Origin of the sequence: Mycobacterium sp. (assembly GCF_035623875.1) — a bacterium.
GTDB lineage: Bacteria > Actinomycetota > Actinomycetes > Mycobacteriales > Mycobacteriaceae > Mycobacterium.
This window is the reverse complement of record NZ_DASPSP010000234.1, coordinates 1-49,544: the sequence shown is the minus strand read 5'-3', so window position 1 is coordinate 49,544 and position 49,544 is coordinate 1. Positions and strand designations below refer to the sequence as shown.

Here is a 49,544-nt window from a genome sequence, read left to right as displayed (position 1 = left end):
CGACGCCGACCACCAGGCCGGCGATGATCAGTACCCATTGGTCGGTGTGCCGGATCTTGATCAGTGTGGCCGTCACGGCGAGCGCCATGCCCACCGCAGCGATCAAGTTGCCGCGCACCGCCGTCCTGGGCCCGGTCAGGCCCATCAATCCGTAAATGAACAGCGCGAACGAGATGACGTAGAGGCCGATCACCAGATAGTTCATTTGGCGGCCGGCTCCTCGGTCTTGCCGGGCGCAACGGCCTTCTTCTTGCCCTTGAACATTCCGAGCATCCGGTCGGTGACGATGAAGCCGCCGATGACGTTCAGCGTGCCGAACACCACCGCGACGAACAAGATGATCTGCACTGCCAGCGATGGATGCTCAACCTCGCCGAACACCACCAAAGCACCGATAACCACGATGCCGTGGATGGCGTTGGTCCCCGACATCAACGGGGTGTGCAGCGTGTTGGGCACCTTGGAGATCACCGCGAACCCGACGAATCCGGACAGCACCAGGATCGCCAGATTGGACAGAAGTTCGTCATACATACCGTGCATTCAGGAATCCTCTCCGATCTGGCGCCGCTCTCCCCCACAAGCGGGAGGTGCCCCCACCGCATCGCTGCGTCCCCCTCGCCGCTGCGCGGCTGGGGGTAACCCCACTGCAGCGTCGCCGGCGCGGCGGGTAACACATGATTCCGCGATGACTTCGTCGTCAAAGTCCGGGGCCAGCTTGCCGTCGGTGATCAGCAGGTCCAGCAGGGCCGTGATGTTTTTGCTGTAGAGCTCGCTGGCGTGTTCGGGCATGGTCGCGGGCAGGTTCAGCGGCGACGCGATGGTGACGTCGTGTTTGACCACCGTCTGCCCGGGTTCAGTGAGCTCGCAGTTGCCGCCGGTCTCCCCAGCCAGGTCCACCACAACACTGCCCGGCTTCATGGCCTCGACCGCCGCGGCGGTCACCAGCCGCGGCGCAGGGCGACCCGGTACCAGCGCGGTCGTGATCACCACATCGAATCCGCTGATCGCCGCTTCCAGCGCCTTCTGCTGTTGCGCGCGTTCGTCCTCGGTGAGCTCACGGGCGTACCCGCCCTCACCGGCAGCCTCGATTCCGATATCCAGCCACTGCGCTCCCACCGAGCGCACCTGGTCGGCCACCTCGGGTCGCACGTCGTAGCCGGTGGTACGCGCGCCGAGTCGTTTAGCCGTGGCCAGCGCCTGCAACCCGGCCACGCCGACGCCCAGTACCAGCACGGTGGCCGGCTTCACCGTCCCCGCAGCAGTGGTCAGCATCGGGAAGAACCGGGTCGACTCCGAGGCTGCCAGCAGCACGGCCTTGTAGCCGGCGACGTTGGCCTGCGACGACAGCGCGTCCATCACCTGCGCGCGCGAGATCCGCGGGATGGCCTCCAGGGCGAAGGCCTGCACGCCGGCCTGGGTCAGGGCACCGATCGAATTGTCGGCGTCGCGGGGCGCGAGGAACCCAATCAACGTCTGTCCGCTGCGGAGCTTGCCGACCTCGTCGGCGGTCGGCGGGGCGACCTTGACGACGATGTCAGCCGCCCAGGCATCACCGATCGTGGCACCGGCCTCGGTGTACAGCTCGTCGGGAAGCAGCGCCCTCTCGCCGGCACCGGACTCCACCACGACCGCGACCCCGCTTTTCACCAGCGGCGCGACCGCCTTCGGCACCAGTGCGACCCGTCGCTCGTCGCTTCCCGACTCGGCGACCACCCCCACCGTCGTCTGCGTATCTGTCATGACACGTATATCTACTTTCTTGTGCGCCCTAACCCCGCTAGATCGGCCCCAACCCTAACCTGACCGACCCTGTCCCCCGTCGGCCCGCTACCACAGGGTGAAGTCGTGGCCGTGCTCCGCCTGTGGGCGAGGCCCGAAGTAGCGTCGCTGCGACTCGTCGATCGCCAAGTCGTTGATGCTGGCCTCGCGGCGGGCGGTGAGCCCGCCGTCGGAAAACTCCCATAACTCATTGCCGTAGCTGCGCCACCACTGCCCGGCAGCGTCGCGGCACTCGTACTGGAACCGCACGGCGATGCGGTTGTCGTGAAAACTCCACAGGCCCTTGCGCAGCACGTAGTCGTGCTCCCGCTGCCATTTCCGGGTCAGGAAAGCCACGATCGCGTCGCGGCCGACGACATGTTCGTCCCGGTTACGCCACTCCGAGTCGACGGTGTAGCCCAGGCTCACGCGCTCGGGGTCGCGGGTGTTCCACAGATCCTCGGCGGCCTGCACTTTCTGGATCGCTGTTTCGAGGGTGAAGGGCGGAAGCGGGGGACGGATCTCGGTCATGGCATCTATCGTGCTCTGATCGGCGGTGTCATATCGTGGCGGGCATGGAGTTCGCGATGTCGGCCAAAGCCAGCGACTACCACAAACGGCTGTCCGAGTTCATCACCGAATACGTCTTTCCGGCCGAGGCGGAATATGACCGCTACCGGCACGAGGCCGGCCCGAACGATCACACCGTTCCGCCGATCATCGAGGAGCTGAAGACCAAGGCCAAGACAGCCGGCCTGTGGAACCTGTTCCTGCCGGCCGAGTCGGGGCTGACCAACCTGGACTACGCCCCGCTGGCCGAGCTGACGGGCTGGAGTCTGGAGATCGCGCCCGAGGCGATCAACTGCGCGGCACCGGACACCGGCAACATGGAGACCCTGCACCTGTTCGCCACCGAGGAGCAGCGCAAGCAGTGGCTGGAGCCGTTGCTGAACGGCGAGATCCGTAGCGGCTTTTCGATGACCGAGCCGGCGGTCGCCAGCAGCGACGCCCGCAACATCGAAACCTCGATCGTGCGCGACGGCGGCGACTACGTGATCAACGGCCGCAAATGGTGGACGTCGGGTGCGGCCGATCCGCGCTGCAAGATCCTGATCGTGATGGGCCGCACCAACCCCGAGGCGGCCAGCCACCAGCAGCAGTCGATGGTGCTGGTGCCGATAGATACACCGGGCGTGACCGTCGTTCGCTCGACATCGGTCTTCGGTTACCAAGATCAGCCCGGACACTCCGAAATCGTCTACGACAACGTCCGGGTACCGGTCAGCAGCCTGCTCGGCGAAGAAGGCGCCGGCTTCGCGATCGCCCAGGCCCGGCTGGGACCGGGCCGCATCCACCACTGCATGCGCGCACTCGGCGGAGCCGAACGCGCGCTGGCGCTGATGGTGTACCGAGCCAACACCCGGATCGCATTCGGCCGCCCGTTGGCCGACCAAGGTTTGGTACAGCAGGCAATTGCCAAGTCCCGCAACGAGATCGACCAGGCCAGACTGTTATGCGAGAAAGCAGCGTGGACCATCGACCAGCATGGCAACAAGGCTGCGCATCTACTTGTGTCACAGATCAAGGCGGTGGCCCCGCAGGTGGCCTGCGATGTCATCGACCGCGCCATCCAGGTGCATGGGGCGGCCGGCGTCAGCGAGGACACGGCCCTGGCGCGGCTCTATGCCTGGCATCGCGCGATGCGCATCTTCGACGGGCCCGACGAGGTGCATATGCGTTCCATCGCGCGCGCCGAGATCGGCCGGGAGCAAAGCGCTTTCGCTGCGGCGGTCACCTGAAATGGTCGCAGGTGTGCGGGATCTGCAGGGGGCCTGGAATTTTCGCGACGTTGCTGATAGCACTGGTGCGCTGCGGCCGGGACGGCTATTTCGTTCCGGCGAGCTGAGCGATCTCGGTGACGACGGCCGCGATGAGTTACGCCGTTTGGGCATCAGCGATGTCGCTGATCTGCGCTCGCGCCGTGAAGTGGAGCGCCACGGGCCGGGCCGGGTGCCGGACGACGTGCTGATTCATCTGCTGCCCATTCCGGATCTCAGGCCCGAAGAGCTCAATCCGGACGGGGACGCCCCGCACGAGCACGCGTTCCGGCGGCTGCTGGAAGACAAAGCCGACGACGAACCGGTCAGCGCTGCGTCCGCCCGCTTCATGGTCGACGAGTACAGCAGGTTTCCCACCTACAACGGAGCCCAGCAGGCACTGCACCGCGTCGTCAGCTTGCTGGCCGACGGGCGCGCGGTGCTCACCCACTGTTTCGCCGGCAAAGACCGCACCGGCTTCATGGTGGCGCTGGTGCTGGAGGCCGCGGGCGTCGAGCGCAACGCGATCGTGGCGGATTTCCTGGGCAGCAACCGGGCCGTTCCCCAGCTGCGGGCCCGAATCCTGGACGCGGTCCGGCGGCGAACGGACGTCGAGGTGACGCCGGAGTTGATGGCGTTCACCGAGGCACGGTTGTCCGACGAAGTCCTCGGCGTCCGCGCGGAATACCTGGACACCGCACGGCGGACCATCGACGAAAACTTCGGCTCGCTGGATGGATACCTGCGCAGCGCGGGCATCACCGCGGCCGACGTGACGCGGCTGCGCGCAGCGCTGCTGGGCTGACTTATCCACAGCTGCGCCTTTATCCACAGGCGGCAGGACGAAGTGCGACGCCAGTCTGTTCGTGGACAACCTCGAAGCCGGTGACTTGTTGGCCGCGATCGGCGACCTGATTGCCGGAGACATAGCGTTGGTCCCGTTCTTGAGCGTGTTCGGAGTCCTGCCTATCGGGGAGGCGCTCGCGACGACTGCTTACGACCTCTTCGGAGGCCTGTAACTCGCCGGCTGTCGCTGGCTTAGGGCTCCAGCACGAGCTTGCCGAACACACCCCCGTCGGCCAGGGCCTGCAGCGCGGCGGGTGCCTCCGAGAGCGGATAGCGCTGCGGCGGTGGCGGTTTCAAACCCAGCGACACCAGCTGGCCTAGACCCCAGGCGAACAGCGCCGCGGAACCGGGCACCTGATGCAAGTACTCACCCCACGCGACGCCGAGCACGCCGACATTGCGCAGCAGCAGCCGGTTCACTTTGACCGTCGGAATCGCACCCGCGGCAAATCCGATCACGAGCAGCTTGCCGTCGATGGCCAACACCCGGATGGCGTCATCGAAGGCCGACCCGCCGATCGGATCGACCACGATGTCGACGCCCCGACCGTCGGTATGCTCGCGGACCGCCTGAGTCCAGCCGTCGGTCAATGGCAGCACCACGTCAGCGCCCAGCGACTCGACGAATTCCGTTGCACCCGTGCGATGCACCACCGCGATGACCTTGCTCGCACCCATCGCCCTGGCCACCTGGATCGCCGCGGTGCCGACGCCACCGGCTGAGCCCAACACCAGCACGCTGTCCCCCGGGCGCATCGCAGCACGCCGAGCCAGCGCGAAGTACATAGTGTTGTAGTTCACCAGCAGCGAAACCGCTTCGGCGTCGTCGAGCTCCGCCGGACTACGGGTCACGTTGGCCAACGGAACGATCACCCGTTCGGCGTAGCCGCCGAGCAGACCGAACGCCGAAACCCGTTCACCCACCGTGAATTCCGAATCTTCCGGCGCCCAGTGCACTACACCGGCGGCCTCCATGCCGGGGATGAACGGCGGCGGCAGCTTGAGCTGGTACTCGCCCTTACTCAGCAGCAAATCCGGAAAGCACACCCCAGCGGCACGCACGTCGACGACGATCGTGTCGTCGTTGCCGGTGACGTCGTCGACGTCCGTGTACACCAGGCCGGAGGGTCCTGAAAGCTCCTGTACTACACAGGCTTTCATTCGCGATTATCGGATCGAGAAATTCGCCTGCTTCGCGGCGGACAGGTCATCGATCTCGGACCAGTGCGCGGCGATCTCGTCGACGGACGGCGGCGTCTTGAAGTTGACGCCCTCGTTCTGGAACAGCGCGGTGCGCTGCACCTTGCCACCACCGACGATGAAGATCGAGTCGGTGTCGGGCACCTCTTCTGAGCACAGGTAGGCCACCACCGGCGCCACGAAGTCCGGGGTGAGGTTCTTCAGCACCTCGGGCGGCAGGATGTCCTCGGTCATCCGGGTGGCCGCGATCGGCGCGACCGCGTTGGTCTTGATGTTGTATTTGGCGCCCTCTTGGGCCAGCGTGTTGATCAAACCGACCAGGCCCAGCTTGGCCGCGCCGTAGTTGGCCTGGCCGAAGTTCCCGAACAGTCCGCTGGTGGAGGTCGCCACAACCACCCGCCCGAAGCTCTGCTCACGGAAATGCGGCCACGCGGCGCGGATCACGTTGTAACCGCCGTAGAGATGCACCTTGAGCACCGCGTCCCAGTTCTCGAACGACATCTTGTGAAAGGTGCCGTCACGCAGAATGCCGGCGTTGCTCACCACGCCGTCGACCTTGCCGAACTCATCGAGAGCGGTCTTGATGATGTTCTCCGCGCCCTCGGGCTCGGCGACGCTGTCGTAATTGGCGGCTGCGCGGCCTCCGGCAGCCTTGATCTCTTCGACGACCTTGTCGGCCATGTTGTGTCCGGCGCCGGTTCCGTCGCGGGAACCGCCGAGGTCGTTGACGACGACGCTCGCGCCTTCCTTGGCGAGGGTCAGCGCGTATTCGCGGCCCAGTCCCCCACCTGCTCCGGTGACAACAACGACGCGATCCTGCACTCCAGGCATGGGCTTCCTCTCTTTCTCGGGCTTCATCGCCCGACTCTTCTCAGGCCGGTTGAAGTCAGTTTGGTGCCGCGGCTAGAAGAGCCGGCGCGCCAACTTCCACGCCTTCTCTGTATACGGCGGGTAGATCATTGCCGCTAAGTCGGGTCGGGTCGGCTTGGTCAGCACGGACTTGCGGTGGCTGAACTCCTCGAAGCCGAACTTTCCGTGGTAGGCGCCCAGACCGGACGGGCCGACGCCGCCGAACGGCAACTTGTGGGTGGCGAAGTGGAACAGCAGGTGGTTGATCACCATGCCGCCTGCAGGCACCTCCTTGATCACTCGTTCACGCGCGGCCTTGGCCTTGGTGAACAGGTAGGCGGCCAGCGGCTTGGGCCGCGAGTTCACGAATTCGATTGCCTCATCAAGGTTTCGAACGGTCACTACCGGAAGTATGGGGCCGAAAATCTCGTCGGTCATCAACGGCTCGTCAACGGCGGGATCGACCACCACGGTCGGCTGAATGTTCAGACTCGACGCGTCCGAGCCGCCGCCGATCGCGACCTCACCCTTTGTCGCGGCGAGTGCGGAGGTGAGCCGGTTGAAGTGCCGCTCGTTGACGATTCGCTTACCGCCGGTGGCGTTCTCCGCTTCGAACGCGGTAACCGCTTTCTTGATCTCGTCGACCAGCTTGTCGCGGATCGGCGCCTCAGCTAGGACGTAGTCAGGCGCGATGCAGATCTGCCCGGAGTTGATCAGCTTGGTCCATGCGATCCGCTTCGCGGCGACCTCGATATCGGCATCGGCCGACACGATGACGGGGCTTTTGCCGCCGAGCTCGAGGGTCACCGGAGTCAGGTGCGATGCCGCACCCTCGTATACCTTGCGCCCGATCTCGGTGCCGCCGGTGAACAGCAGGTGGTCGAAGCCCTGCGCGATGAGCTCCTGGCTGACGGCGGCGTCGCCCTCGATGACGGCGATCGCGTCGTTGTCGAGGTAACGCGGCACCAGCTCGGCCATCAGCGCCGACGAAGCGGGCGCCACCTCGGAGGGCTTGAGAACCACGGTGTTGCCCGCCGCGATGGCGCCGACGGCGGGGCCCAGCGTGAGCGCGAACGGGAAGTTCCACGCGCCGATAATCAGCACGGTGCCGTACGGCTCATATTCCACCCAGCCGCGGCCCGGCAGCTGCGACATCTCCAGCAGGCGGTGGCGGCGCTTCATCCACTTGCCCACGTTCTTCGCCGCGTATGCGGCCTCGGCGGAGGTGCTGGCGACATCGGCGATCCACGCCTCGAACGGCGACCGTCCCAGATCCTTCTCGAGGACGTCGGCGATTTTGGTTTCGTTCTCGGCCATCAGCCGCTCGAGCGCGCGCAGCTGCTCCTTGCGCCACTCGACGCTGCGGGTGCGGCCACTGGCGAATGTCTTGCGGAGCCGCGCGACCGTCTTCGCGACGTCCGTGGCCGAGGCGGCCGAAGGAGTCCTAGTCGTAACCGCGGCATTTGCGGTGGTTTCGGTGGTCATTAGTGTTCCCTTCCTAACCGGGGAACCCAATCCTAATCAACCACCCGGTTGCGCAACAGGCTGCGTCACCGACGCCTATGGCTTCTCGGCAGAGACGAAAACAGCACGGAATGTTGCCACAACGTTGGGTTCCTCCGGCAACGGACGACCGACCTGGGTCAGGTAGTCGCGACCGGTCACCGACTCGACGCGCCAGGAGTGCGTGTCGAACCAGGCCGCCGGATCGCAGCGCTCGTCTTCGGTGTACCACAGGTCGCCGGGGTCGAAGACGTTCTCGTCGCCGAGCCGCCGGCGCAGCTCGTCGGTCTTGGCGCGGCGCTTCTCGTATGCCTCGCGGGCCGCGTCGTCGAAGGTGAAATCCTCGATGCAGGCCCGGCTGCCCGGTGCGCTGAGCGCGTCGATGTCGGTGAACAACCGGTCCTCGGCCTCACCCGGCAGGAACATCAGCAGGCCTTCGGCCAGCCACGCGGTGCGCTGCGCGGGGTCGAACCCCTTGCCCTGCAGCGTTTTCGGCCAGTCGAAGCGCAGGTCGGCCGGTACCTCGTGTCGGTCGACGACCGGCTGCACGCCATGGGCGGCCAACGTTGTGGCTTTGTACTCCAACACCTTCGGCTGGTCGACTTCGTACACGCTGGTCCCGGCGGGCCAGTCCAGCCGGTAGGCCCGCGAGTCCAGCCCGGCGGCCAGGATGACGTGCTGACGGATGCCGGCCGCTGCCGCCGCCTGGAAGTAGGCGTCAAAAAAGTGGGTGCGCGCGGCCTGGTAGTTGACCATGTGGGCACGGACCGCTGCCAACTCGGGATCGGCCGTGTACGTCGTCGACATCTTGGCGACCAACTGCGCGAGTTCCGGGCCGTCGATCAGCAGCTGCGCGAACTCGTCGCGGATCAGCGGCTGCTCGCTGGCCGTCTCGGCCGCCCGGGCGGACGCCACCATGACGGCGGTCGCGCCGACGCTGGTCGCGATGTCCCAGGTGTCGCCGTCACTGCGACTCGCGGAACTCATATGCGTTCGGCGGTCACGAATTGCGCGAATGCGTCCTTGTCGTCGGCCATCGGCACGCCGTCCACCCAACGGTCCAACCGGCGCATCTCATCGCCGGAGTTCTGCGCCGTGGCCTGCCAGCCGTGGTCGTTGAGCCAGTCGACGACGACCGCGCGGTTCTCGTCGTGGTAGATCAGATCCTGGATGTCGACGGTCTGCTCGATGCCGAACTGGTCGGCCACCCGCTGGAACCGGTCGCGCATCTCTTGCCGCCGCTCGTCGGCGTGACTGGCCGCGGTTTCCACCGCGATCCGGCTGCCCGGTGCGCTCAACTCGGTAATCTGCGCGAACAGCCGGTCCTGGGCGTCGGCGGGCAGATACATCAACAGACCTTCGGCGAGCCAGGCCGTCGGCGCTCCTGTGTCGAAACCCGCACCGACGAGGGCGGCCGGCCAATTCTGACGCAAGTCGATCGGCACCTCGTGGCGGTCGGCCGACGGCGTTGCGCCGTTTGCCGCCAGCGTGGCCGACTTGTAGGCAAGCACCTTGGGCTGGTCGATTTCGTACACCCTGGTGCCGGCCGGCCAGTCCAGCCGATAAGCCCGCGAGTCCAGCCCGGATGCCAAGATCACCACCTGGCGAATGCCGGCAGCCACCGCCCCGGTGAAGTGGGCGTCGAAGAAGTGCGTCCGCACGGCCTGGTAGCTGCGCATGTGTTGGAACACCGCGGCCGCCTCGGGGTCGAACGACTCCACCTTGGCGACCAGCGAGTCGTCGAGCATGCTTTCCCACACGCCGGTGCCGGCCTCGCTGACCAGCAGCTTCGCGTAGGGATCGCGGATCAGCGGATCGGGACGATCGGTTTCGACCGCTCGGGCGGCGGCCACCATCACCGCCGTGCTGCCGACACTGGTGGCGATGTCCCAGGTGTCATCGTGGGTGCGCAAGGTGCTCATCGTGGTGGTTCCCGCCTCCTGCAAAATGCGTGTGGTGATCAATCAACTGCGGCGAGTTGGGCGCGCAGCAGCCTGGTGGTGAAGGTCTCTTCGGCCAGGTCCGCGGGGATCGGCCGGCCCAGTCGGGCCATTTCGTCGGCGTTGCTCACGGCACGCACCTGCCAGCCGTGCGCGGTCAGCCATTCGGCGGCGTCCGCACGGTCGCGTTCCTGGTAGGTCAGCGTCTCGACGTTGATGTCGAGGCCGAGGCGTTCCCGCATCCGCTCGAAGCGAACACGTCGCGCCGCGCGGCGTTGCTCGGGGTCGCCCGAACCAAGGCTGAACACCTCGACGGCCACCTGGCTGCCGGGCGCGCTCAGCTCGGTGAGCATTTCGAACAGCCGGTCCTGAGCTTCGGCCGGCAGGTAGGGCAGCAGGCCCTCGGCCAGCCACGCGGTGGGTTGAGCCCGGTCGAAACCTGCGGCGGTCAGCGCCGCCGGCCAGTCGTCGCGCAGGTCAACCGGGACAGTACGGCGGGTGGCCTTGGGAGCGGCGCCGGCCGAGTCCAAAGTGGCGGTCTTGTACTCGACCACCTGAGGCTGGTCGATCTCGTAGACCGTGGTATCGGCCGGCCAGTCCAGCCGGTAGGCCCGCGAATCCAGCCCTGCGGCCAGGATCACCACCTGACGGATGCCGGCGGCAGTGCCAGTAGCGTCGGCGAAGTAGCTGTCGAAGAAATGCGTGCGCACCGCTTGGTAGTCGCAGGCCAGCCGGTGGGCGCGTCGTCCGTGCTCGTCGTCGCCGATCCACTCGAGGCCGGAGCTGGCCAGCCGTGCCCACGACTGACCCGCCGACGACACCAACAAATAGGCGAACTCGTCTCGAATCAGCGGCTCAGCTGTTGCGGTCTCCACTGCGCGCGCCGCGGCGACGCTCAATGCGGTGGCGCCGACGCTTTCGGTGATGTCCCAGCTGTCCCCGTCGGTGCGCACCGAACTCGCATCGTGCAAATCATTCATAGCGCGACCCATGCTACCGAATAAGTTAGGTAAGCTATATGGTTCTGTGCGCTACATCACTGCCCTTATTCGGGGCGCCGGGTGAGGTTGCCGGCCAACAACCGCCGCAGCTGGGCGTTGACCGCGTCGATTTCGTGCCGGTTAACGACAAAACCGGCGTAAAAGCCGACTCCCAGCAAGACCGCGATCAGCATCTCGGTGAGTACCGAGGCGTCGGTGTCGGCAGCCAGTTCGCCACGCTTGATCGCGTCGTCGATGGCCCATGACAGAAAAACCCGGGTGGCGCGAACCGAGTCGGCTTCCTCATGGCTCAGGTCGGGGTGCCGCTGCGACTCCAACGCGACGGTGATCAAAAATGCCGCCGCTGTTCGGTTTTCGATGTCAGCCTGAGTCGCCGCCTCGATGAACGCGGCCACCCGTCCCGCCAGTGTCGTCTCGCGCTGCGCCCGCTGGATACTAGCGGCGACAACCACGTCGTTGGTTTCCTTCGCCACTTCCCGATACAGCGCACGCTTGTTGGAGAAGTAGTGGTTGATCGCGGGCCGAGTCAGGTCGGCGCGGATCGCGATCGCCTGGAAGGTGGCCGCGTCGTAACCGCGTTCGCTGAACACCTCGCGAGCAGCGCGCAAAATGCGCTTCCGCGTCTCGGCCGCCTTCGCCGCAGGGGGGCGACCCGGTCCCCGACTCGCGGGCTGGACCACGGATGAATTGTGCCATAGATCACAATTTCGGCCGCTGCGCCTAACCGAAGGTGCTTGTTAGCTGGCCGGCGGCCGTGCGGCGGTGTGGGGCATCAGACCATCGGGTGGAATGCGGCCGAACTTGCCGGCCTGGAAATCCTCGAGTGCCTGGAGCAACTCCGCCTTGGTGTTCATCACGAACGGGCCGTAATGAAAAACCGGCTCGCGGATCGGCCGGCCGCCCAGGAGCAGCACCTCCAGCGCGGGTCTGCGCGACTCCTGCGACGGCGCCGCGGCGACGGTGATCCGGTCGCCCGGACCGAGGACCGCCAACTGGCCCTGCTGGATCGGGTGTCCGATCGGGCCGACCGATCCGCGCCCGGAAAGTACGTAGACCAGCGCGTTGTGATCGCGGTTCCACGGAATGTTCAGCCGCGCACCAGGTTCGACGGTGGCGTGCGCCATCGTGATCGGCGTGTGCGTGGCGCCGGGCCCGCGGTGACCCTCGATATCCCCTGCAATGACACGGATTAGCGCGCCGCCGTCATCAGAGGAGAGCAAGACGGCGTCGGTACCCGCAATGGCCTGATAACGCGGTGCGGCGAATTTGTCCGTCTTCGGCAGGTTCACCCAGAGCTGGATGCCGTGGAACACACCCCCGCTCTCGACCAGATCGGCCGGTGGCGTTTCGATGTGCAGGATGCCGGCGCCTGCGGTCATCCACTGGGTGGCACCATCGGTGATCAGCCCGCCGCCGCCGTGCGAGTCCTGGTGCGCGAACCGCCCGTCGATCATGTAGGTGACCGTTTCGAAGCCGCGGTGCGGATGCCAGTCGGTCCCCCGGGGCTCGCCGGGCTGGTATTCCACCTCACCCATCTGGTCCATGTGCACGAACGGGTCCAGTGCGGCGGTGCTGACCCCGGCGAACGCCCGAACCACCGGAAATCCCTCACCTTCGTAGCCGTGCGGCCCGGTGGTGATCGACCGAACCGGACGTTCGGTGTCAGCCGGAGCGGCTGCGGACACCCGCTCCAAGGTCAACGTGTCTGCGGTTACCGCGGGCATCTGTACCTCCTAAAACTTGGCTACACGACATAACCGGACCGCGGTCCGATTATTCCCCGGACGGCCACTGCTAACGTCACTGGCGATGCTGGAGGCAGACGACGCGGATTCAGGCCGCGGCGGGCGGTTGGGCCGCTTCATCAGGAATCTCGAATATCTTTATAAATGGCTCTTGCTGGGCATCATCATCGGCGTCGTCGCCGGTCTCGGTGCCGTCGGTTTCTACCTGGCGCTGAGATACACCACCCATTTTTTGCTGGGCTATGTGGCCGGATACCACCTGCCCTCCCCGCTCGTCGAGGGCGGAAGTCCGGGTTCCCCCCATTACCAGAGGCCGTGGGCGAAGGCGTTCGGCGCCGGTCGCGAATGTCAGCCGGGTCACAGCGCGCGGATGTCCTGGACCGGCAGTCGCGCGCCGCGGCGCGGTTCATAGGCCAGCCCGCTGGCTTCCAGCAGGCGGACCACCCGGTAGCGGTGCGGCCGCATCGGCTCGAGCAGCTCGATCATGTCGGCGTCGTCGATCGGATGTCCCAGCAACGTCCAGCCAACCATCTTGGGGATGTGATAGTCGCCCACCGACAATGCGTCGGGGTCGCCGAACGCACGTTGCGCCGTCTCGGCCGCCGTCCACACACCGACCCCGGGCAGCGACGTCAGTGCCTCTCGGGCCTGCGCGGCCGGCCATGACGTAAGCCGTTCCAGCGACGACGCCCGCTGTGCACAGCTGGCGATGGTCCGGGCCCGTCCGGGATCGACGTTGGCACGGTGAAACTCCCACGACGGGATGTGCCGCCACACGTCCGCGGACGGGGGCACCCGCATCCGCGCCGGCGCGGGTCCTGGCGCCGGCGCGCCGAATTTGGTCACCAGCAGCCGCCAGGACCGGAACGCATCGGCGCCCGGAACCCGCTGCTCGATGACCGCCGGAATGAGGGCTTCCAATACCTGACCGGTGCGCCCCAGCCGCAGGTGCGGCACACGCCGATGCGCGGCCGCCACCGTCGGGTCGGTCGGGACGAAATCCGATGAATCGTCTTGCGCGCCGAGCATGGCCGGGAGGCCGTCGAGAAACTGCTCGGCACCGCTCCCCCATGCCGTGCACTGCACGGCATCGGGCGCAGCGCGGCTGATCCGCGCCGTGACGGATCCACTGAGCAACAGGCTGGTCCGCCAGGTGGCGCCATCATCACCCACCTGAAAGCAGGGATCACGAGGACCGCGGCGGAGCGGGAAAAGGGTGAGCGCAGGGCTGACCACACCTGCGAACCTGACCGTGCGAGCCCTACTCACCATCTGCTCCCACCGGATGCCGCAACTGCTCGATCCCGATGATCATAGGTTGGGTTCGGCTCGCGCCTGCTCGCCCGAGCACGATTGACCGGTAATGGTGCTGGGGGTCAGGATGGCGATGTGACCACCCCGTTCGACGATCCGCAGGCCGAACTTGCGTGGATGTTTTTGCAGTGTTTGTCCGACGGCGGAGATATCGACGAATGCTTCGGGCTGCTGAGCGACGACTTCACCTATTGGAGCATTCAGAGTCGCGAAACGATCGACAAAGCGGCGCTGCGCCAGGAGGTCGAGCGGCGCAAACGCCGAGTTGAGATGAACCTCGACTTCATCCGGTGTTTCAATGACGGCGAAAGCGTGGTGATCGAGGCGCTGACCAACGGTGTGACCGCCGACGGAGTGCGCTACAGCACCCCCACGGTTTTCATCTTCGAAACCCGCGACGGACTTATCGTGTCGTTGCGCGAATACGGTGACACCCAGCTCAATGCGCAGGTGTTCGGCCCAGCGGGTTCTTAATCGGGCTCGACGGCGATCTCAGCTTTGTCGGCATAGAACGCGACGTGCCCGGCGATGGCCGCCACCGCGGGGTAGGGCTGCTCGTACGTCCAGATCGCGTCGTCGACGGTGTCGCCGGCCGCGGTGGTCACGCTGTAGTAGCCGGCTTCGCCCTTGTACGGGCAATAGGTGCTGGTGTCGGTGCGGGTGAGCAGCTCTTGCGCGACATCTTCAAGCGGAATGTATTGCACGGCAGGGTAAGTGGACTCTTGTAGCTGCAGCGCGTTGCGTGTGTCGGCGACGACCTCCCCGTTGACACGGACGACAACCCGCGCCCCGGTCGGGTTAATCGTGATCGGATGCTCGGTAGTGGGTTCCAGAACAGGCCGACTGGTCATGGTGACATCTCCTCAGGTGTGAATAGCTTATGCAACACCGCGCGGCGCGCAAGATTCCCGTCCCGGATGAAGTCAGGCCGTTCCAAATGCATAGCGGTGGTATTGGGACATATAACGCAGAGCGGGCAGCCATGACATGACCGTTGCCATCAGCCGGTATGCGGCCGGTACACGGTTGAACGCGTCGGAGTCGAAGGTCGACACCCAGGTCAGCAGCCGGGTGCCGGGCACCGCGCGCAGAATCACGTCCGGCCCGTCGATTCCCCAGTACAACGTCGCTCCCGCGCGCCGCACGATCACGTTCATCCACTGCGACTTGATACCCAGCCGACTGAACGCGTCGAATTGCAGTTCCCCGGAGGGAAACCGCTCGACGATTCGCCGCAGCAGAGCGATGCCTTCTTGTTCGGTGAGATACATGGTCAGCCCTTCGCCGATCATCAGCGCCGGCCGGTCGGCGGGAATGTCGGCCAGCCAGCCCGGATCGGTGACCGAGGCGGCGACGACGTGATAATGCTCGGCGACCGGGTAGAGCTGGGTGCGAAGCGCGGCGACCTCGGGGTAGTCGACGTCGTACCATTCGACACCCGGACCCGGCTGCAGCCGGAAGAACCGACTGTCAAGACCACAGCCCACGTGCAACACGACGGCTTGCGGGTGGGCGGCCAGGAATTGGTTGGCCCATGCGTCGAAGTGCGCGGTCCGGGTAGTCACCGACGGCGCGCGGCGCGGGGTGATGGTGGTCTTCTTCCAGTCGTAGTCGATGCGCTCGACGATCTGTTTGGCGAACCGATCACCCAGAATCGGCTCCTTGAAGTCGGCGTCCAGCGCCTTCGCGTACAGCGTCGCCAGCATCGTCTGCGGCGCCCCGCTCAGGTCGACGCGCACCCGGTCGGTTGTCACTCGCCCGAGGCTAGTCCGCTAGGTCGCCACACTGGGGGTCAGCCGGCGGGCGCGAGCATGTCCTTCCAGCCGTCCTCGCCTGTGTGGCTTGAGTTTTCGAGGGTGTAGTTGGCCCCATCAGGTCCCACCACTTCGCCACCAGACGGGATGTAGATCGCACTCGGGCCGGCCGGAGTGTAGATACATGGATTGGGCTGCTGCCCATTGCATTGCACGGTGCCCGATCCGGGCCGTTGCAGCGGATCGCTGATCGGGGGTGGTGTTCCGCGCAGCCGGTCAGAGGGTAGCGGGTTGAGACCGTTGTTGACCGATGGCGCCGGTATCACCTTGCCGGGGTCGACGGGTTGATCGCAGCGAGCGCCGGGCGCCGGGCAGTTTCGGATCTGATTCGGGTCGCCGTACCACGGGTTGGTGCCTAACGGGACGTACGGCTTGTTGTCGCGGCACTCCTGCGGGGTCGCCGCCCGTTTGCCGGGAACGTCGACGCACGGATAGTTGCGGGCGCCGCGCACCACGTTGGCCGGAGTGTCTTGTGGGATCTTGCAGTACGTTCCGGCCGGCAACGGAGCAATGCTGGTGTCCGCCGGCGCCCGCCACTCCGACGCCGGGAGGAATCCGGTCAGACATGGCGGCGGATTGTTGATGTTCAGGTTGAGATCCAGCAGCACGGAACCCGGGGCGGAGGCGACCACCGTTTGTGCCACCGAGCCGATCTCCGGCAAGAACACCAGCAACTGCTCGAGACCTTTGTTGTACCGCTTGAGCATGTCGGCAACGATCTCGAGGTTCGCCAAGGTCTGCGGCAACGACTCCCGGACGTCGGCGAACACCTGGTTGACCTGATCAGCGGTCGGCGCCGCTTGCGACAGGATGCTTTGCACGTGCTGGTCGTTGTGCGCGGCTTGGGCAATAAGGACATTGAGGTTGTGCGACCACCGCTGGATCGAATCGCCGGAATCGACTTGACTGTCGATGATCGGTGCGGAGTTCTCAATGATGTCGTTGACGTCGGAGATATTCGCCTGGAAATCACCGACAATCGACTGCGTCGAATCGACGAGTCGTTGCAGCGCCGGTCCCAAACCGCCGACCGCTTGCGCCGTTTCGTCAAGCAGCGAGGCGATCTTGGCTTTGGGTAGCACCGACAAGCTGCGGTTGGCGGCATCCAACGCCGGGCCTATCTCGCTGGGCACCATGCCTTTGGTGATGGTCTGTCCGGGCGAGAAGAACTTTCCCGGGTTGCCGGTGGACACCAGATCCAAGTACTGCTCACCGATCGCGGACACCGAGTGCACATTGGCTGATGCATCAACCGGAATTTTGTAGCGGCTGTCGATGCTGAGCGTCGCTTTGACACCATTTTTCGTCGGCTCGACCTTGGTGACTTTGCCGATCTGGATTCCCCGATACGTCACATTCGAGGTGCGATACAAGCCACCCGACGCCGGCAGCTGCACCGTCAACTGGTACTGGCCGACGCCCAGCAAGCTTGGGATACGCAGGTAGTACCAGCCCAGCGTGATCAGCGCCACCAACGTCAGCGCGGCGAACACGACCAACTGGGTCCGGATGAAGCGGGTCAGCATCTATTCGCCCCGCTCTATCGGCGCGTCGGCCGGGTTGGGCGTGAACCGGATGTCGGGGACCATCGTGGCGGGGTCGCGGCCCCACGACTGTTCGAGCGCGCGCAGGGCTCCGGAAAAACCGGTGCCGGTGAAGACTGCGTTGTCGACGGCGCTCAGCGTCAGGTCCAGTGCTCCTGACACGTTGATGTAGTCGCCGCGCACGATCTTCGGGACGCTGTCGATGGCGAACGGCGGCGAGAGCAGAAGCATGAGTGCGTCAACCAAATACGGTGAGGCGCGGCCGAGTTGCTTGAGCGGCCGCTGCAGATCTTGGAGGTCCTGGTGGAGATTGCCCTGCGACGCCGACAACGTCTGATCGGTGACGTTGCTGATCCGGCCAACCGCATCGACCGTGTTCGCAAAGAGGTCGCGTTGGCCTGCGAAATGCTTTACCAGCGGCGGGAATTCGGTCAGCACCTGATCCAGGGTGTCGTCACGCGTCGCCACATACGACAACAGCCGGTCGGTGGAGTCGATGGCCTGGGTGATGTCGTCGCTCTGGTGATTCAACTCGCGGCTGAACGTGCTCAGCTTGCCCAGAAAATCCCTGATCTGCTGAGCGCGTCCGGTGACAATGTCGTAGACCTCGTTTTGAATAACCTCGAGATTCGGCAGTCCGCCGCCGCGCAGCACCATGGCCAGGCTGGCCAACGTCTGCTCAGTCGACGGATACGCCGACGAATTCCGCAGCTGGATCGTGTCGCCGGCCGTCAGCGGCTCCGGCGACGGATCCAGTGGGGCCGCGAGTTCCACGTGCTGGGAGCCCAGCAGGCTGGTCTGGCCGATCTTGGCGGTGGCATTCTTCGGAAGCCGGACACCCTTCTCCAGGTCGATGGTCAGCGTGGCGACCCAGTTTTTCAAGGTGATCGCGCGCACGGTGCCGACAAAGACGTCGGCCACCAGCACTCGGCTATTCCCGTTGAGCGCCAAAGTGTTTGGCATCTGCACATAGACCGTGTAGGACCCGGCGCCGCTGCCCGGGCCGCCGGGCAGCGGGACATTGGCAATACCGTGCCAACTCGCACAGGACGTCAGCACCACCACGGCCGTTGCCAAAGCCAATGCCTGCCTGACTCTTTCGCGAATCAGCCGTGCCGCGCGCGTCACTGGCCCGGTCCCGTCGGTGGCTGCGCCGTTGGGGAGGGCAGGGGTTGCGGGTACCACGGCGGTGGCAACGGGCTGTTCTCGTTGTAGGCGTCCGGCGGTCCGGCCATGTTCTGCCCTGGCGGTGGCGGGGCGATGTTCGGACCACCCACCAGTTCGGCCAACGACGCGGGCGTCAACAGGTTCGCCGTGGCCGGCTGGACCTGCACCCCCTGCATCCCGGGCGCGACGACCCAGCCTGGTTCGGAGTTGCGGTGCGACCACTGTGTATCCGGCGAGAAGATCCCGGGCACGGTGGTGTCCTTGTAGCCGGGCGGTGGCTGCAGCCGCGGCTCGGAGTAGGCAACGTTCTTGGGCAAGGTGTCGGCGGTGCTGAACACGTTCATCCCGAACGGCAGGTAGTTGAACTTCATCGCATCCAGAACCGGCGCCAGATACTGCGCACACAGTTCCGCCGAGTCTTGGTAACCGAGTCGGCTGCCGGCCTGAATTGCGCTGCAGATGAACTGTAATGGGTTGGCGAAGTTGACAATCGCGGGTGCGCCGGTAAGCGAGCCGTGCGCCGGTTCATAGATCGCCAGCACGTTGGCGGCCATGTGGGGCAATATGTGCAGCGCAGTCTCCAAGCCGTCTCGCCCCGTCGGTTGCACGATCGCGGTCGTCGCTTCCGCGAGGTTGTTGACGTCGTGCACTAACACGTCGCGGTTTTCGGTCAAGAATTTGCGAGCGGTGGAGAGCAGCTCGTCGGTCTGCTGTATCGCGTTGGCAGCGGACTGATCTGAGCTGTTGAGGTTGTTGGTGAATTGGGCCAGGTCTTTGTTCAAGGCAACGAACTGCTGGTCATCTTGGTGCAGCGCGTTGACGAACAACGCCAGACTGTGCAGCACCGCGAAGAAATCGCCGCGACCTTCGTCCAGGGTTGTCAGTGCGGTTGACAGGCTGTCCAGCGTGGTATTGATTTGTTTTCCTTTGCCCGACAGCCCGTCTGCGAAGGATTCGATGATCTCACCGAAAGGCCCCTTGGGCTGCTCTTTGGTCGGGCCGAGGTTGGAGATGATGTGGGTGATGTCGTTGCGCAGGTCGTCCCACTCCACCGGCACCTGGGTGCGCTCTTCCGGGATGACCGCGTCGTCGGGCAGGGTCGGCCCGCCCTTATACGCTGGCTCCAACTCAATGCTCCGCGAGGCCACCAGCGTCGGGTTGAGGATCACCGCCGATGCGTTAGCGGGCACCTTGTACTTGTTGTGGTAGTGGAAAGTCACCTTCATCTTGTCGCCGGCGGGTTCGATCTTGTCGATCGCGCCGACGCGGATTCCCATGATCACGACCTTGTCCCCGGCGTAGAGCGCATTGGCCGCCGGAAAATAGGCGATGACGGTGTTGTTGGTCAGCTTCTGGTAGAGCTGCCAGCCCACAAAAGCAGCGACCAAACCACTTGCCACAATTAGTGATCCGATGATCACCGCGGCCCTCGACAGCCGCGGCAACTGCAGCTTGTGGATATCGAAGATCGTGCTCATTGGCTGCTACCTCCCGTCCCGCCAGGCGTGATGAATGGGGCCGGCAACTGCGGGCCAGGGCCCGGTGGCGCCGGCGGTCCGGGTGGCAGCCCGGGCGCGAACGTCGACGGCGGCGGAACCGGGCCCGCTGGTTGCAAGCCTTCGGTGCGGGCGCCCGGCGGCGCGTTCGGCGGCAACGGCACCGGTGTGCCCGGCAGGGCGGGTGCCGGAGCCCCGGGTCGCCCGGCGATCGGGATGCCCGGCGCCGGTGGCAGACCACGTGGGTTCGGCGGCGACGAGAGCACGTCGGGCAACACCGGGTACGGACCGTTAGGTCCAAACGGGCCTTGCCCCTGATCGACACCCGCGCAGGGCATCGGATTGCCCGGCCGCGGCGGCAATTCCGGCGGCGGCGTGTAGGAGCACGGGGAGCCCGGCGCCACGGCCGGTCCCGGATGATCCGGGGTTCCTTCCAGCACCGGTGGCGCCGGCGGCGGCGCACCATTGGGGAACCGGGTGCCATTCGGGTCGGGCCACCGGAACGCTGGCAATCCCGCGCTGCGCCAGAAGTTTTCCGGGTCGATGCCACGCTTCTTGAACGCCGCATCGACCCAGGGCTGCATGATTTGATATGGCAGCAGGTTGGCGATCATCACCTTGAAGTACGGTCCAGAACCGACCGCCTCACTGAGCGCCGCGGTGTAGTTGCGCAGCGTGGTCAGCACAGCGACAAGGTCATTCTTGTGCGCGACCAGGAGGTCGGTGACCGTGCTGAGTTGCTCCAACAGATGGTGCAGGTTGGGGTTGTCGTTGATCAGCCCGCGCACCTGGGTCGAAAAGGCTGAGACGTTCACCAGCAGCGCCTGAATGGCCCGGCCACGTTCGTTGAACGCGGCCAGCAGCTCCTCGGCGTTCACCAGCAGCGTGTTGATCTGCTTGCTGCGGTCGCCGAGGACGCCGGCCACCTTCCTGGCCTCGGTCAGCAGGTGCTTGAGCTGCGCGTCGCGTTTGCCGAGGGTGTTGGAGAACTTGGCCACCCCGTCGAGGGCCGCGCCCAGATGCGGGTAGGTCTGATCGATGGTGTGCGACAACACATTCAGCGACTTCTTGACCGTCTCGATGTTCCAGCCGGCAGCAGCCTTGGTGACGTCGAAGAACGCGTCGTAAATCTGATACGGCGTGGTGCTTTGGCCAAGCGGCAACATGTCGTTCGGCCGTAGCGGCTGGGTGCCCCGCGGCTCGATCTCCAGCACCTTCTTGCCCAGGATGGTGTCGGTCTTGATCGCCAGCCGGCTCTCGGTGCCGATGGTGCGTGTCCCCGTCGTGAACTTCATCACGACATGGTCGCCGTCGATCTTGACGTCCTGCACCGTGCCGACGTCCATACCGACGATGCGGACCTTGTCGTTCTTGTTCAATCCGCCCGAATCGGTGAACTGCCCGTAGTAGCTGGCGGTGGCGAACAACATCGGCAGGCTGCTAAAGCTTTGGCCCACACCAACAACGAGCACCACCACCGCGATGGCCAAGGCTCCGGTCCGCACCCGGTTGGCGGGTTCCAGTGTTCTCATTGCAGCGTGCACCGACCCGTCGGCTGCTGGAAGAGCTTGACGGAGCGAACCGGGCCGCCCGGCTGCAGTCCGTTGACCTTGATCGAGAGGTCGCAGAGGTAGAAGTTGAAGAAGTCACCGTAGATGCCGCTGGCGCGGCCGATCAGATTGAATGCGGTAGGCAACTGGGTCAGCATGTTGCCAACCCTGTCGCGTTGGTCGACGAGCGGCGTTGCGACGGTTTCTAATCGGCTCACGGTGTCGTGCACCAGGGCCCGGTTGTCGGCCAGCAGGTCAGCCACCGTTGCTGCGGCGTTGCTGATGTGCGCGGTGCCGGCAGCCAGCGGATCGGCCCGCTCCTTCAAGCCGGTAACGAGCAACTCGAAGTTATTGACCGTGTCATCGAACTGTTTTCGATGCTTGACCGTTGTGTCCAGCACCGTGTTCAGGTTCGCGATCACCTCACCGATTGCATGGTCGCTTTCGGCCAGACGTGAAGTCAGTTGCGCGGTCTGGTCGAGGATGTCATTGATGGTGCCGCCCTCGCCCTGGAAGACGGTGATGATCGACGAGGCGATCGTGTTCACCTTCTGCGGATCGAGTGCTCGAAAGAGTGGTTTGAAACCACCGATGAGCGCGTCGAGGTCCAGGGCCGGCTGGGTTCGTGAGAGCGGAATGAATCCGCCAGGCGGCAGGACTCGGTCGGCGCCTTCTCCCGTCCCGCGATCGATTTCCATGTAGCGGTTACCGATCAAGTCCTGGTAGCGGATTTGCGCGGTTGTCGCCTGGGACAGCTGTACGGTGCGGTCGACGGAGAAGTCGACGCGTATCCGCTTGTCTCCTTCGACCAGATCCACCTTCTTGACCTTGCCGACCTCCACGCCTGAGGCACGGACGAATTGGCCGGCGCGTAAGCCGCTCGCGTTGCTGAACTCAGCGGAGTAGCTGTTGGTGCGGTCGAAGCGCACCTGGCCGAAAACCACGACAATGATTGCGGTGAACAACAATTGCACGGAGACGACGGCGGCGAGTCGAAGAACCGTTCCAGTGATTTTCATGGGTTAATCGTGTTCTCCCCGTACTGGCGTCCCCATACGTACTCGCTCGCGAGGGGCTGACCGAGTTCGAAGTGGTTATAGGGCGCGATGCTGTTACCCGAGTCCATGACCAGATACGGCGCGGGCCAGAGATCGCGGGTGATCGGCTGCCAGCAGCCCGGTGCGCCTCCGGGCCCGCCTCTGGCATTCGCCCGGGGCAAATTGTCCGGATACACATACGGGTTCTCCGACCCGGCGATCGCCGCGCCGAGCTGCGCGGCGTAGTGGTTGGCGCTTTCCACCGCCGCGATTTTGGGGGCGACATTGGCGAAGTTACGGAAGGTGCAAAACACCTCGGGGCTGTAAGTGTCGAGCAGGTGGGCGGTCGGCCCGAGATCGGCCAGCACGCGTTCCAAATACGGCCGAGCGCGGGTGAAAATGTCGTCGCCGGTGTTGGCGAAGCCGATCGCCGCCAACAATGCCGCGTCCAGTTCGGCCTGATGTCGGTTGAGGGTGCGTGCGGTGATGACCGCGCTGCTGAGGGCATCGAACAGATCCGGCGCGGCGTTGGCATAGACATTGCCGAGCGCCGCGATCTGCTGAATGTCGTGGCGGATCGTCGGCATCTTCGAATTCACGTCGTCGAGAATCTTGTTTCCGTTCACAATCGACTGGCCGAATTTGTTGCCCAACCCGCTCAACGCTTGCGCGGCAGCGCTCAGCGTGAGATTCACCTTGACCGGGTCAACACTCTCCGCAATCTGGATGATCGTCTCGAATACGGTGTTGAACTCCGTCGTCACCGACGTCGCGTCGATCAGGTTTTCGGATGTGATCCGTCGCGGTGAAGCATCTTCCGGTGAGGTAAGCGACACATACTTGTTGCCGAAGACCGTGGTGGCCTGGATTTTCGCGATCACGTTGGCCGGGATGAGGTCGACGTACTTCGGGTCCACGTCGAGCGTGAACCTGGCCGCCGGCTTGCCGTCATGCTCAACTTCGGAAATGCCGGCCACCCGACCGATGCTCACGCCGTTGTAGGTGACCTTCGATCCCTGATCCATCACCAAACCGGCACGGGTAGCCAGCATCGTCAGCTGGGTCTTGGGGGTGAAGTTCCCGCGAAACTGCCCGTATACCAACGCAAGCAGCAGCCCGCATGCCAGCAGTAACCCGATACCCGCCAAGGTGTCGGGCCACGTTCTGGGCTTGCGTACCTTCTGCGCCTTTCTGGGCATCGTCATCGCGGCTACACCGTGAGGTTGAAGTTCGGGTCGACGCCGTAAAGCGCGAGCGAGGTCAACAGGACAACGATCACCGTTGAGACCAACGAGAAGCGCATCGATCGGCCCACGGCTTCTCCCACGCCGACCGGCCCGCCGCTGGCGTTGTATCCGTAGTAGCAGTGGGTGATCATCACGATCACGGCCATCACGATGACTTCGGCCCCCGACCAGAACACATCCTCGACGCGCAGGAATGTGCGGAAGTAGTGCTCGTAGGTGCCCACCGACTGGCCGTAAAACAGAGTCGTGACAACCTGTCCCGACAGGAAGGACATCACGAGCGCCATCGCGTACAGCGGCACGACCACCACCAACCCCGCCATCAGTCGGGTTGACACCAGGAACGCGACCGACTTGATGCCCATCACCTCGAGCGCATCGATCTCCTCGCTGATCCGCATGGCTCCCAGCTCGGCGGTCGCGCCGGCACCGACCGTGGCCGCCAGCGCAACGCCGGTCACCACGGCCGTGACCACGCGGACGTTGGCCAGCGCGGCGAAGAATCCGGTGAACGCCTCGACGCCGATGTTGCCCAGCGATGCGAAACCCTGGATGGCGATCAGCGAGCCGCCGGACAGCGTCACGAAACCGACGATCGCCGCGGTACCGCCGACGACCGCCATCGCTCCGGTGCCCATGCCGATCTGAGCGATCAGCCGCAACGTCTCTCGGCGATAGCGGCGTAGCGCCCACCCGATCGACCAGCCACCGGTAATGGCGAACCTGGTGAGGTGTCCGGCCTTGTTAAGCCCCCGCAGCGGGCCGCCGACATAGTGGTTGAAGTTCGCGACGGCGCGTGGAAATCGCGCCTGTAAAACAGCGGCTGCTGAAACATTAGCCATGTCAGCGTCCCGTCCCGAACCGCACACCGATTGTGGTCAGCACCACGTTGACCGCAAACAACGCGAGCACGCACAACACCAGCGTTTCGTTGACGGCGATGCCCACGCCTTTGGGACCGCCCTTTGTCGTCAGGCCGCGGTAACAGCCCACCAGGCCTGCGATCGTTCCGAACACCGCGGCCTTGACCGTCGCAATGATCACCTCCGGTAGGCCGGTGACCAAGGTCAGCGTGGCGAGGTACGCACCACCCGAGACGTTCTGCAGGTGAACGCCGAACAAGAAGCCGCCGACCAGCCCGATGGTGATGACTGTCCCGTTGAGCAGGGTGGCGACGATGGTCGCCGCCACCACCCGCGGCACTACCAGTCGGTGGATGGGGTCGATGCCGAGGACCTCCATCGCGTCGATTTCCTCGCGGATGGTGCGCGCACCCAAGTCGGCGCAAATGGCCGTAGACCCGGCGCCGGCTACCACCAGCACGGTGGTCAGCGGTCCCAGTTGGGTGACCGCGCCCAAGGCCGCGCCCGCACCTGAGATGTCGGCGGCGCCAAATGCGGCCAGCAGCGTGTTGAGCGTGAAGATGATCAGCACGGTCAGCGGTATCGAGACCGCGATGGTGGGTAGCGTCGCGACTCTGGTGATGAACCAGCACTGGACGATGCACTCGCGCCAGTGAAACGGTCTACGAAACAACGCTTTTCCGGCCAGTACGCACATATGGGCAAAGCCGCCGATCGTCGCCAGCGGGGGCTCGAGTTGGTCACGCACGTAGTCGGTGAGCCGGGCCGGCGTCGTTGTTGTCACCGCCGCCTCACCGCAAAAACGCAATGGTCGCTAAGCAGCAGCGCTGGGTGACATGTTTCAGTGCAAGGACACCACACATTCACCATGCGTCACACTATGTAACAAAAAACACTTTAGCTAGACAAGACACGCGGAGAGCTCAGCGTGGTGAAGTTAAGCGCGATTCCGACTTACTCGGATGGCGCGGTCTTGCTGTTTTGCCGGGCGTTTTTCAAGTCGGCCCAGAACCGCGCCGCCTCCCGGATGGACTCCTCGACCGGCCTTGGCTCCCAACCCAGTTCGCGGCCGGCCTTGCTGTGGTCGACCGGGGCTTCGGCGCGCATCATCCGCACCGACGCCAGGCTGAGTTCGGCATCTTTACCGGTCAACCGGGCTCGCAGGCTGCCCAGTGCGCCCAGTCCGTAGAGCGCCGGCACCGAGATGGACCGCCGGGGCGGCGGCACTCCGGCTTCGTCGGCCGCTATCTTGACGACCTCTTTCAGCGGAATCATCCGTTCGGATATGAGGTATCGCTCGCCGTTGCGTCCGCGTTCGGCAGCCAGCAGCAGCGCCCTGGCCGCGTCGTCGACACCGACGACCTCCAGCTGGATGCCGTTCATCAGAAAAGGCAGCTTGCCGAAGACCGCGCCGGCGATGAACGCGCCGTGCGGCGTGCGGCCCCAGTCACCACTGCCGTAGGTCGTCGAGACGCACATGGCGACCGCGGGCAGACCTCTTTCCGACGCATATCGCAGCACCATGTCTTCGGCCTGGACCCTCGACTCGACATACGGGGTGAGCCGACGCCGGTCGATCTGGTCATCTTCGGTTGCGACGCGGCCGTGCCGCCGGCCGACCGTCGCATAGGTGCTGGTGAACACGAAACGACGCAGCTTCGCGGCGATTGGTTTTTCGACGGCGACGTCGAGGACGTTGCGCAGTCCTTCGACGTTGGTGCGAAACAGCGGCAACGGGTCTTGCAGCCACGCCCGGGTGTCGACCACGCAGTAGTACACCTCGTCGCAACCGTCCATCGCCTGGCGCACGGTGGCGGTGTCGAAGACGTCACCCTGGAATCGGGTGACCTCGAGATCGTCGATGCTGCGCGTGTTGGCGGTCGGGCGCACCGTCGCGCGCACTTCGGCGCCCGCCGCGACGAGTTGGCGGGTGACATGCGAGCCCAAAAACCCGTTGGCGCCGATGACCAGCTTGGGTGCGCTCACGTTGCACCTCCGTACTGACGCAGCCAGCGGGCCGCGTCGTCGTCCAGCGTGCCCAGCGCCTCGGCTTTCTTGCACCACTTCACCGCCGCCCGCACAAAGCGCAGCGGGTTGTAGATGTCTTCTTGTCGGCACCACTGGCCGTCGCCCGCGTAGGTGATGATCGAGATGTTCGTCGCGCTGATGATGGTGCCGTCACCGGGATCGCGCATCGGGTTGTCCAGCTCGCAGATGATGCGCCCGGTCGGCTCGTCGATCACCGACCAAAGCGACGGAAAGGCCGTCATGTGGCTGCCCGGGAAGGTCGTCATCGTCTCGCGGATCCAGGTGAGCACCTGGTCGCGGCCCTTCATCGTGCCCGCGGCGTGCTCGATGTAATCGACATCCGGCGTGTACTGCTGCACCCAGGCGTCCCAATTCCTGGTCTCGGCGGCGCGGGCTACCGTCTGCTCGAAATTCTCAAACGCAGCGGCCAGCTCGTCGCGGCTAAACACCTGCTTCACGCAAGAAACTAGAACACGTTCTACTGGGTTTGTCGAGCAACCGCCGGAAAGCACTGAGCGATGGCAGGCAGTCCTGGCAGCCGGTGCTGCGGCACGGGATAATCGACAGGATGACGGACTACAGCAAGGCAATACTGGCCGGCGGCTGCTTTTGGGGTATGCAGGACTTGATCCGCAAGCAGCCCGGCGTGGTTTCGACCAGGGTTGGCTACACCGGCGGTGACGTTCCCAATGCGACCTATCGCAACCACGGCACACATGCCGAAGCCATCGAGATCATCTACGACCCGGCACGCACCGACTTCCGAACGTTGCTCGAATTCTTTTTCCAGATCCACGATCCGACTACGAAGAACCGGCAGGGTAACGACGTCGGAACCAGCTACCGCTCCGCGATCTTCTACCTCGACGAGGAGCAGAAGCGCATTGCGGTGGACACCATAGCCGACGTCGAGGCGTCCGGGCTATGGCCCGGCAAGGTGGTGACCGAAGTCAGCCCCGCCGGCGACTTCTGGGAGGCCGAGCCCGAGCACCAGGACTACCTGGAGCACTACCCCAACGGGTACACCTGCCACTTCATCAGGCCGGACTGGAAGCTGCCGAGACGGGCCGCAGCCGACCGCTAACGACGACAGACCGCGAGATTACCTAGCTGCCGATCGCTCGCAACTGATACAGCCCGCGTGTGGTGGCGACGGTCTGACCGTTGGCGTCGGTCACCACTGCCTCCAGCGTGAAGTCGGCCTTACCGCGTTGTGCCGCTTCGGCTTCGACCCGCGTGATCGTTTCGTCGTCGAGGCTGGCTTCGGCCCGCACGTCAGATTTGGCCATCGCGACGAATTGGATGTCGAGGTTCTTGACCAGCGGGAAGTACTTGGCGGTGTCGAAGGTGATCAGCGGAATGATGCCGCCGAGGACTTCGGCCACGGTGAACAGCACGCCGGCATAGATGACGCCGAAGTGGTTGCCGTTGCCTTCGGCCGGGACGGTCGTGGCGGCGAAACCGGGACGAGCCTCGACGACCTTCACGCCCATCTTGTCCGCAATCGGGATCGTCGATGCCAGGGCGCCGTTCATCGTGTCTACGAGCTGGTTGGCGTCGGCTGTCATGACCGCCGATCTTAACGCCGGTGGACCACGACCTTGCCGCCGTCCTTCGGGGTGAAGGCAACGCCGCGGGAATGGTACTTCTCCCCTGGCGCAGTGGTGGTTTCGATAGTGAAGTGGCGCAGCACCGTTCGCAGCACCACGTCCATTTCCATGTTGGCGAACACGGCTCCCACACAACGCCGGGCGCCGCCGCCGAACGGGATCCAGGCGAAGCTGGGCGGCTTGGAGCCGACGAAGCGCTGCGGGTCGAAGCGGTCCGGGTCAGGGAAGGCGTCGGGGTTGGCGTGCAGGCGCGCGATGCTCACCACGATCGACAACCCGCGGGGAATGGCCCAGTCGCCGAGTTCATAGACGGGCGCGTAGACGTGGCGGCCGGCGAAATCTATCACCGTTCTGCTGCGCTGCACCTCGAGGATCATCGCCTGCCGCAGTTCGTTTTCGTCAGTGTCGGCCTCGGCAACCAGTGCGGCGAGCACATCGGGATGTCGGCTCACCCGTTCGAACGCCCACCCCAGGGTGGCCGCCGTGGTTTCATGTCCGGCCGCCAATAGCGTCAGCAACTCATCACCAATGTCGCTGCGCGACATCGTCGTACCGTCCTCATAGGTGTTACGCAACATCAGCGCCAGCACATCGCTGCGATCCTCGAAATTCGGGTCTGCCCGCTCATCTGCGATGAGCTTGTCGAGAACGAGGTCGAATTGGCGCCGCCACTCCGCCATCCGCCCCCAGGGGGAGTAGCGGCCATAGGTTCGCTTCGGCTTGGGCAGTATCGCCAGCCGCGAGCCCAGTGTCACCCACGGCGGGAGAATCCGCCGCAGCTGATCGAGCTCGGCGCCTTCGGCACCGAAGACCGCACGCAGGATCGCGTTGAGCGTGATCCGCATCGTCGACGGCAGCGTCGCGAATGGGGTCCCCTCGGGCCAGCCGGCGATTTCGCGCAGCGTCTCTTCTTCGATGATGGTCTCGTAGTTCTTGATGCTCTTACCGTGGAAAGGCGGAGCCAACAGGCGGCGCCGCTCTCGGTGCTCATCGCCGTCGAGCGCGAACACCGAGCCTGACCCGAGCAGCCGGCTGAGGTTGGGCTTGATGTTGCCGAGCACCTCCGGGCTGGTGGTGAAAATCTGCTTGGCCAGTTGGGGATTCGCCACCACCACGATGGGGCCGTAGATCGGAACGTTGAGCATGAAGACGTCGCCGTGGCGGCGGGCCATCTGCCGCACAATCCACCGGCGCGAGAATGAGAATGCCGCGCCCTGAATGGGCTTCGGAATCCGGGCGGCTGGAGGCAATCTGATGGCGGGCGGAGCCGGGGCCGCCGCTGTGTCGATGGTGCTCATCGTTGTGCACTCCCAACATCGAGATGGTACTGCGTGGTACCAAAGGTCTATTCGGGTACGGTACTCTTTGGTACCAAGTGCTGGCAAGGCCTGATCCAGCTTGGATGCATCAGAAGGAGACGACGTGGCGGCAACCGTCGCTGACGATGCGGCTTCGGCCGGACCGATCGATGTCGACCCGTTTCGACGCCGCCTGCTCGAGGGCCTCGCGGCCTCGATAACCGAGCGTGGATACCGCGCCTCCACCGTCGCCGACATCGTCCGTCACGCCCGCACGTCGAAGCGGACGTTCTACAACCAGTTCCCCGGTAAGGAGCAGTGTTTTCTCGAGCTGCTGCACGCCGACGTCGACAACCTGGCGAAGGAGATCCGCGACGCCGTCGATCCGGGCGCGGACTGGCAGGCGCAGATTCGCCAGGCCGTGGAAGCTTACGTCGGCCACATCGAAGCCCGACCGGCCATCACGTTGAGCTGGATCCGCGAGCTGCCGTCTCTGGACGCGGCGGCGCGTCCGTTCCAGCGTCGGGGCCTGAAGCTGTTGACCAGTCTGTTGATCAACCTCAGCGGCAGCCCAGGGTTTCAACAGGCCGGGCTGCCGCCATTGACCCGGCCGTCGGCGGTGATCTTGGTGGGCGGCCTGCGGGAACTGACCGCGCTCGCCGTCGAAGACGGGCACAGCGTTCGCGAGATCGTGGAGCCCGCCCTGCACGCGTCCGTTGCGCTGCTCGGGTATCGGCGCTAGAACCAGCCTCACATCTTGAGGAAGGCTCGCAGCCGGTCCAGCACCAGATCGGGGCGTTGCTCGACGATCCAGTGGCCGACACCGTCGACCAGCTCAACCTCGAAATCGCTGATGTGCTGGGCATATCCGCTCAGCAGATCCGGTGTGAGCACGGGATCTTGGGTGCCACTCAGCCAGCGGACCGGGACGTCGACTGGGACGTCGTCGAATTCGCCCCGTAGCCAGCGCAGCATCTCCGTGCTCTGAAATGTCCGATACCAACGCGAACCGGCTACCGCGTGCCCGGGCTGACGCATGCACTCGACATACATGCGAACGTCCTCCTCGGGAACGCTGAACCCGCCGCCGACCCACGATGCCAGCATCCTGAAGTAGCGGGCCTTGGAATCTGCGATCAGGCGCGGCCCGATCACCGGGAGCAACATCGGGATCTGGTACCAGAACCGCCAGATGTTGCGAACCGATGAGAGATCGCGCTGCACGTAGGGCGCGGCGGTATTGAGTCCGAAGAACCCGGTCACCTTTGCCGGGTGGCGCAGCATCATGATGAACGCGACCGGCCCACCCCAGTCGTGGGCAACCAACTTCACCGGCCCGACGTCCAGTCGGTCCAGCACGGCGGCCAGGTCGTCGGCCATGTCGTTCTTCAGATAGCGCGAGCGCGGCGCCGAACTCCACCCCGCGCCCCGCAGGTCGGGGCACAGCACCCGGTAGCCGTCCGCGGCCAACGGCCCGATCAGCTCGCGCCACTCCCACCAGTTCTCCGGAAAGCCGTGCACCAGCATTACCGGCGGCCCGTCGGCGGGGCCGGCGTCGGCAACGTGAATCGTCACACCGCCCCCCACCTCGACGAACTTGTGCTCGACGCCATCCAGTGAGGGCAAATTAACCATGGCTTGACAATCTAGCAACGGCAGCGAAACTGGTCACCGCTTAGCTCTAAGTGTGCTAAATCGTCGTCGGGCGATAAGCGGCGAGCGTCCCGTCCGGTGGACACTGATGATTGCGGGGGTCTGCGCGATAGCCGGCGCGGCCACGATCGGCGTGGCAGGAAGTGCGCACGCGAACCCCTTCTCCATGCAGTTCCAGTCGCCGTCGGGAGACATCTCCTGCAACCTGGTTAACTACCCTCCAACAGACAGATTCGGGCTCGGTAAGAATTTCGTGCAGTGCGACATCGTTAACCAGAGCTGGGTGCCACCGCAGCCGCCCCCGCAGGGCCGGGCCGACGCCACTAGCACCGTCGTTCTCATGCGGGGCCAGTTGCCGATTGTGGGCTACAGTCCAGGCGCCTTGGCGGCTGCCGACCCGGTGAATTACGACCAACCGCTATCAGCGGGTGTGATCGCCTGCAGCCCAGAGCAGTCGGCGATGAAGTGCACCGACACCAGCACCGGGCACTTCTTCCGAGTGTCGCGGGAGTCCTACGAGCTGGGGTGATGAACCCCAGCTCCTAGCCAGTCGATGCACTCAGGCGGTGACCAGCTCACGCGCCTCGGTGGTGCTGGGCTTCTTGGGCGGCAGCGCGAGTTTGACGATCTTGCGCACGACGGTGGCGAACTGCCGCGGCAGCGAGCCCGAGTTGTACGGGATGCCGTAGCGGCGGCAGATCTCACGCACCTCGGGCGCGGTCTCCGCGTACCGGCGAGCCGGCATGTCCGGGAACAGGTGGTGTTCGATCTGGTGCGACAAGTTGCCGGACAGCACGTGAAAGAGCTTGCCGCCAGTCAAGTTCGCCGAACCGAGGATCTGGCGGAAATACCACATCCCACGTGACTCGTCCCGAGTCTCTTCGACCGTGAATTCCTGTGTGCCATCCGGGAAGTGGCCGCAGAAGATGATCATGTACGACCACACGTTGCGGATCAGATTGGCCGACAGGTTGCCGGCGAACACGAACGGGGCGAACGGCCCGGCCAGTAGCGGGAAGGCGACGTAGTCCTTCAGCATCTGCCTGCGAGTCTTGCGCCAAATACCTTGCAGGACTTCCCGTTTATCAGCCACCCGGATCTCGCCGGAGCGGATGCGCTCGGTTTCCAGTTCGTGCAATGCGACCCCGTACTGGAACAGCACCATCAGCAGGAACGCGTAGAGCGGGTTGCCCAGGAAGTACGGCTGCCAGGGCTGATCCTCGCTCATCCGCAGGATGCCATAGCCGATGTCGCGGTCCATGCCCACGATGTTGGTGTAGGTGTGGTGCATGTAGTTGTGCGAATGCCGCCACTGATCGGCCGGGCACGCGGTGTCCCATTCGAAGTCGCGGCCGCGGATCGTCGGATCCCGCATCCAGTCGTACTGGCCGTGCATGATGTTGTGGCCGATCTCCATGTTGTCGAGGATCTTTGCCACTCCGAGCATCGCGGTGCCGGCCAGCCAGGCCGGCGGCAGGATCCCGGCGAACAGCAGGGCACGCCCGCCGACTTCCAGGGCGCGCTGCGTCTTGATGACGCGGCGGATGTATTCGGCGTCGCGCTGGCCGAGGTCGGCCATCACGCGTTCCTTGATGGCGTCGAGTTCACGGCCGAAAGCATCGGCCTGCTCGGACGTCAGCGAGATCTTGGGCTGTGACATGAACTTCTCCAGATTCTCTAGAGGGCCTAAAGGGCAATGTCGACGTCGCCGACGGGGACCGACACACAGATCTGCACGTCCTCGTCGGGCGCGGTCGACACCGCGCCGGTGGTCAGGTTGCGCACCACGCCGCAGGTTTTGCGGCGTGTGCAGGTATGGCAGATGCCCATCCGGCATCCGCTCTCCGGGGTGAGGCCGGCCGCTTCGGCTTGCTTGAGCAGCGAGCGGCCGTCGTCAACAACGTCAATGCCGCTGTCCGCGAATGACACTCGCCCGCCCGACGGCTCCGCGGGCAGCTCGAGAGTCGGTGCCACGAAGCTCTCCGCGTACGCATTTGCGCAGTACTCACGGACGGCGTCGATTAAAGATGTTGGCCCACAGACGAATACGGCATCCGGCTCCGGCATCGCCGCCGCCAGGTGTTCGGGCCCAAACCGGCCTTCGAGATCGCCGTCGGCTGAGCGGGTGTAGCCGTGCAGCACCCGCACGCCGGCCATCTCGGCGAGCTCGTCGCGGTAGCAGGCCTCGGCAGCGTTGGGCGCGTAGTGCACAAACGCGATTTCGCCGGAATGACCCTCGTTGACCAGCGTGCGCAGCATCGCCATGACGGGCGTGATGCCACTTCCACCGGAGACGAACAGAATCCGGCAGGGTCGTTGCGCCGGCAAGACGAAGTCGCCGCCGACCCCGGTAAGCCCGACGACCATCCCGCGCCGGGCTCGCTCGTACAGGAACGTCGAGACCAGCCCACCGTCGTGATGTCCGATCGTCAGCTCCAGAAGCGAGCTGCCCTCGGCATTGGCCGGTGAATAGCAGCGGGTGTGCCGGCGGCCGTCGATCTCGACGCTGAGGTTGACGTACTGTCCGGCACGAAGGGCGCGACCGGTGTCGGTGAACGCGTCGTTGGGCGCCAGCACCAGGGTCACGCTGCGCGGGGTGGTCCGGCGCACATCGACGACCTTCGCGCGGCCCTCGCCGCGCGTCCAGGTGGGGGCCAGTAGTTCGGTGTACCGGTCGACGCCGTGCGGACCGGTAAGCAGGTTGACCAGGTCAGAACCCAGTACCCGCTTTGTCAAGATTTGGGTGGATTTTTGGGTGAACATATGTATACCGTGCGACGCCATGCCCCTGCTCGTCAAGTATTTCCGCAGGTCTGTGATAGCGTTCACACAGTGAACAGTCGTGCGCCTAGCTCACGCCCGCGCCGGTCGGGTCGCGGACGTAGCCGCGAAGGCCCGTCCCGCGAGGAGCGCAAAGAGGCGACCCGGCGGGCCATCGTCGCCGCGGCGCTCAAACTGCTCGACGACCGCAGTTTCAGTGGCCTGAGCCTGCGCGAGGTGACCCGGGAAGCCGGGATTGTCCCCGGGGCGTTCTACCGTCACTTCGAATCGATGGAGGCCCTTGGGCTGGTCTTGATCGACGAGTCGTTTCGAACCCTGCGCGACATGCTGCGCGGCGCCCGCGCCGGCAAGCTCGATCCGAACCGGGTGATCGAGTCGTCCGTGGAGATCGTCGTCGCCAGCGTCACCGAGCGTCGCGAACACTGGCGCTTCATCGGGCGCGAGCGCTCCAGCGGCGTCACCGTGCTGCGCTATGCCATCCGCACCGAGTTCCGGCTTCTCACCTCCGAGCTGGCCACCGACCTCGCCCGGTTCCCGGGGCTGAACGCCTGGAGCACCGAAGATCTCAACGTGCTGGCGACCCTGTTCGTCAACTCGATGATCGTCGTCGCCGAGGCGCTCGAGGACGCCCATAGCGCCGAGGCAATCGAGGAGATCCGGCGAACCGCAGTCAAGCAGCTGCGGATGATCGTGATCGGCATCAACGGGTGGCAGAGCAGCCCGTAATCTCAGCCGCGGCGCGATGATGATGCCATGGGCACCAGAATGCGAGATCTGCTCGGCGGCGCGCTGCAGTCGCTGCGCTACGAACCCACCGACAAGCGCCTTCGGATCTACCTGGGCGAAGAGCTTGTTGCCGACACCGTCAACGGACTGCTGATCTGGGAACCCCGGCGAGTGGTCCCGACGTACGCGGTGCCGGAGCGGGATGTCTCGGCCGGGCTGGAGTCGGCGGGCAGGGTTGACGACCTTGCCGATTTGCCGGTCTTGGTCCCGACCAACCCGTTCACGGCACACAGCTGTACGGGCGAGATGTTCGACGTCGTCCTCGACGGTGCCAGGCGCGCGTCGGCGGCCTTCCGGCCCGATGATCCGGACCTGACCGGTTACGTCACGTTCGATTTCAGCGCGTTCGAGTGGCGCGAAGAGGACGAGCCGATCGTCGCCCACCCGCATGATCCGTTCAAACGCATCGACATCCTCGCCAGCACCCGGCACGTCCGGGTCGAGTGGGAAGGCAGGCTGCTGGCCGAGTCATCGCGGCCGCTGCTGTTGTTCGAGACCTTGCTGCCGGTGCGCTTCTACCTGCCGCGCGCCGACGTCGTCGTCGATCTCGAGCCGACCGACACCGTCAGCTACTGCGCATACAAGGGCCGGGCGTCCTACTTCTCGGTGCCCGACGGTCCAGCTGACGTGGCGTGGACCTACCACCAGCCGCTGCGCGAAGCCGAACCGGTCACCGATCGCATCGCGTTCTTCAACGAGCGGCTGGACATCATCGTCGACGGCCGGCCGTGGTCGGGCTGACCCCGTTGGCTACCTCGCGTCGCAAAGTCGGCAAGCTGGCCGACATCACCGGCCCCGGCATCACCGACCGGTGGGGAGTGACATGCACCGACCTGGGCGCGTCGGTAGTCGCGCCCAACGGGACATTGGTGTCGGTGTTCGGAGACACCTTCTCCGGCAACAGCGTTGGCCACGGCGACTGGCGTTCACCGGTGATCCTCATCGGCACCGGCGACGCCAATCACCCCATCACCTACCAGCGCGCCGGCGGCGGCGATGCCGATTACGCGCACCAGCTGTGGCGCTACCCGCATCACACCGTTAAGTCCGGCAGGCCGCGTCGCGGCATCAGCACGGTGATTCCTTCCGACCTACTGCGGGTGGATGACACGCTCTACCTGCACGCGATCGTCAACCGGGGCTTCGGCAACGTCGTTTGGACCGAGATCTGGAGGTCGGACAACGACGGGATCTCGTGGCGACACCTCGGCGGCGACACGAAGTTTCCGGCCGGTTTGCACAACGGTCACGCGCAGTGCTGGTCGTGGGATTACGACCCGGTCGACGGCTGGATCTACGTCGTTTCCACCGGCTTTCAGCGGGACAAAGGAATCATCCTCAAGCGGGTGCGCCCGGAGCACATCGGCGATCTGCGTAAGTACTCCGGGTGGGGACGAACCGGCAAGGGTCGGTGGTCCTGGGGTCAGGAGCCGACGCCGCTAACGCCCGCCGGTGAAGCCTGGGGCGAGCTGTCGCTGCGGCGATTGGGTAAAGGCAAGTGGGTCCTGGGCGGATTCCTATCCTCGAAGTACGCCCTCGGTTATCGGGTCGTCGATTCCCTCACCGCTGTGCACGATGCACCACTGCAGATGCCGGTCGTCGGGTCCGAATGGGACGCCGAAGATCATGCCCACAGCCGGGTCGCGCAGCTCTACGGCGGATACGTCCTGCCTGGGTCGAAGCTCGACGTCGCCGGCGGTGTCGGCCTGGTGGTGTCGCAGTGGAACACCGCACACGGATGGCCTTACCGGGCAATGCAATTTCGAGCGACTTTGCACGACACCACCGAGGCGGGTCGGTGAGCTACCTCGGCGCTCGCCACATCGGCCACAGCGTCGGGCCGCCACCGGGCAGCACGATTTCGCCGCTCACCTCGAAGCCAAATCGCTGGTAGTAAGGCACGTTTTCCGGCTTGCTCGACTCGAGGTAGGCAGGAGCGTGTTCGGCGTCGACTCGGTCCAACCGCGAACGCATCAGGGCCTGCCCGTAGCCTTTGCCGCGCACCGAGGTGTGGCTGCCGATCACCGCCAAGTACCAATGCGGTTCCTCTGGGTGTTGTTGCTTCATCCGGTTAAGCAGGTCGCCGAGTTTGCGGCCAACTGACAGCCGAAATCCGAAGCCGAGGATGAACGACGGCAGCATCATCAGTTGCACGCGCGACGACTGCTTCCACCGGCCCGGCGGATCCCACAGCGCCGCCGCGCCGATGGTCGACCTGTCGCTGGCCACTTCCACCCCGCCGCCGGCGAGGTGATGGTGCCGGGTCACCGTCGCGAAAAATCTCCGCAGGTTGGCCGCCCGTGTCCTGTCGTCGGGCATGATCCACTCCGACACCGGGTCGTCGTAGAAGGCGCGGCCGAGGACGTGCGACAGCTCGGAGATGTCAGTCTTTAGTGCGGGACGTGCGTGGATTGTCATTGGTAGCCAGAGTAGTAGCGTCTGAAATCGTGTGGGACTTCGAAACAGACCCTGAATACCAGGAGAAGCTGGACTGGGTCGAACGGTTCATGGTCGACGAGCTCGAGCCGCTCGATCTGGTCGCGCTCGATCCGTACGACAAGAAAAGCGCCGAGACGATGGCGATCCTGCGACCCCTGCAGCAGCAGGTTAAGGGCCAGGGGCTGTGGGCTGCGCATCTGAGACCTGAACTCGGCGGCCAAGGCTACGGCCAGGTCAAGCTCGCGCTGCTCAATGAAATACTCGGCCGGTCGCGCTGGGCCCCGTCGGTGTTCGGTTGCCAGGCACCCGACTCGGGTAACGCCGAGATCCTTGCCATGTTCGGCACCGCCGAGCAGAAAGCTCGCTACCTGCAGCCGCTGCTCGACGGTGAAATCACCTCGTGTTATTCCATGACCGAGCCCCAAGGCGGTTCGGATCCAGGGCTGTTCGTCACAAGCGCCGAACGCGACAACGGCGCCTGGGTGATCAATGGCGAGAAGTGGTTTTCCACCAACGCCAGACATGCGACCTTTTTCATCGTCATGGCAGTCACCAACCCTGACGCGCGTACCCGCGACAAGATGTCGCTGTTCATCGTGCCCGCCGACACACCGGGCATCGAGATCATCCGCAACGTGGGGGTCGGTACTGACTCGCACGCCACCCATGGTTACGTCCGCTATACCGACGTCCGAGTGCCGGCCGACCACATCCTCGGCGGCGAAGGACAGGCGTTCGCGATCGCGCAGACGCGCCTCGGCGGTGGCCGCATTCATCACGCCATGCGCACCATCGCCTTGGCCCGGCGGGCATTCGACATGATGTGCGAGCGGGCGGTATCACGCCAGACCCGAAATGGTCCATTGGCGAACTTCCAGATGACCCAGGAAAAGATCGCCGACAGCTGGATCCAGATCGAGCAGTTTCGATTGCTGGTGCTGCGTACTGCGTGGCTGATCGACAAGCATCACGACTACCAAAAGGTGCGCCGCGATATCGCCGCGGTCAAGGTGGCGATGCCGCAGGTGCTGCACGACGTCGTGCAGCGTGCCATGCACCTGCACGGCGCGCTCGGAGTGTCCAACGAGATGCCGTTCATCAAGATGATGATCGCCGCCGAGTCGCTGGGGATCGCCGACGGGGCCACCGAGTTGCACAAGATGACCGTTGCCCGTCGTACCCTGCGCGAATACCAGCCGGTGTCAACGGCTTTCCCGTCTCAGCACCTACCAACTCGGCGCGCAGAGGCACAGGCCAGACTGGCCGAACGCCTCGAGCATGCGGTCGCCGAATTCTGATGGGAGGACGAGTTGGTGGCACACGAGGCCGCAGATCTGGAACGGATACGCCACCGGTTGATTCAGGGAGTGGAAGAAAGGTATCTCGATCCCGAAGGCATTCACTAGACGCTGGCCGATACCACGCCGGCCGAAGAATCGGCACCTGTGTGTCGTTAGTTCGGCCCCTCTTCGGGATGCGGTCGATCATGTTCAGACTCGTCAGTCTCCTCGCGCCAACGGAAGTACGTCTCCGCGTTAAGTAAGCGTTTGATGATTTCGAGATAGCGGTTGTCACCCATGTCAACTCCTCGATCTGTGGCTGGCGGGTGCGTGATCGGTTGCACAATAGGTATTCAGATATCGAGGGCGCGGCTGAAAGGCCCTGGCTACCTGCTGGCTACCTCCAGCCAAGCCGCCTGGTGCAGCGCCAGTCGACAGGTCCAAAGTCCCAGATCGAAGGCCAAATGGCCCTAGATCGGCATGCCCGGGCGTTTTAGCTTCGAACTGGCCCGTAAGTTATCTCGCTGGGTCTCCAACGATTTCCAGGAGAAGCGATGACCACCGCCCGCGACATCGTCATCAAATGCATGGCCGCCGGGCACGATCCCCGAGCCATCGCCAACCATTGACCCTACGACGGTTAAGGCATAGGTATGAGCACTCACTATGACGCTGGACCGGCGGCCGGCGAATACAGCCCGGAGGATGACAATCAGCTGCAGCCAGAAGACACCCTCATCGACCGTGGCCTCGATGACGCACTCGATGAAGGGTTTTCGCCGCCCGAGCAGCCATACGGGCCTGGCGCCTTCGGTCCGTCGGAAGGCATGGACCAGCTGCTTGCCGAGGAAGAGCCGGATCCAGCAGCGCGCATTAATGTCTGGCTCGACAAAGAGGAGCAGGAACGCTCCGACGCGGCTGAGCGTGAAGCTGAATTCCCGGAGGCACGTGAAGTCGGCAGTGTGCGAGCAGGCCGGCTTGTCGCGCCAGACCAGGGATTTGGCGACGATACCGAGGCGGGACTGGTAGCTGAGGACGCCGGTATTAGTGGCGGCGCGGCCTCCGCAGAGGAGGCCGCGGTTCACATCATCGAAGACGAGGAGTAAGCCGACCTCACACGTTCACCGCCAGCCGGGCGGGCGGAAACGACGGCATTCCGCGCCCCCACTTACCGCATAGGGCAGCAGACACCAAAACGACATCCAGTGCGGTGGAAAGGAACCGAAGTGGACTTGGCCAGCGTGCGCAACGCTATCGAGAGATATGCGCGCGCGGTGCAGGAAGCGGACGTCGACGAACTGCGCAGGATCACATCTGGCGCTCTTCGTGAGCGACTATCACCGGAAAAAACCCAACTGATTGTGGCCGATCTTGCCGCCGACACATGCCAACACGGCTCGATCAGTGTCAGCGATTTCCGAGATGCCTATTTAGACGCTCAGCAGTGGAAGATCACCGCAACCGTGAACTTCGAGCAGGTGCCGCCATTGGATGTGCGATTCGGACTCATCGAATGGCAAGGTGAGTGGCAGCTCGTCGGCGCAGACACACTGTCCGGCGATGCGAAAGGGTCAATGGAGTCCTTTTGCGAGGAATCCGCCGTGCCGATTCGACGGGTCGAGATGTCGGACGGCGCGGGAGTCGGTGTCGATCGCGAAGACGTTGCTTCGGCCGCAGCAGCCACGTGAACTGCCAAGTGCTCGCCGAAAGCGAGGTCTTCAACCATTGGACTATTGGCGCCCAACTCAGCCAACCACGCGGAGACCGTAGGGCCAATGGCGTTGACCGGCACGCGAACTGTGCGTTCCTCATGAAGGCGATCTGTTACTTGATACAAGGTCATCGGTGTGACAGTGGTTGCTGCGCGGAGATAGCGTCACAGCGAACATGAGTGCTGGTTTCGGTCCGAGATGATGAAACCATGATGGCCTCCTCGTCGAACGATCCTGTGAATCCCGGAGGGACTTTCGACCACAACAGTTAGGGCCTGATGCCCTTCCGCGGTCGCCCCGGATGCCTTCACGATTGAACTTCCGAAGGAGAGGGATGCTCATGAAGGCGAAGGTTGGAGACTGGCTGGTAATCAAGGGCGCGACGGTCGATCGACCCGACCAGCGTGGGCTGATCGCAGAGGTGCACTCATCCGACGGTTCACCACCGTATGTGGTGCGGTGGCTCGACACCGACCACGTGGCGACGGTGTTTCCAGGCCCGGACGCCGTCGTCGTCACCGCTGAAGAGCAGAAAGCGGTCGACAAGCGGGCACAACATCGGTTCGGCGCGGTGCAGTCGGCGATATCCCATCCCATGAGCAAGTAGGTTGTTCCGGGTCACGCCATGAAGTCGCCGGTCATGTCGGGATGGCCGGCGAAAGTCCGGCGGCGCGATGGAGCTTTGGTGCCGTTCGACATCGCGCGGATTGAGGCCGCGATCACCCGGGCGGCACGCGAAGTGGCTTACAACGATCCCGACATGCCGGCCACTGTGGCGTGCACCGTCGCCAATGCACTGGGACCCCGCGTTGCGTCCGTCGAAGAGATCCAGAACTTTGTCGAGGCGCGGCTGGGTGAGGCCGGTCTTGAAGACGTCGCCCGTGCATATGTCGTCTACCGGCAGCGGCACGCGGAGTTGCGGACCGCCAAGGCGTTGCTCGGCGTGCGCGATGAACTGAAGCTGAGCCTGGCGGCTGCGACAGTCCTGCGGGAGCGTTATCTGCTGCACGACGACCAGGGTCGACCGATAGAGTCGACCGGCGAGATGATGGACCGCGCGGCACGCTGCGTCGCCGCGGCTGAGGACGAGTATCGGCCGGGCTCGTCCGCACAGTGGGCCGAGCGGTTCTCATCATTACTGCGCAACCTCGAATTCCTACCCAATTCACCCACGCTGATGAACGCAGGCACCGATATCGGGCTACTGTCCGGCTGTTTTGTGCTGCCCGTTGAAGATTCGCTGCGTTCGATCTTTGCGACACTCGGACAGGCCGCTGAGATCCAGCGGGCCGGCGGCGGGACCGGGTTTGCGTTCAGCCACCTGCGGCCCGCCGGCGATCGAGTGGCTAGTACCGGCGGCACGGCCAGCGGACCGATGTCGTTCCTTCGGCTGTACGACACTGCGGCGCGGGTCGTCTCCATGGGCGGACGTCGGCGAGGCGCATGCATGGCAGTGCTTGACGTGTCGCACCCGGACATCCGCGACTTCGTCAGCACTAAGGCCAAATTGCCCAGTGAACTAACGCATTTCAACCTTTCGGTCGGGGTGACCGATGCTTTCCTGCACGCTGTTGAACGCGGCGGCGTACACCGTATGGTCAATCCGCGAACTGGTAAGACGGTCGCGCAGATTCCGGCAGCCGAGCTGTTCCACGCCATCTGCGAAGGAGCGCACGCGTGTGGCGACCCCGGTTTGGTGTTCATGGACACGATCAATCGGTCCAATCCGGTGCCCGGGCAAGGCAGAATCGAGGCGACCAATCCTTGCGGGGAGGTCCCGCTTCTGCCTTACGAGTCGTGCAACCTCGGCTCAATCAACCTTGCGCGAATGATCACGAACGGTCGCGTCGACTGGGACCGGATCGACGATGTCGCCGGAGTAGCGGTGCGATTCCTCGACGACGTCATCGACGTCAGCCGCTACCCCTTCACTGAAGTCTGCGACGCTACCCGCGCCACCCGCAAGATCGGGCTGGGGGTCATGGGTCTGGCGGAACTACTTGCCATACTGGGTGTTCCGTACGACAGCGAAGAGGCTGTGCGGCTCGCCAGCCAGGTCATGCGTCGTATAAGGCGAGCGGGATCCGCCGCCTCGAGTCGGCTGGCCGAAGACCGAGGATCGTTCCCCGCAATCGGTAATAGCCGATTCGCGCGTTCAGGTCCTCGGCGCAACGCCCAAATCACCTCGGTCGCGCCGACCGGCACCATCTCACTGATCGCCGGCACCACCGCCGGGATCGAGCCGATGTTCGCCATCGCCTTTACCCGCGCGATCGTCGGCAGACAATTGCTGGAAGTCAACGCGTGCTTTGACCGGGTCGCCCGCGACCAGGGCTTCTACCGGGACGACCTGATGGCCGAGATCGCGCAGCGAGGGGGCGTGCGCGGCTGCCCGCAGCTGCCCCAGGAGGTGCGGGCAGCGTTCCCGACCGCAGCCGAGATAGCTCCGGAGTGGCACCTGCGGATGCAGTCGGCCGTACAGCGCCACGTGGATGCTGCGGTATCCAAAACGGTCAACTTGCCCGCCGCCGCGACGGTCGACGATGTCCGTGCCATCTATCTGGCCGCGTGGAAGGCGAAGGTCAAGGGCATCACGGTATATCGCTACGGCAGCCGCGAAGGACAAGTATTGACCTATGCGGCGCCGGAACCCGTAGTGACTCAGGCAGGCACAGACTTTACCGGCGGCTGCGCTGGCCGCGTCTGCGAGTTCTGACGCGTCCTTGCCGCCATGGTCCCTGAGGTGAATGCGGCCACGGCCTCAAAGGAAACCTTCGAGGTGTCGATCAGAAATTCCCAGGCCCGGGTATCAGCCTCGGGTTGAGTCTTCAACAATGATTCGCCGGTGGCTGTCATTTCGTTACCCTTCTGGAAGTTCATCGCAGAGCGTCGTTCGTCCACGCCGGCAACCAAGGAAGGTTAGGCGATGCTCATACAGCACAGCTGTGTTGGCGTTCGGCCCAGCGTGGCTCGGTCTTGTGTGGCGCTTGTGTCTGTCTTCTTTGCCGATCTGACGCTTCGACACTATGACGCCCCCATCGGCCAGACGAGTGACTAAAGTCCTGCGTCACCGCAACATTCGGCCTTACTGCGCCTCGCCAGTAGCTCGATTGCAACACCGGTCGGCAAGCTTCCGCGGTGACCTTCGGCGGGACGTAAGTCCCTACCACGACCCGTGATGCGGTCTTAGCCTCAACCGTCATGGCACTACCCTCCAGCGACGACACTCACGGGCACCGGCATCAAACCCCGCCCGGTGCGGCGCTGGGGAACGTAGTCCGCCCGCTAAGGCGAACTGGTCGCTACGTTGCTCGATCGTTGCTGGGGTCTCACGATCACACACCTGATGAACTTCCGATCGCGCGGCCCACTATCGCTCTCGCAGGGCAGGCTATTCGCGATGAAATCGTCCTGAAGGGGCTGAAGGCGCGCCGCCCGGTCAGCCACCCACGTGCGTTCGAGCGAATCGGCCGCGAAGTCGTCGCGGCACTGGAGTTTTACCGAGACAGGGGATGGCTGGAAAATCCGAGAGGTTTCTTCGTCCGGCCCTCTCTGCTTTCGGATGTCACCGTCCGGCGCGTCAAGGGGCGCAAACGCAACTTCCACCGTATCGATTTCGACAGCGGGTACGCACCGCATCCCGGTGAACCAGGCCGAGAGCGATGGCAGGGATACAGCGCCAACGACCGTGAGTATGCGCTGTTGTTGCGCCACCCGGAGCCACGACCGTGGCTGGTGTGTGTGCACGGAACCGAGATGGGCCGCGGGGCGCTTGATCTCACAGCGTTTCGTGCCTGGCAATTGCATGAAGAATTCGGCCTGAACGTCGTCCTGCCCGTCCTTCCGATGCATGGCCCTCGTGCGCGCGGTCTGCCCAAGGGCGCCGTTTTTCCGGGTGAAGACATCCTCGATGACGTGCACGCGACGGCGCAGGCGGTCTGGGACATAAGGCGGCTGTTGACCTGGATACGGTCGCAAGAGCCGCAGTCGCCAATCGGGTTGAACAGTCTGTCGCTCGGGGGCTACATCGCAGGATTGGTCGCCAGTCTTGAAAAGGGGCTCACCTGTGCGATTCTCGGTGTGCCGGTGGCCGATGTGGTCGAAGTGGTGCGTCGCCACGCCGGGCTCGCTGGCAACGATCCGCGCCGTCGCACATTGGAATTGGCCGCGCCTATTGGTCGAATGGTCTCCCCGCTATCGCTTACTCCGCTGGTGCCCATGCCGGGACGATTCATCTATGCCGGCGTCGCTGATCGGCTGGTGCATCCGCGCGAACAGGTGACCCTGCTCTGGAAGCACTGGGGCAGACCGCAGATCATGTGGTATCCCGGCGGCCACATCGGGTTCTTCCGCTCGCGGCCAGTACAGCGGTTCGTGCGGGACGCGTTGGTGCAGTCAGGTCTCCTGGACGAATCACCGGTGTTACGTGCCCGCCCTGCCTAGCTGCGGAGGGATGCGATGAACCCGCTGGACCCGCTGGACGCGGCAATGATGACCGCGGAACTCCTGTTCAACCCGCTGCACGTGGGTGCTGTGCTCATCCTGTCGGCGCCGAAGGACGCGGGTCGGGACTATGTCGACCAACTGCATCGCGGGGCGCTCACCGCGGACGATCCGGTTGACTCGAGGCTTCGCAGATATCCGCATCGCGGCGTGGAAACCGGCGGGATTTGGGTTTGGCGCCAGACCGAAATCCTTGACATGAAACAGCATTGCCAGCGCCGAACAGCGTCCGGGGGCCGTGACGGGCTCTGGCAGCTGATCGGTGAGCTGCATGCACAACCTCTTGACCGGTCGCGTCCGATGTGGATGTCCTATCTGATTGACGGGTTCGACAGTGGCCACTTCGCCTTCTTTGTGAAGATTCATCACTCCGTCGTCGATGGCGTAGCCGGTTTTCGAATGATCGCCGACGCACTCACCACCGACCCAACACGTCGGTCGATTCCCCCGTTTTATGCCGACCGCCAACCCAAGTCGGCGGTGTCGCGCACCCGTCGAGGGCCGAATCTAGTGGGCACCGTGAAGTCGGGCATTGGGCTGATCGAACGAGTTGTCACCGGCGAGGTTTCGAACCTAGTCGAGGGCCTGGCCGGCCGTACCACCGTGCTGCCTTTCGGTGCGCCCTACACGCGGTTCAACGGTCGTCTCGGGCCCGAGCGTGTCGTCGCGGCGGATAGCTGGCCCAAAGATCGCATCAAGGCTATCCAAACGGCCACCGGAGTGACCGGCAACGACGTCGTGACCACTGCAATAGCCGGCGCGTTGCGCTGCTGGCTGCTCGGCCGCGGCGAGCTACCTGAAAAGTCGCTGGTGGCAATCTGCCCGATCACAGTGCGCGGCGATGACGTTGCTGCAGCAGATGGCCTACATGGCAACAGGTTCGGCGCGTGGCTATGCCCACTGGGCACGAATTTGGCCGATCCCGTGGCACGCTTGGACTTGATTCACCGGTCGATGGCGGACGGGAAGCATTGGGTGTCCAAGCGTGGATCGGCGGCGTCGCTGCTGACGGTTGCTGCGAGTATGGCCGCGACGGTGCTGCCGCCGCTGCTGCCGATCGCTCCGAAGGTAGGGACCGGATACAACGTGCCGATATCACACCTTCGCGGTCCAGAGTCCCAGATGTATTGGAATGGAGCGCATCTCGAGGAGATCTACCCGGTGTCGGCAGTCTACGATGGCCAAGCGCTCAACGTGACGACCTGCTCGTACGCCCGTCGAATCGGATTCGGTTATGTCGCAGGGCGCGACACGGTTCCCGACGTCGCCGCCTTGACGGCGCTCACCGAGAAGGCTCTGACCGAACTCGAATCAGCTGTAGGCGCCCGTCAGGCCTAAATTCTGCGCGTATGTAGCGTTCAACCGGCTGTGACGCGGTCGATGTGGGCCAGAAAGTGGGTCAGCACGGCATCGGGCGCTTCGAGTTGCGGCCAATGCCCGATGTCGTCGGCGAGCATCACCACATCGGGGTGGGGTATCACCTCCGCGTAGCGGCGGGCCATGTGCGCACCGGAGTTGGGGTCGACCGGCCCGTCGATCAATCGCATCGGAACCGCGGTCTGCCGCATGGCACGCACCCACCGATTTCGATGCGTGTAGCGGTCGTTGATGAAGCGGCCGACCTTGTGCAGCACCCGCCGGCCGTCGTTGTAATCCAGGATCTGGTTGAACACGTCCATCATGTGCCGTGTCGGTTTGGTGTTAGGGCCGAACATCTCGCGCAGCGTTGGTTCCAGCAGCCGACGAGACAACGGGCTGTTCTGCACATGACTGAAGATGTCACCCAAGGGCGTCCGCGACATCAGCTTTTGCGCCGCCCGCGGCGTGTAGGTCTCGACGAACATGCCTCCGTTGAGCCAGGTGATGGAGTCGATGCTCAACTCACCATAGGAGGGCTGACCAAACTCGTGACGGGCCAACAGTTCCTGGCCCACCGAATCGCCGATGTCGTGGGCCATGATGTGCGCGTTGCCGATTCCCAGGTGGGCCAGCAGTGCCTCATGCATGTCTGCGTGGTCGTGCACTGAGTATTCGTAGGCGACCGGCTTTGCGGAGAAGCCCATGCCCATCATGTCCGGTGCGATAACGGTGAAACGTTCCGTCAGTGTTGGCCAGATCGGTGCCCAGTCAAAGGAGTTGAACGGGTAACCGTGGACCAGCAGGAGCGGAGGTCCACTGCCTTCCATCCGGTAGAAGATGTCAAAACCGAGGTAGTCGAAGTGCCGTCCGGCGGCCAGCCAGGATGCCAGTTCAGCGTCCACGATCTGAGCCTACGAGATGTAGCGGACGACGCTCTCGGCCACACACGCCGGCTTGGCCGACCCCTCGATCTCCACGGTAGTCGACACGGTCGCCTGCACGGCGCCGTTGCCGAGGTCCTCGACCCCGACCAACGAGCTCTGCGCGCGAACCTTCGACCCGACCGGCACCGGTGCGGGGAAGCGGACCTTGTTCAGGCCGTAGTTGACGGCGAGCTTGATGCCGTTGACCGTGTACATCTGGTGCTGGAGCCGGGGGAGTAGGGCCAGGGTCATGAAGCCATGGGCGATGGTCTTGCCGAACGGACCCTTCGCCGCCCGCTCCGGATCCACGTGGATCCACTGGTGATCACCGGTCGCATCGGCGAAGAGGTTGACGTCCTCCTGGGTGATGGTGACCCAGTCGCTCTGCCCGATGCTTTGACCCTGGGCGGCGGCGAGGTCGGCAACTGAGTCGAAGGTACGCATTCTGTTCTCCTCTGCTTAGGTAGAAACGATAGTGCCGCGCTCACCCCGGTGGCGACCGGGGTAGTGACAAACACCGGCCCGGCGAAGAGCACCAGTTTCGCGCGGTCGACGCACCCGTGATTTGGCGATGAACGGCACCGGGGCTACACAGATCGCCGAAGCCGGCTGGCGCGCGCACAGATACTGGAGGGGGCACTGGCAATGGTTGCCGCGAAGGCTCATCACGGGTGGTTTCGAGACACCCGGCTGCACGTCGAGGACACCGGCGGTTCGGGCCGCCTCGCGCAGTAGACAAACCTAGCGGCGAATCCTGTTGCAGGATGAGCGGATGAGGCTGCTAATGCTCGCCGATACGCATGTGCCGCGACGCGCCCGCGATCTGCCGGCAGAGGTATGGGACGAAGTGGCGCAGGCCGATGTCGTCTTTCATGCCGGCGACTGGGTGACGCCCGAGTTGCTCGACACGCTGGCGGCCAGAGCCGCTCGGCTGGTGGCGTGTTGGGGGAACAACGACGGACCGGCGCTGCGGTCGCGGCTGCCGGAACGTGCGGACGTAGTGCTGGAAGGGCTGCACTTCACCGTTGTCCACGAGACCGGCGCGGTGGCCGGCCGGGAGGCACGGATGTCGCGGCGCTACCCCGATACCGACGTGTTGATCTTTGGCCACAGTCACATCCCGTGGGACACCACGACCAGTATCGGGCTGCGGCTGCTCAATCCCGGGTCGCCGACGGATCGCCGCCGCCAACCGGCTTGCACCTACATGACCGCGACTGTCCGCCACGGCGACCTGACGGACGTGCGGCTGCAGCCCCTCGAGCGATAGCGCGGTTACGAATGCATAACGACTACACAGCTCACACCAATATTTAGCTCGTAAACAGAGGTATTGTGATGTAAGTGCAGGTAAACACCGATTTGGCAGCGGAGGTTTTCCGGGTCGTCGGGAGATTCCGCCGTCAACTTCGAAGGTCCGTCGGCCGCGGGTTTGATTCAACGCGACTCACCGAATCCCAGTCGGAGCTGCTCGGGCTGGTGGGCCGCAAGCCGGGGATATCGGTCAGCGCCGCCGCCGCCGAACTCGGGTTGGTGCCCAACACCGCCTCGACGCTGGTTTCCAAGCTGGTATCCGGCGGCTTACTCACCCGCAGCGTCGGGTCTGCCGACCGCCGGGTCGGCGAGCTCGCACTCGCCGCGCCCACCCAACAGATCGTCGACGCGTCCAGGACCGCACGACGAGCGCTGCTGTCCGAGGTCCTCGGCGAACTAGACGACGATCAAATCGATTCTCTGGCAAAGGGACTGGAGGTTCTCGACACGATGACACGACTACTTCAGGAGCGACGATCATGAGCGAACTGCTACCCCCGGCCATCGATTGCCAGCACCTGACCTATCGCTACGGCAAGTTCACCGCCGTCGATGATGTGACGCTGCAGGTGCGGCCCGGTGAGACGATGGGCCTGCTCGGGCCAAATGGGGCCGGCAAAACCACATTGGTGCGCGTGCTCACCACGCTGACGCCGGTCCAGCACGGTCAGCTGCGTATCTTCGGGTTGGACTCGCGTCATCAGACGGTCGACATCCGAAGCAATATCGGCTATGTGCCACAACAGCTTTCAATCGAGCCCGCACTGACGGGCAAACAGAACGTGGAGTGGTTCGCGCGGCTGTATGGCGTGCCTCGCACCCAGCGCGCAGAACGTGTCGAGCAGGCGCTGACCGCCATGGAATTACTCGGCATGGCCAACCGGCTCGCAGGAACCTACGCCGGCGGCATGGTGCGCCGGCTCGAGGTAGCGCAAGCGCTTGTCAACCGCCCGTCGCTGCTGGTGCTCGACGAACCCACCGTCGGGCTGGATCCCATTGCCCGAGAAGGTGTCTGGAACCAGATACAAAGCATGCAGGCCCAGTTCGGTATGACGGTTCTGCTGACCACCCACTACATGGAAGAGGCCGACGCGTTGTGCGATCGGGTGGCGTTGATGCATCGCGGTGAGTTGCGGGCCGTGGGGACGCCGACCAAGTTGAAGT

The 49,544-nt window shown here is 64.5% G+C and carries 53 protein-coding genes and 1 pseudogene; 21 read left to right on the top strand and 33 right to left on the bottom strand.

All coding sequences use genetic code 11. The annotated features are described in order from the left end of the window. The 4 genes from VEI45_RS19370 to VEI45_RS19355 all read right to left on the bottom strand — a co-directional run. Positions 1 to 205 (bottom strand): NAD(P)(+) transhydrogenase (Re/Si-specific) subunit beta (locus VEI45_RS19370; RefSeq protein ID WP_324856132.1); only part of this gene is annotated, 205 nt, incomplete at its 3' end. Next, complete coding sequence (locus VEI45_RS19365) at positions 202 to 534, bottom strand: NAD(P) transhydrogenase subunit alpha (protein ID WP_324856146.1); 333 nt, start codon at positions 532 to 534, stop codon at positions 202 to 204. The genes VEI45_RS19370 and VEI45_RS19365, both read right to left, overlap by 4 nt. 9 nt (positions 535 to 543) lie before the next feature. After that, the gene (locus VEI45_RS19360; protein WP_324856130.1) at positions 544 to 1,743 is read right to left on the bottom strand and encodes a Re/Si-specific NAD(P)(+) transhydrogenase subunit alpha; all 1,200 of its coding nucleotides are present in this window, start codon (positions 1,741 to 1,743) and stop codon (positions 544 to 546) included. An 87-nt stretch (positions 1,744 to 1,830) separates the two neighbouring features. Further along, a complete protein-coding gene (locus tag VEI45_RS19355; protein WP_324856128.1) occupies positions 1,831 to 2,292 on the bottom strand; it encodes a nuclear transport factor 2 family protein in 462 nt (153 codons plus the stop codon). A 56-nt stretch (positions 2,293 to 2,348) separates the two neighbouring features. Between VEI45_RS19355 and VEI45_RS19350 the strand changes: the two genes are divergently transcribed. From VEI45_RS19350 to VEI45_RS19340, 3 genes are all read left to right on the top strand, one after another. Further along, positions 2,349 to 3,560: an acyl-CoA dehydrogenase family protein gene (locus tag VEI45_RS19350; protein WP_324856144.1), complete on the top strand. Its 1,212-nt coding sequence runs from the start codon at positions 2,349 to 2,351 to the stop codon at positions 3,558 to 3,560. A gap of 1 nt (position 3,561) precedes the next feature. After that, positions 3,562 to 4,383 carry a tyrosine-protein phosphatase gene (locus tag VEI45_RS19345; RefSeq protein ID WP_324856125.1) on the top strand — a complete coding sequence of 274 codons (822 nt, stop codon included), beginning with the start codon at positions 3,562 to 3,564 and terminating at the stop codon, positions 4,381 to 4,383. A gap of 61 nt (positions 4,384 to 4,444) precedes the next feature. Then, positions 4,445 to 4,597 (top strand): hypothetical protein, encoded by a 153-nt coding sequence (locus VEI45_RS19340; RefSeq protein WP_324856122.1) that lies wholly within the window; start codon positions 4,445 to 4,447, stop codon positions 4,595 to 4,597. Between the two features lie 19 nt (positions 4,598 to 4,616). On the opposite strand, the gene VEI45_RS19335 is transcribed toward VEI45_RS19340, so the two are convergent. The 8 genes from VEI45_RS19335 to VEI45_RS19300 all read right to left on the bottom strand — a co-directional run bounded on the left by VEI45_RS19335 (position 4,617) and on the right by VEI45_RS19300 (position 12,641). Beyond that, a complete protein-coding gene (locus VEI45_RS19335; protein WP_324856120.1) occupies positions 4,617 to 5,585 on the bottom strand; it encodes an NADPH:quinone oxidoreductase family protein in 969 nt (322 codons plus the stop codon). A gap of 6 nt (positions 5,586 to 5,591) precedes the next feature. Next, positions 5,592 to 6,455 carry an SDR family oxidoreductase gene (locus VEI45_RS19330; RefSeq protein WP_324856118.1) on the bottom strand — a complete coding sequence of 288 codons (864 nt, stop codon included), beginning with the start codon at positions 6,453 to 6,455 and terminating at the stop codon, positions 5,592 to 5,594. 72 nt (positions 6,456 to 6,527) lie between these two features. Then, positions 6,528 to 7,958, bottom strand: a complete 1,431-nt coding sequence (locus VEI45_RS19325; protein WP_324856116.1) for an aldehyde dehydrogenase family protein — start codon at positions 7,956 to 7,958, stop codon at positions 6,528 to 6,530. A gap of 75 nt (positions 7,959 to 8,033) precedes the next feature. After that, positions 8,034 to 8,963, bottom strand: coding sequence for a class I SAM-dependent methyltransferase (locus VEI45_RS19320; RefSeq protein WP_324856114.1), 930 nt, complete (start codon positions 8,961 to 8,963; stop codon positions 8,034 to 8,036). After that, on the bottom strand, positions 8,960 to 9,898 hold the full coding sequence (locus VEI45_RS19315) for a class I SAM-dependent methyltransferase (protein ID WP_414687532.1): 939 nt from the start codon (positions 9,896 to 9,898) through the stop codon (positions 8,960 to 8,962). Before VEI45_RS19315 ends, VEI45_RS19320 begins: the two co-directional genes overlap by 4 nt. Positions 9,899 to 9,936: 38 nt before the next feature. Then, a complete protein-coding gene (locus VEI45_RS19310; RefSeq protein WP_324856112.1) occupies positions 9,937 to 10,896 on the bottom strand; it encodes a class I SAM-dependent methyltransferase in 960 nt (319 codons plus the stop codon). 65 nt (positions 10,897 to 10,961) lie between these two features. Continuing rightward, complete coding sequence (locus tag VEI45_RS19305; RefSeq protein ID WP_324856110.1) at positions 10,962 to 11,597, bottom strand: helix-turn-helix domain-containing protein; 636 nt, start codon at positions 11,595 to 11,597, stop codon at positions 10,962 to 10,964. A 57-nt stretch (positions 11,598 to 11,654) separates the two neighbouring features. Next, the gene (locus VEI45_RS19300) at positions 11,655 to 12,641 is read right to left on the bottom strand and encodes a pirin family protein (protein ID WP_324856108.1); all 987 of its coding nucleotides are present in this window, start codon (positions 12,639 to 12,641) and stop codon (positions 11,655 to 11,657) included. 85 nt (positions 12,642 to 12,726) lie between these two features. Between VEI45_RS19300 and VEI45_RS19295 the strand changes: the two are divergent. Further along, a pseudogene (locus tag VEI45_RS19295) lies at positions 12,727 to 12,984 on the top strand (chloride channel protein); the annotation flags it as partial. Positions 12,985 to 13,019: 35 nt separating this feature from the next. Here VEI45_RS19295 and VEI45_RS19290 read toward each other — a convergent pair. Then, positions 13,020 to 13,934, bottom strand: a complete 915-nt coding sequence (locus VEI45_RS19290; RefSeq protein ID WP_324856106.1) for a DNA-3-methyladenine glycosylase 2 family protein — start codon at positions 13,932 to 13,934, stop codon at positions 13,020 to 13,022. A 159-nt stretch (positions 13,935 to 14,093) separates the two neighbouring features. On the opposite strand from VEI45_RS19290, the gene VEI45_RS19285 reads away from it, so the two are divergent. Beyond that, complete coding sequence (locus VEI45_RS19285) at positions 14,094 to 14,450, top strand: nuclear transport factor 2 family protein (RefSeq protein WP_324856140.1); 357 nt, start codon at positions 14,094 to 14,096, stop codon at positions 14,448 to 14,450. Here the strand turns inward: VEI45_RS19285 and VEI45_RS19280 are convergent. From VEI45_RS19280 to VEI45_RS19225, 12 genes are all read right to left on the bottom strand, one after another. Next, positions 14,447 to 14,827 carry a DUF427 domain-containing protein gene (locus tag VEI45_RS19280; RefSeq protein WP_324856104.1) on the bottom strand — a complete coding sequence of 127 codons (381 nt, stop codon included), beginning with the start codon at positions 14,825 to 14,827 and terminating at the stop codon, positions 14,447 to 14,449. The two genes, VEI45_RS19285 and VEI45_RS19280, sit on opposite strands and share 4 nt — an antisense overlap. A gap of 72 nt (positions 14,828 to 14,899) precedes the next feature. Further along, on the bottom strand, positions 14,900 to 15,715 hold the full coding sequence (locus tag VEI45_RS19275; protein ID WP_324856138.1) for a class I SAM-dependent methyltransferase: 816 nt from the start codon (positions 15,713 to 15,715) through the stop codon (positions 14,900 to 14,902). 53 nt (positions 15,716 to 15,768) lie between these two features. After that, a complete protein-coding gene (locus tag VEI45_RS19270; RefSeq protein ID WP_324856102.1) occupies positions 15,769 to 17,316 on the bottom strand; it encodes an MlaD family protein in 1,548 nt (515 codons plus the stop codon). Further along, positions 17,317 to 18,462 carry a virulence factor Mce family protein gene (locus VEI45_RS19265; protein WP_414687531.1) on the bottom strand — a complete coding sequence of 382 codons (1,146 nt, stop codon included), beginning with the start codon at positions 18,460 to 18,462 and terminating at the stop codon, positions 17,317 to 17,319. It lies immediately after the preceding gene. Then, positions 18,459 to 19,979, bottom strand: a complete 1,521-nt coding sequence (locus VEI45_RS19260; RefSeq protein ID WP_324856098.1) for a virulence factor Mce family protein — start codon at positions 19,977 to 19,979, stop codon at positions 18,459 to 18,461. The genes VEI45_RS19265 and VEI45_RS19260 overlap by 4 nt, the downstream gene beginning before the upstream one ends. After that, the gene (locus VEI45_RS19255) at positions 19,976 to 21,529 is read right to left on the bottom strand and encodes an MCE family protein (protein WP_324856096.1); all 1,554 of its coding nucleotides are present in this window, start codon (positions 21,527 to 21,529) and stop codon (positions 19,976 to 19,978) included. The genes VEI45_RS19260 and VEI45_RS19255 overlap by 4 nt, the downstream gene beginning before the upstream one ends. Further along, entirely contained in the window at positions 21,526 to 22,566 is a 1,041-nt protein-coding gene (locus tag VEI45_RS19250) for a virulence factor Mce family protein (RefSeq protein WP_324856094.1), read from the bottom strand. The genes VEI45_RS19255 and VEI45_RS19250 overlap by 4 nt, the downstream gene beginning before the upstream one ends. Next, complete coding sequence (locus VEI45_RS19245) at positions 22,563 to 23,789, bottom strand: MCE family protein (RefSeq protein ID WP_414687530.1); 1,227 nt, start codon at positions 23,787 to 23,789, stop codon at positions 22,563 to 22,565. The genes VEI45_RS19250 and VEI45_RS19245 overlap by 4 nt, the downstream gene beginning before the upstream one ends. A gap of 5 nt (positions 23,790 to 23,794) precedes the next feature. Further along, entirely contained in the window at positions 23,795 to 24,673 is an 879-nt protein-coding gene (locus VEI45_RS19240; RefSeq protein WP_324856092.1) for an ABC transporter permease, read from the bottom strand. Position 24,674: 1 nt separating this feature from the next. After that, positions 24,675 to 25,391: an MlaE family ABC transporter permease gene (locus VEI45_RS19235; protein ID WP_414687534.1), complete on the bottom strand. Its 717-nt coding sequence runs from the start codon at positions 25,389 to 25,391 to the stop codon at positions 24,675 to 24,677. 257 nt (positions 25,392 to 25,648) lie between these two features. Then, on the bottom strand, positions 25,649 to 26,680 hold the full coding sequence (locus tag VEI45_RS19230; protein WP_324856088.1) for an NAD-dependent epimerase/dehydratase family protein: 1,032 nt from the start codon (positions 26,678 to 26,680) through the stop codon (positions 25,649 to 25,651). Further along, positions 26,677 to 27,180: a nuclear transport factor 2 family protein gene (locus tag VEI45_RS19225; RefSeq protein WP_324856086.1), complete on the bottom strand. Its 504-nt coding sequence runs from the start codon at positions 27,178 to 27,180 to the stop codon at positions 26,677 to 26,679. The genes VEI45_RS19230 and VEI45_RS19225 overlap by 4 nt, the downstream gene beginning before the upstream one ends. Positions 27,181 to 27,290: 110 nt before the next feature. On the opposite strand from VEI45_RS19225, the gene msrA reads away from it, so the two are divergent. Beyond that, complete coding sequence (gene msrA, locus VEI45_RS19220; RefSeq protein WP_324856084.1) at positions 27,291 to 27,806, top strand: peptide-methionine (S)-S-oxide reductase MsrA; 516 nt, start codon at positions 27,291 to 27,293, stop codon at positions 27,804 to 27,806. Between the two features lie 22 nt (positions 27,807 to 27,828). On the opposite strand, the gene VEI45_RS19215 is transcribed toward msrA, so the two are convergent. Together VEI45_RS19215 and VEI45_RS19210 are read right to left on the bottom strand one after the other, a co-directional pair. Beyond that, entirely contained in the window at positions 27,829 to 28,290 is a 462-nt protein-coding gene (locus tag VEI45_RS19215; protein WP_324856081.1) for a PaaI family thioesterase, read from the bottom strand. 11 nt (positions 28,291 to 28,301) lie between these two features. Continuing rightward, entirely contained in the window at positions 28,302 to 29,630 is a 1,329-nt protein-coding gene (locus VEI45_RS19210; protein ID WP_324856079.1) for a cytochrome P450, read from the bottom strand. A gap of 124 nt (positions 29,631 to 29,754) precedes the next feature. Here VEI45_RS19210 and VEI45_RS19205 point away from each other — a divergent pair, with 124 nt between their 5' ends. Then, a complete protein-coding gene (locus VEI45_RS19205) occupies positions 29,755 to 30,372 on the top strand; it encodes a TetR/AcrR family transcriptional regulator (protein ID WP_324856077.1) in 618 nt (205 codons plus the stop codon). Between the two features lie 8 nt (positions 30,373 to 30,380). On the opposite strand, the gene VEI45_RS19200 is transcribed toward VEI45_RS19205, so the two are convergent. Then, on the bottom strand, positions 30,381 to 31,265 hold the full coding sequence (locus VEI45_RS19200) for an alpha/beta hydrolase (protein WP_324856075.1): 885 nt from the start codon (positions 31,263 to 31,265) through the stop codon (positions 30,381 to 30,383). A 301-nt stretch (positions 31,266 to 31,566) separates the two neighbouring features. Between VEI45_RS19200 and VEI45_RS19195 the strand changes: the two genes are divergently transcribed. After that, positions 31,567 to 31,812 (top strand): hypothetical protein, encoded by a 246-nt coding sequence (locus VEI45_RS19195; protein WP_324856073.1) that lies wholly within the window; start codon positions 31,567 to 31,569, stop codon positions 31,810 to 31,812. A gap of 30 nt (positions 31,813 to 31,842) precedes the next feature. On the opposite strand, the gene VEI45_RS19190 is transcribed toward VEI45_RS19195, so the two are convergent. Together VEI45_RS19190 and VEI45_RS19185 are read right to left on the bottom strand one after the other, a co-directional pair. Further along, positions 31,843 to 32,943 carry an acyl-CoA desaturase gene (locus tag VEI45_RS19190; protein WP_324856071.1) on the bottom strand — a complete coding sequence of 367 codons (1,101 nt, stop codon included), beginning with the start codon at positions 32,941 to 32,943 and terminating at the stop codon, positions 31,843 to 31,845. A gap of 26 nt (positions 32,944 to 32,969) precedes the next feature. Next, positions 32,970 to 34,046 (bottom strand): ferredoxin reductase, encoded by a 1,077-nt coding sequence (locus tag VEI45_RS19185; protein WP_324856069.1) that lies wholly within the window; start codon positions 34,044 to 34,046, stop codon positions 32,970 to 32,972. Between the two features lie 69 nt (positions 34,047 to 34,115). On the opposite strand from VEI45_RS19185, the gene VEI45_RS19180 reads away from it, so the two are divergent. The 3 genes from VEI45_RS19180 to VEI45_RS19170 are packed head-to-tail and all read left to right on the top strand — an operon-like array spanning position 34,116 to position 36,652. Beyond that, entirely contained in the window at positions 34,116 to 34,790 is a 675-nt protein-coding gene (locus tag VEI45_RS19180; RefSeq protein WP_324856067.1) for a TetR family transcriptional regulator, read from the top strand. 27 nt (positions 34,791 to 34,817) lie between these two features. Further along, positions 34,818 to 35,591 carry a DUF427 domain-containing protein gene (locus VEI45_RS19175; RefSeq protein WP_324856065.1) on the top strand — a complete coding sequence of 258 codons (774 nt, stop codon included), beginning with the start codon at positions 34,818 to 34,820 and terminating at the stop codon, positions 35,589 to 35,591. A 5-nt stretch (positions 35,592 to 35,596) separates the two neighbouring features. After that, a complete protein-coding gene (locus VEI45_RS19170) occupies positions 35,597 to 36,652 on the top strand; it encodes a DUF4185 domain-containing protein (protein ID WP_324856063.1) in 1,056 nt (351 codons plus the stop codon). 1 nt (position 36,653) lies between these two features. Here the strand turns inward: VEI45_RS19170 and VEI45_RS19165 are convergent, their stop codons facing one another. After that, positions 36,654 to 37,268 carry a GNAT family N-acetyltransferase gene (locus VEI45_RS19165; RefSeq protein ID WP_324856061.1) on the bottom strand — a complete coding sequence of 205 codons (615 nt, stop codon included), beginning with the start codon at positions 37,266 to 37,268 and terminating at the stop codon, positions 36,654 to 36,656. 26 nt (positions 37,269 to 37,294) lie between these two features. On the opposite strand from VEI45_RS19165, the gene VEI45_RS19160 reads away from it, so the two are divergent. The 7 genes from VEI45_RS19160 (at position 37,295) to VEI45_RS19130 (ending at position 46,122) form a co-directional block, all read left to right on the top strand. After that, positions 37,295 to 38,587 carry an acyl-CoA dehydrogenase family protein gene (locus tag VEI45_RS19160; protein WP_324856134.1) on the top strand — a complete coding sequence of 431 codons (1,293 nt, stop codon included), beginning with the start codon at positions 37,295 to 37,297 and terminating at the stop codon, positions 38,585 to 38,587. Positions 38,588 to 39,222: 635 nt separating this feature from the next. Next, a complete protein-coding gene (locus VEI45_RS19155) occupies positions 39,223 to 39,675 on the top strand; it encodes a DUF5709 domain-containing protein (RefSeq protein ID WP_324856059.1) in 453 nt (150 codons plus the stop codon). A 126-nt stretch (positions 39,676 to 39,801) separates the two neighbouring features. Continuing rightward, positions 39,802 to 40,257: a hypothetical protein gene (locus VEI45_RS19150; RefSeq protein ID WP_324856148.1), complete on the top strand. Its 456-nt coding sequence runs from the start codon at positions 39,802 to 39,804 to the stop codon at positions 40,255 to 40,257. Positions 40,258 to 40,621: 364 nt separating this feature from the next. Next, entirely contained in the window at positions 40,622 to 40,888 is a 267-nt protein-coding gene (locus VEI45_RS19145) for a DUF1918 domain-containing protein (protein WP_324856057.1), read from the top strand. A gap of 33 nt (positions 40,889 to 40,921) precedes the next feature. After that, a complete protein-coding gene (locus VEI45_RS19140) occupies positions 40,922 to 42,997 on the top strand; it encodes an adenosylcobalamin-dependent ribonucleoside-diphosphate reductase (RefSeq protein WP_414687533.1) in 2,076 nt (691 codons plus the stop codon). 485 nt (positions 42,998 to 43,482) lie between these two features. Beyond that, on the top strand, positions 43,483 to 44,724 hold the full coding sequence (locus tag VEI45_RS19135; protein WP_324856053.1) for a hypothetical protein: 1,242 nt from the start codon (positions 43,483 to 43,485) through the stop codon (positions 44,722 to 44,724). A 15-nt stretch (positions 44,725 to 44,739) separates the two neighbouring features. Continuing rightward, positions 44,740 to 46,122: a wax ester/triacylglycerol synthase family O-acyltransferase gene (locus VEI45_RS19130; RefSeq protein ID WP_324856051.1), complete on the top strand. Its 1,383-nt coding sequence runs from the start codon at positions 44,740 to 44,742 to the stop codon at positions 46,120 to 46,122. Positions 46,123 to 46,142: 20 nt separating this feature from the next. On the opposite strand, the gene VEI45_RS19125 is transcribed toward VEI45_RS19130, so the two are convergent. Then, positions 46,143 to 47,045: an alpha/beta hydrolase gene (locus tag VEI45_RS19125; protein WP_324856049.1), complete on the bottom strand. Its 903-nt coding sequence runs from the start codon at positions 47,043 to 47,045 to the stop codon at positions 46,143 to 46,145. A 9-nt stretch (positions 47,046 to 47,054) separates the two neighbouring features. Continuing rightward, complete coding sequence (locus VEI45_RS19120) at positions 47,055 to 47,510, bottom strand: MaoC family dehydratase (protein WP_324856047.1); 456 nt, start codon at positions 47,508 to 47,510, stop codon at positions 47,055 to 47,057. Positions 47,511 to 47,838: 328 nt separating this feature from the next. Here VEI45_RS19120 and VEI45_RS19115 point away from each other — a divergent pair, with 328 nt between their 5' ends. The 3 genes from VEI45_RS19115 to VEI45_RS19105 all read left to right on the top strand — a co-directional run. Continuing rightward, positions 47,839 to 48,336 carry a metallophosphoesterase gene (locus VEI45_RS19115; RefSeq protein WP_324856044.1) on the top strand — a complete coding sequence of 166 codons (498 nt, stop codon included), beginning with the start codon at positions 47,839 to 47,841 and terminating at the stop codon, positions 48,334 to 48,336. 74 nt (positions 48,337 to 48,410) lie between these two features. Then, entirely contained in the window at positions 48,411 to 48,863 is a 453-nt protein-coding gene (locus VEI45_RS19110) for a MarR family winged helix-turn-helix transcriptional regulator (RefSeq protein ID WP_324856043.1), read from the top strand. Beyond that, the coding region (locus VEI45_RS19105; protein ID WP_324856041.1) for an ATP-binding cassette domain-containing protein at positions 48,860 to 49,544 on the top strand (685 nt) is incomplete at its 3' end. The genes VEI45_RS19110 and VEI45_RS19105, both read left to right, overlap by 4 nt.

What these genes read in the sequence shown, in the direction of transcription:
- VEI45_RS19365 (WP_324856146.1), bottom strand. Translation starts at nt 534, where the DNA reads ATGTATGACGAACTTCTGTCCAATCTGGCGATCCTGGTGCTGTCCGGA.
- VEI45_RS19360 (WP_324856130.1), bottom strand. Translation starts at nt 1,743, where the DNA reads ATGACAGATACGCAGACGACGGTGGGGGTGGTCGCCGAGTCGGGAAGC.
- VEI45_RS19355 (WP_324856128.1), bottom strand. Translation starts at nt 2,292, where the DNA reads ATGACCGAGATCCGTCCCCCGCTTCCGCCCTTCACCCTCGAAACAGCG.
- VEI45_RS19350 (WP_324856144.1), top strand. Translation starts at nt 2,349, where the DNA reads ATGTCGGCCAAAGCCAGCGACTACCACAAACGGCTGTCCGAGTTCATC.
- VEI45_RS19345 (WP_324856125.1), top strand. Translation starts at nt 3,562, where the DNA reads ATGGTCGCAGGTGTGCGGGATCTGCAGGGGGCCTGGAATTTTCGCGAC.
- VEI45_RS19335 (WP_324856120.1), bottom strand. Translation starts at nt 5,585, where the DNA reads ATGAAAGCCTGTGTAGTACAGGAGCTTTCAGGACCCTCCGGCCTGGTG.
- VEI45_RS19330 (WP_324856118.1), bottom strand. Translation starts at nt 6,455, where the DNA reads ATGCCTGGAGTGCAGGATCGCGTCGTTGTTGTCACCGGAGCAGGTGGG.
- VEI45_RS19325 (WP_324856116.1), bottom strand. Translation starts at nt 7,958, where the DNA reads ATGACCACCGAAACCACCGCAAATGCCGCGGTTACGACTAGGACTCCT.
- VEI45_RS19320 (WP_324856114.1), bottom strand. Translation starts at nt 8,963, where the DNA reads ATGAGTTCCGCGAGTCGCAGTGACGGCGACACCTGGGACATCGCGACC.
- VEI45_RS19315 (WP_414687532.1), bottom strand. Translation starts at nt 9,898, where the DNA reads ATGAGCACCTTGCGCACCCACGATGACACCTGGGACATCGCCACCAGT.
- VEI45_RS19310 (WP_324856112.1), bottom strand. Translation starts at nt 10,896, where the DNA reads ATGAATGATTTGCACGATGCGAGTTCGGTGCGCACCGACGGGGACAGC.
- VEI45_RS19300 (WP_324856108.1), bottom strand. Translation starts at nt 12,641, where the DNA reads ATGCCCGCGGTAACCGCAGACACGTTGACCTTGGAGCGGGTGTCCGCA.
- VEI45_RS19290 (WP_324856106.1), bottom strand. Translation starts at nt 13,934, where the DNA reads ATGGTGAGTAGGGCTCGCACGGTCAGGTTCGCAGGTGTGGTCAGCCCT.
- VEI45_RS19285 (WP_324856140.1), top strand. Translation starts at nt 14,094, where the DNA reads ATGTTTTTGCAGTGTTTGTCCGACGGCGGAGATATCGACGAATGCTTC.
- VEI45_RS19280 (WP_324856104.1), bottom strand. Translation starts at nt 14,827, where the DNA reads ATGACCAGTCGGCCTGTTCTGGAACCCACTACCGAGCATCCGATCACG.
- VEI45_RS19270 (WP_324856102.1), bottom strand. Translation starts at nt 17,316, where the DNA reads ATGCTGACCCGCTTCATCCGGACCCAGTTGGTCGTGTTCGCCGCGCTG.
- VEI45_RS19260 (WP_324856098.1), bottom strand. Translation starts at nt 19,979, where the DNA reads ATGAGCACGATCTTCGATATCCACAAGCTGCAGTTGCCGCGGCTGTCG.
- VEI45_RS19255 (WP_324856096.1), bottom strand. Translation starts at nt 21,529, where the DNA reads ATGAGAACACTGGAACCCGCCAACCGGGTGCGGACCGGAGCCTTGGCC.
- VEI45_RS19250 (WP_324856094.1), bottom strand. Translation starts at nt 22,566, where the DNA reads ATGAAAATCACTGGAACGGTTCTTCGACTCGCCGCCGTCGTCTCCGTG.
- VEI45_RS19245 (WP_414687530.1), bottom strand. Translation starts at nt 23,789, where the DNA reads ATGACGATGCCCAGAAAGGCGCAGAAGGTACGCAAGCCCAGAACGTGG.
- VEI45_RS19240 (WP_324856092.1), bottom strand. Translation starts at nt 24,673, where the DNA reads ATGGCTAATGTTTCAGCAGCCGCTGTTTTACAGGCGCGATTTCCACGC.
- VEI45_RS19235 (WP_414687534.1), bottom strand. Translation starts at nt 25,391, where the DNA reads ATGTGCGTACTGGCCGGAAAAGCGTTGTTTCGTAGACCGTTTCACTGG.
- msrA (WP_324856084.1), top strand. Translation starts at nt 27,291, where the DNA reads ATGACGGACTACAGCAAGGCAATACTGGCCGGCGGCTGCTTTTGGGGT.
- VEI45_RS19215 (WP_324856081.1), bottom strand. Translation starts at nt 28,290, where the DNA reads ATGACAGCCGACGCCAACCAGCTCGTAGACACGATGAACGGCGCCCTG.
- VEI45_RS19210 (WP_324856079.1), bottom strand. Translation starts at nt 29,630, where the DNA reads ATGAGCACCATCGACACAGCGGCGGCCCCGGCTCCGCCCGCCATCAGA.
- VEI45_RS19200 (WP_324856075.1), bottom strand. Translation starts at nt 31,265, where the DNA reads ATGGTTAATTTGCCCTCACTGGATGGCGTCGAGCACAAGTTCGTCGAG.
- VEI45_RS19190 (WP_324856071.1), bottom strand. Translation starts at nt 32,943, where the DNA reads ATGTCACAGCCCAAGATCTCGCTGACGTCCGAGCAGGCCGATGCTTTC.
- VEI45_RS19185 (WP_324856069.1), bottom strand. Translation starts at nt 34,046, where the DNA reads ATGTTCACCCAAAAATCCACCCAAATCTTGACAAAGCGGGTACTGGGT.
- VEI45_RS19175 (WP_324856065.1), top strand. Translation starts at nt 34,818, where the DNA reads ATGGGCACCAGAATGCGAGATCTGCTCGGCGGCGCGCTGCAGTCGCTG.
- VEI45_RS19165 (WP_324856061.1), bottom strand. Translation starts at nt 37,268, where the DNA reads ATGACAATCCACGCACGTCCCGCACTAAAGACTGACATCTCCGAGCTG.
- VEI45_RS19155 (WP_324856059.1), top strand. Translation starts at nt 39,223, where the DNA reads ATGAGCACTCACTATGACGCTGGACCGGCGGCCGGCGAATACAGCCCG.
- VEI45_RS19145 (WP_324856057.1), top strand. Translation starts at nt 40,622, where the DNA reads ATGAAGGCGAAGGTTGGAGACTGGCTGGTAATCAAGGGCGCGACGGTC.
- VEI45_RS19140 (WP_414687533.1), top strand. Translation starts at nt 40,922, where the DNA reads ATGTCGGGATGGCCGGCGAAAGTCCGGCGGCGCGATGGAGCTTTGGTG.
- VEI45_RS19135 (WP_324856053.1), top strand. Translation starts at nt 43,483, where the DNA reads ATGGCACTACCCTCCAGCGACGACACTCACGGGCACCGGCATCAAACC.
- VEI45_RS19130 (WP_324856051.1), top strand. Translation starts at nt 44,740, where the DNA reads ATGAACCCGCTGGACCCGCTGGACGCGGCAATGATGACCGCGGAACTC.
- VEI45_RS19120 (WP_324856047.1), bottom strand. Translation starts at nt 47,510, where the DNA reads ATGCGTACCTTCGACTCAGTTGCCGACCTCGCCGCCGCCCAGGGTCAA.
- VEI45_RS19115 (WP_324856044.1), top strand. Translation starts at nt 47,839, where the DNA reads ATGAGGCTGCTAATGCTCGCCGATACGCATGTGCCGCGACGCGCCCGC.